Genomic DNA, 57,671 nt, shown 5'->3' on the forward strand with positions numbered 1-57,671 from the left:
CCGGGGTCAGGTCCCCCATTTGAGCATGAGCTCGGCTAGTACAGCCGAGCTCATGCTCAAATGGGGGACCTGACCCCGGAGGTAATCAGCAAGCCGCGTGGTTCACCGTGATCACGTGGATCGCCAGGCCGCCCAGCGAGGTTTCCTTGTACTTGGCCTGCATGTCGGCGCCGGTCTGGCGCATGGTTTCGATTACTTCGTCCAGGCTGACGAAGTGGGTGCCGTCACCCTTCAAGGCCAGCGAGGCGGCGGTGATCGCCTTGACCGCGCCCATGCCGTTGCGCTCGATGCAGGGAATCTGCACCAGGCCGCCGATCGGGTCGCAGGTCATGCCCAGGTGGTGCTCGATGCCGATTTCGGCCGCGTTTTCGATCTGGGCGTTGCTGCCGCCCAGCGCCGCCACCAGTCCGGCCGCCGCCATCGCGCAAGCCACGCCCACTTCGCCCTGGCAGCCGATTTCCGCGCCGGAGATCGAGGCGTTACGCTTGCACAGCATGCCGATGGCCGCTGCCGTCAACATGAAATTACGCACGCCGGTGACCGGATCGCTCGGTTTGCAGTCTTCCGCGTAGTAGCGCAGCACCGCCGGGATGATGCCGGCCGCGCCGTTGGTCGGCGCCGTGACGACACGGCCGCCGGCGGCGTTTTCCTCGTTGACCGCCATCGCGTACAAGCTGACCTGGTGCAGCGCGTCATGCGGCAGGTCGTTGGCGCGGTTGTCGGATGCCTTGGCGTCGCTGGCCTGCTTCCACAGGTTGGCGGCGCGGCGCTTGACGTTCAAGCCGCCCGGCAGCTGGCCCGGCGTATCCAGCCCGTGGGCGATGCAGTCGCGCATGACCTGCCAGATCTTGTCGATGCCGGCGTTGACTTCCTCGTCGGTGCGCTTGACGTTTTCGTTCGTGCGCAGCATCTGCGGGATGGTCAAGCCGGTGCGCTCGCCGTGGGCCAGCAGCTGGTCCATGGTGTCGAAGGCAAACGGAATCGCGGCGGCGGGCGCGCTGCCCACCGTCGGCGCGGCCTGGTGGGCTTCGCCCTCCTCTTTAATGAAGCCGCCGCCCACCGAGTAGTACACCTTGCTGAAGGTGCTGCCGTCGGCGCGGGTCAGCGTGAAGCGCATGCCGTTCGGGTGCTCGGCCAGCGATTCGGCCATGTGGAACACCAGGTTGACGCCACGCTTGAACGGCACGGTATGAGTGCCGAGCAGGCGTAACTCGCCCGCCGCCTCGGCTTGCGCCAATTGAGAGTCGACGCTGGTCGGCACCACGTCCTGCGGGGTTTCGCCCATCAGGCCGAGGATCACCGCCTTGTCGGTGGCGTGACCGATGCCGGTCAGCGCCAGCGAGCCATACAGCTCGGCGGTGACGCCGGTGACGTCGTCCAGCGGAGCGCTATCGAGCAGAAAACGGCGGGCCGCCACCATCGGTCCCACGGTGTGGGAACTCGACGGCCCGATGCCGATTTTAAACAGGTCGAATACGCTCATGTCCATCAGTTGTCTCTCTTTTTTATAGTGTGTTGAATTATGCGGCTTTGCCCAGATGGACATCGACGTTGGCCAGCATGTCGGCGACCATCTCGTCGACGCCGATGCGGGCTTTCCAGCCCCAGTCGGCGGTGGCGGTGGCGTCGTCCAGGCTTTGCGGCCAAGTGTCGGCGATGGCCTGGCGGCTGTCCGGTTTGTAGCCGATCTTGAAGTCCGGCAGCGCACGGGTGATCGCGGTCGCCAGTTGCTCAGGGTTGAACGACACGCCGGCCACGTTGTAAGCCGAACGTACCTTGACTTGTGCCGCGGGCGCGTCCATCAATTCGATGGTGGCGCGGATCGCATCGGGCATGTAGATCATCGGCAGCGTGGTCTGCGGGCCGAGGAAGCATTCATAGCGCTCGCCGCGCAGCGCCGAGTGGAAGATGGCGATGGCGTAGTCGGTGGTGCCGCCGCCCGGAGGCGACTTGAAGCTGATGATGCCAGGGTAGCGGATCGAACGCACGTCCACGCCGTACTTGAGGAAGTAGTACTCGCACAGGCGCTCGCCGGCCAGCTTGCTGATGCCGTAGATCGTGGTCGGATCCATCACCGTGGTTTGCGGCGTGTTGACGGCCGGGGTGTTCGGGCCAAAGGCGGCGATCGACGAAGGCCAGAAGATGCGCAGTGGCTTGCCGACCACGCCGCGCTCACGCGCCACTTCCAGGATGTTGAGCAGGCCGTCCATGTTCAGCGTCCAGGCTTTCAGCGGCGCAGCTTCGCCGGTGGCCGACAGCATCGCCGCCAGCTGGTAGACCTGGGTGATGCCCTCGTCGGTGACCAGCGCCGACAGCGCGACCTTATCCAGCACGTTGAGCGTGGTGTAGCGCGCCGCGTTGTACAGATTGGTCGGACTGATGTCGGCGGCGATGACGTTCTGCGCGCCGTGCTGGGCGGCCAGCGCCTCTACCAGCTCGCTGCCGATCTGACCATTTGCGCCGATGACGAGGATGCGTTCTTGAGTGTTCATATTATTGTTCCTGACGATTTTCATGTTTAGTTCTTCAGCAGGCCGAGCTCACGGCCTGCCTGTTCGAATGCTTTGAGCACGGTCTCCAGCTGCTCGCGGGTGTGGGCCGCGGACAGTTGGACACGCACGCGGGCCTGGCCCATCGGGACCACGGGGTAGAAGAAGCCGCTGAGCAGAACGCCCAGCTCATACATTCGTGCCGCGAATTTCTGCGCGACGGGCGCGTCGAACAACATGACAGGAACTACAGGGTGCGTACCAGGCTTGATGGTGAAGCCGATACGCTCTATCTCCTTGCGGAAGAAGGCGGTGTTTTCGTGCAGGCGGTCGCGCAGCTCGGTCGATTCCGACAGCTTTTGCAACACGGCCAGCGAGGCGCCGGCGATCGATGGCGCCAGCGTGTTCGAGAACAGGTAGGGACGCGATTTCTGGCGCAGCATGTCGATCACTTCCTTGCGCGCCGAGGTGAAGCCGCCCATCGCGCCACCCAGGGCCTTGCCCAGGGTGCCGGTGATGATGTCGATGCGGCCCATGACGTTGTGGTGCTCGTGGGTGCCGCGGCCGGTCGCGCCCATGAAGCCGGAGGCATGGCATTCGTCGATCATCACCAGCGCGCCGTACTTGTCGGCCAGGTCGCAGATCTTGTCCAGCTGGGCGATGGTGCCGTCCATCGAGAACACGCCGTCGGTGACGATGACTTTATGGCGCTTGCCGGCGGCCGCTTGCAACTGCACTTCCAGGTCGGCCATGTCGTTGTGGGCGTAGCGGAAGCGCGCAGCCTTGCACAGGCGGATGCCGTCGATGATGGAGGCGTGGTTCAGCGCGTCCGAGATGATGGCGTCGTTCTCGTCGAACAACGGCTCGAACACGCCGCCGTTGGCGTCGAAAGCCGCCGCGTACAGGATCGTGTCTTCGGTGCCGAGGAACTTGGAGATCGCCTGCTCCAGCTGCTTGTGCACGGTCTGGGTGCCGCAGATGAAACGTACCGACGACAGGCCATAACCATACTTCTCAGTCGCCTCGATGGAGGCCTGCGCCACCCACTCCTGGCCGGACAGGCCCAGGTAGTTGTTGGCGCACATATTGATCAGCATTCGACCATCTTCGCTCGTCACTTCCGCGCCCTGGCGCGAAGCCAGAACGCGCTCTGGCTTGTAGAGGCCCTGCTCGCGCAATTGGTCGAGGTTTTGTTGCAGGCCGCTGAAGAAGGTGGTTTTAGCTGGAATGGTCATGATGGGTCCCTGTGTGTGGTACGATTTCACCGCAATTACACTGCCTTATGCGAAATCCGTTATGTCGAACTCAAATTCAATATATCGAATTTTACAGAACGGCAGTGCACTGCGCAAGCCATGCACGCGCAGTGATTCACTTGAAATTTAGCCCATCTGCCGAATAAAACAATGAAAACACCCGTTTCGACGAATGCACCTCCAGAAGTCGGCGCCGCGCTACAGCGCTTGCGCCTGGCCCGTGGCCTGACACTGGAAGATCTGTCCCGCATCGCCGGTGTCTCCAAATCGATGCTGTCGCAGATCGAGCGTGAAAAGGCGAATCCGACCATCGCCATCACCTGGCGGCTGGCCAATGCGCTGGGGGTGCAGATCGGCGAGTTGCTGGCGACGGCCGAACGGCAAACGGAGACCGTACGCGTGATCGAGGCGCACGAAATCCCCACCCTGCCCGGCCATCACGCCGGGTATGTGCTGCGCATCCTGGGGCCGCTGGAACTGGCGAGTAAATATGAGTGGTATGAACTGACGCTGGTGCCGGGTGGCGAACTGGCCTCGCAAGGCCATGATCCCGGCGCGCAGGAGCACCTGACGCTGCTGCACGGTTCGGTGGAGGTGGAGGTGGGGCCGGACAAGAAGAAGATGAAGCTGGGCAGCACGGCGCGCTACCCGGGGGACCAGCAGCACATCATTCGCAACGTCGGCAAGACCGAGGCGAAGGCGCTGCTGGTGGTGATACACCGCTGATTTCTTACCCCGCACCGCCAGGCGGGGTCTGACCCCATGCGGGGTCAGACCCCTAAGCGGAACGGCATGCGTATCGCGAAGGCATACGGGTTCTACCAGTTCGATTCACGCTCCGGCGTGGAGCTGATGCGGTGGATCGACAGGTCGGCGCCCTGGAATTCCTCTTCCGGGTCCAGGCGAAGGCCCAGCGTGGCCTTCAGCACGCCGTAGATGGCGAAGCCGCCCGCCAGCGCGATCGCCACGCCCAGTGCGGTGCCGCCCAGCTGCGCGGCGAACGATACGCCGCCGATGCCGCCGAGCGCCTTCTGGCCGAAGATCCCCGCCGCGATGCCGCCCCAGGCGCCGCACAGGCCGTGCAGCGGCCACACGCCCAGCACGTCGTCGATTTTCCATTTGTTTTGCGCCAGCGTGAACATCCAGACAAACACCGCTCCCGCGATGCAGCCGGTGGCCAGTGCGCCCAGCGGGTGCATCAGGTCGGAGCCGGCGCAGACGGCCACCAGGCCGGCCAGTGGGCCGTTGTAGGCGAAGCCGGGGTCGTTCTTCCCCATCAGCAGCGCGACCAGCGTGCCGCCGACCATCGCCATCAGCGAGTTGACGGCGACCAGGCCGTTCATCTTGTCCAATGCCTGCGCGCTCATCACGTTGAAGCCGAACCAGCCCACCGTCAGGATCCACGCGCCCAGCGCCAGGAAAGGAATCGACGACGGCGGATGGGCGGCGATGGCGCCGTTCTTCATATAGCGTCCACGGCGCGCGCCCAGCAGCAGCACCGCCGGCAGCGCGATCCAGCCGCCCACCGCGTGCACCACCACCGAACCGGCGAAGTCGTGGAACTCGGCGCCAAACGCGGACGCCAGCCATTCCTGCACGCCGAAGCGGTGGTTCCAGACGATGCCCTCAAAGAACGGGTAGACCAGGCCGACCAGCAGCGCGGTGGCGATCAGCTGCGGATGGAAGCGCGCCCGTTCGGCTATGCCGCCCGAGATGATCGCCGGGATGGCGGCGGCAAATGTCAGCAGGAAGAAGAATTTGACCAGCTCATAGCCGTTCTTGGCGGCCAGCACCTCGGCCGAGGAGAAGAAATTGACGCCATACGCGATGCTGTAGCCGACGAAAAAGTAAGCGATCGTCGATACCGCGAAATCCACCAGGATCTTGACCAGCGCATTGACCTGGTTCTTCTTGCGCACCGTGCCCAGCTCCAGGAACGCGAAGCCGGCATGCATGGCCAAAATCATGATGGCGCCAAGCAATATGAACAATGCATCGGCGCCGTCTTTATATCCACCCATCAAAATCTCTCCCCAAAATAATGCAAAAATTAGTTACGAGTATCGATAAAAGCAATAATCGTTCCAATTTGGTGCAAATTTTAAGTGCTTGATTTCAATGTGTTTTTATTTTGTGCATGAACATGCACCAAGGCCGTGCGCACCGAAATAAGGCGTCATTTTGGTGCGCACGGTTGTTGAGGTCAAATCGGGGCGCCCGGCGGGATAACTGGCATGGCGCGCAGTTTGACGCTGTGCGGATCGGCCAGGTAGGCGGAAATCAAGCCGGCCGCCTGCTTGCGGCTGTCGGCGGTCACGCCTTTGCCGGGGTTCTTTTGCAGCCATTGCGCCAGCTCGCGCGCGGACTGGCGCACTTCCGCGTCGACCTGCGGATGCAGCTTGCCGCCGTCGAGCAGATTCAAGGCCGCATCGATCAGCACCCAGTTGGCCGCCAATTGCACCGCCTCGCCGCCGGCCACGGAGGCTGGCACCGGCTCGCGCTTCCACGTCTTTTGCAGCAGCAGCGACAGCACTTCCTGCACGCCCGGCTGCTGCGCGTCGCGCGCGTGCTGCCAGGCGACGCGGTTGATGCGGGCCGGGTCCAGCAGGAAGCCGGCCGTCTGCGCGGCGCCCGCTTCGGCGATCGAGAAGGCGTCGAACGCGGTATCCATGCGGGTGGCGAAGTATTCGCGGCTGCGTTCATGGCCCATCGCCGGCGGCGTCAGGATATCGAGCACGCCGGCCGGCAGCGCCAGGTACTCGGCGCGCAGGCTATCAGCAAGACGGTTCAGGGCCTGGCGCTGCACCGCCGCCGGAGTGGCCTTGATGCCTGCCTTGGCCAGGCCGGCCTTGACGTCGCCGCTGCTGGTGTAATCGAAGTCGCCGCCGCCGATCAGGCGCGCCAGTGCTTCGCCCTGATAGCGTTGCAGCAGGTAGACCGGCACCAGCCGCGCTTCCAGCTCGCCGATCTGGCGGGCGTCAGGCAGTACGTCCAGCGAGAAGGTTTGCAGCGCGCGCTGGCGCACGGCGCCCAACTGATCCCAGGTCTTGATCGAGTCCGGGCCGAAGTCCCACAGCAGGCCATCGGGATGGCTGGAGCCGGGCGAGCGGTCGTCCTGGTCGCTGGAGTACAGCATGCCGGCCGCGCGCGCGTCGGCGCGCAGCTTGGCCAGCGCGGCCTGTTCCTGCGCACCGCTACCGAAATCGCCGTAGATGTATTTGACGATGTAGTCGTCCCATGGACCGACACCAACGCCGTACGCATCGGCGATATCGACGTTGCCCTTGGCGTCCAGCTTGAGGATGGGATGCGGATAGTCCATCACCGAGCCATTGCCCATGCGGCTGGCCGCAAAGTTGTGGGCGAAGCCCAGCGTGTGGCCAACTTCATGCGCGGCCAACTGGCGCAAGCGCGCCAATGCCATCGCTTCGGCCAGTTTCTGCCTGTCGGCCGGAGCGTTTTTGCCATAAGGCGCGAGCAGGCTTTCGGCGATCAGGATGTCCTGGCGCACGCGCTGCGAGCCTAGCGTGACGGCGCCCCGGATGATCTGGCCGGTGCGCGGATCGGCCAGCGCGTTCCCGTAGGACCAGCCGCGCGTGGCGCGGTGCACCCAGTGGATCACGTTGTAGCGGATGTCCATCGCATCGACGCCTTCCGGCAGCAGCTCGACGCGGTAGGCATCCTTGAAGCCGGCCTTCTCGAAGGCGCTGGCCCACCACGAAGCGCCAGCGATCAAGGCCGAGCGCACCGGCTCCGGCGCGCCACGGTCGACGTAATAGACGATGGGTTTCTTGACGGTGCCGACCGCCGCCGACGGATCGGTTTTCTCAAGGCGGTGCCGCACCTGCCAGTGCACGTCGATGCTGCTGGCGAGCGGCGTGGCGAAGTCGTAGTAGTTGACGTCGAAGCCGCCGGAATATGGATGGTAGCTGCGCGGTTGCCAGCCCATCGCGGTCGTGGGCAGGCGCACCATGCTGATGCGCTGGCGCAGCGACAGGCTGCTGGCGTCGGCCGCGACCTGGCGCACGTACTCCGCTTGTCCGGGGCCGGCAAATGTCAGCAGCGCCTCCAGTTCGACGTTGTCGGGGAAGGCCTTGGCCTGCTGCGCCAACACCGCGCTGCGAGCCGCATCGATCTGATACGCGCCCTGCTTGGTGGCATTCAGCCGAGCACCGACGCCGTGCCGATCCGCCAGCAGGAAGCTGGAGAAGTCGATCAGATGGCGCCCGTCTTCACTGGCAAGGATATCGCCGGACCACAGCACGCCGCTGGCGAACGATTCAGTGACGGCGGCGCGTTCGTCCTTGTCCGCAGAGGCGGCGATGAAGTTGGTATTTTCCTGCACGAAGAACAGGCGCGCACCATGCTTCTCAAAATGCACCATGCGCATCTCGCCCGGCTGGCCGCGATCCAGGCCAACATCGTTCGAGCCCAGCGCATAAGGCAAGGAACTCAATAGCAGAAACGGTTGATCCAGCGCCGATACGGACAGCAGCACCCTGCCCTTGTCCGTATCGCGCCACAGATCGATAAACCCCGGCTGCGATTGCAGGCCGCGCGTGACATCGGCGATCTTCTTTGCCGAAGGCGCGGGCGCACCTTCGGCAGCTGCCGCCAGCACCGGCGCCGCTGGCGCCACGCCCAGCATCAGGATGGCGCACAGCAGGCCACCTCGAATAACCGCGAATGCGTCATTCCCGCGTAGGCGGGAATCCATACGTCGCATGGTCAGTGCCGCAGCATGGATTCCCGCCTGCGCGGGAATGACGATGCGCGCGGCACTCACTGCTGGCCTGCCGCTTTGACGGCCTCCGTAGCGCCATCCATCTTCAGCGCGCGGCTCAGGAAGCCCCAGCGGTCCGCCACTTCCTCGATCTGCTTGGTGGTCGGCTTACCTGCGCCGTGGCCCGCCTTGCTGTCGATGCGGATCAGGATGGGCGCGGCGCCTCCCTGGTCGGCCTGCGCAGTCGCGGCGAACTTGAAGCTATGCGCAGGCACCACGCGGTCGTCGTGGTCGGCGGTGGTGATCATGGTCGCCGGGTAGCAGGTGCCCTTCTTCAGGTTGTGCAGCGGCGAGTACTTGACCAGCGCTTTGAACTCGTCGGCGTTGTCGGAAGAGCCGTAGTCCGAAGTCCACGCCCAGCCGATGGTGAATTTATGGAAGCGCAGCATATCCAGCACGCCCACCTGCGGAATCGCCGCCGCGAACAAATCGGGACGCTGCGTCATCGCCGCGCCGACCAGCAGGCCGCCGTTGCTGCCGCCACCGATGGACAGCTTGGCAGGCGACGTCACCTTGTGTGCGACCAGCCATTCGGCCGCGCCGATGAAGTCGTCGAACACGTTCTGTTTTTGCAGCTTGGTGCCGGCCGCATGCCAGGATTCGCCGTATTCGCCGCCGCCGCGCAGATTGGCCATCACGTAGACGCCGCCCATTTCCAGCCACGCCAGGTTGGCGACCGAGAACGACGGCGTCAGCGAAATATTGAAACCGCCGTAGCCGTACAGATAGGTCGGATTGCTGCCATCGAGCTTCAGGCCTTTTTTGGAGACGATGAACATCGGCACCTTGGTGCCATCGCGGCTGGTGAAGAATTCCTGGCGGGTTTCAAACGCGGCCGGGTCGAAGTCCACTTTCGCCTGGCGATACACGCTGCTCTTGTTTGCCTTCAGGTCGTAGCGGTAGATGGTGGTCGGCGTGGTGAAGCTGGTGTACGAATAGAAGGTCTCCGCATCGCCGCGCTTGCCGCCGAAGCCGCCCGCCGAACCCAGGCCTGGCAGTTCGAGATCGTGCAGCGGTTTGCCTTTCAGGTCGAATACCTTGACCAGGCTGTGGGCGTCGCTCAGGTAGTCCACCAGCAGCTGGTTGTTGACGATCGACGCCGACACCATGGTGTTGGCGGTTTCCGGCACGATCTGCTTCCAGTTCAGCACACCCGGCTTGCGGGTGTCGATGGCGACGATGCGGCCGCGCGGCGCATTGCGCTCGGTGCGGAACCAGAACACCATGCCGTCGTTGCCGATGAAGTTATACGACGCGTCGAAGTCCTCCAGCAGCGGCACCACCTTGGCGTCCTTGCGCGACAGGTCCTTGTAGTAGACGCGGTTCTTGTTCTCCGTGCCTTGCGAAGCGGTGATGATCAGGAAGCGGCCATCTTCGGTGACTTCGCCGCCGAAGCCCCAGTCCTTGTGGTCGGGACGGTCGTAGACCAGCGTGTCCGCGCTTTGCGGCGTGCCGATCTTGTGGAAGTACAGCTTCTGGAAGTAGTTGACGTCGGCCAGTTTGGTCGCTTCCTTCGGCTCGTCGTAGCGGCTGTAGAAGAAGCCGGAACCGTCGTGCAGCCATGCGGTGCTGGAGAACTTGACCCACTTGATGTGGTCATCGATGTCCTTGCCGCTGTCGATGTCGCGCACCTTGATCTCGTTCCAGTCGGAGCCGGAAGCGGCGGTGCTGTAGGCGAGGTATTTGCCGTTCGGGCTCACCGCCAGGCCGGCCAGTGCGACGGTGCCGTCGGCGGCCAGCGTGTTCGGATCGAGCAGCATGCGCGGCACGTCGGCCAGCGTCTTCATCGTGTACAGCACCGACTGATTTTGCAGGCCGTCGTTGCGGCTGTAGAAGTAACGGCCGCCTTCCTTGAACGGCACGCTGAAACGCTCGAAGTTCCACAGCTTGGTCAGGCGGGCTTTGATGGCGTCGCGGCCGGGGATCTGCGACAGGTAGTCCTGCGTCAGCTTGTTCTGCGCAACGACCCAGGCGTGGGTCTCGTCGCTGTTGGCGTCTTCCAGCCAGCGGTATGGGTCCGCCACTTTGACGCCATGATAGTCGTCGGTCTGGTCGACGGTGCGGGTGACGGGATAGTTCACGCCAGGGCCGGAAGCGGCGCAGGTTTGGGCGGAGGCGCTGTGCGCCATCAGGACGGCGGCGGCCAGTGCCGCGCATTTCAAATGCTTCATGCGAAAGTCCATAAAGTCGAAGAATATTCGGAAGCGGCGGGCCGGGCTACGGCGCCGCCGGGGCTCAATGACACCATGTAACCACCACGCGCCACGCGACCGATCATAGCTTGATTTGTGACAAATAAGCAATGATAGGAAAGCGTTATTGGCGTGGATTATTCGGCGCGCAAAATGCTGTCCGTGCCGACGACGGCCGGGATGGGCCGCGCTGAAATTCAGCTGTTCATATCGACGGCGCTGTAGACCGGCGCCGCGTTGGCGGCCGGCGCCTGCCACTTTTCCAGCCACGCGATCAACTGGTCGCCGGGGATGGGACGGCTCATGAAGTAGCCCTGCCCCTGGTCGCAACCCAGGTCGGCCAGCAGGCGCCATACCGCCTCGCTCTCGATGCCCTCGGCCACCACGCGCAGGCCCATGTTGTGGCCAAGGTCGATGGTGGAGCGGACGATCTTGGTGTCGCCGACGTCGTTCTCCATGTTCAGCACGAAGGATTTGTCGATCTTCAGCTCATTCACCGGCAAGCGCTTGAGGTAGGCCAGCGACGAATAGCCGGTGCCGAAATCGTCGATCGACAAATCGACCCCCATGGCGCTGAGGCGCTCCAGCGTGTGCTGGGCGCGCACCGGATCGTCCATGATGGCGCTCTCGGTGATCTCCAGGCAGAACGAACCGGGAGCCAGCTTGTAGCGCGCCAGCGTTTCGGCAAACTTGGCCGGCAGGTCCTGGTCCAGCAGGTCGCGCGTGGACAAGTTGACCGACACCTTGAGCGGATAGCCTTTGGCCGCAAGCGCCTGGCACAGCTCCGCCGACTTCTCCATCACCCAGCGCGTCAGCACGCGGATAAAGCCGGTTTGCTCGGCGAAGGGAATGAACTCGTCGGGGAACACGTTGCCGCGTTCCGGATGCGCCCAGCGCACCAGCGATTCCATGCCCACCACCTCGCCGGTATCGAGCTTGATCTTCGGCTGCACGTGCAGGCGGAACTCGTTGCGTTCGATGGCGTTGCGCAGCTCCGTCAACAGCGACAGGCTCTTCTCGCTGGACTTGTCCATCGCCGCGTCGTACACCACGGCGCCGTCGTTGCGCTGCTTGGCCGCGTACATCGCCACCTCGGCCATGCTCAGTAGCGCCTCGCCGTCGTTGCCGTGCTCCGGATAGCCGGCGATGCCCAGGCCCGCGCCGATGTCCACCGTCTGGTCTTCCAGCGACAGCGGCGTCTCCAGCGCCTGCAGGATCTCGGCCGCCACGCGCTGCGCGGAATCGAGGTCGGCATCGGGCAGCAGCACCGCGAATTCGTCGCCGCCCAGGCGCGCCACCTGCGCCGACGACTGCCGGCGATTGGCCAGCAGCAGCTGCAAGCGGCCGGCCACCTGGCGCAGCAAGGCGTCGCCGAAGCTGTGGCCCATCACGTCGTTGACGTGCTTGAAGCGGTCCAGGTCCATCATCAGCACGAACACGGTTTCCTCGCGCCTGGAGGCACTGAGCAGCGCATCGTTCAGCAGCAGCACGAATTGCGCGCGGTTCGGCAGGTTGGTCAGCGTGTCCCAGTACGCCAGGCGGCGGATCTCCTGTTCGCGCTTGGCGATCCCTTCGCGCATGGCGTCGAAGGCATGCGCCAGCGCGCCGATTTCGTCTTCGCGGCTGGTGTCGATCTGGCCTTTGTAGTCGCCCTGCTCCAGGCGCTTGGCGGTGACCGCCAGCTCGCTGATCGGCTGCGCGATGCGCTTGGCGGTGAACACAATGGCCAGCGCCGAGACCATGATGCCGCCCAGCGTCAGGCCGATCAGCCAGCGTTCAAGGCGGCTGTATTCCGCGGTCGCCTCGTCGATCGAGCGGGCCAGCAGGACGTTGGCGGTCTGGCCGCCATCCTTGCCGATCGCCAGCAGGCGCGCACTGTACTGGCCGGCGGCCAGGGTCAGGTCGAACGGGCCGGCCGGCGTGCCCGGCAAGGTTTGCAGCTGGTCGACCACGCTCTGCGTCACCGGGGCGGAGAAGGTCGAGCCCACGGCCAGCCATTTGCCTTGCGCGTCGCGGGTCAGCACGGCGGTATCGAGCGCGCTGACTTCGCGCATGTCGTTGGCCAGCTGGCGGTCGATCGGGAAGGTCATGACGATCCAGCCGATCGTCCTCGGCGCCAGGATGGGCATGACGACGATCTGGTAAGGCCGGTGCTCGACGATGGCGATGCCGCTGACGCCCACCGAGGATTCGGCGGCGTCGAGCATGCTGGCGACCTGCTTCTCCAGCGCGGCCGCCTGGTCGTTGTTGGTGGCGACGCTGATCTTGCGGTCGGCGTTGATCAGCATCGACAGCGAGGCCTTGATGCGTTTGCCGCTGTTGTCCAGCGCCGACAGGATGGTGCCGCGATCGTTCTCGTCGTTGTTGCCGATGGTGGCCACGAAGGCGGTATCGCGCGCCAGCAGGCGGGCGCCAAAGCGCAGGTTTTGCGCGTTCTGGTCCAGCAGGCGGCGGAACACCTTGGAGCCGTTGCCCAGTTCACTGCTGATGGACAGGCGCGCGTTGTTGTCGATGCCGCGCTGGATCACCAGCAGGCCGATCAGCTGCACAGCCACGATCAACACCAGGAACAGTGTGACGATACGGCTCTCCAGGCTGCGGAAGCGCATGCGCATGCTCGGGCTGCCCCTTAAAGAGTGGACGACGAAGGGTCGTCGGCCACGATCGGTTTCATCGGCAGCTTGAAGGCGACACTGGCCGGCGCGTCGCCAGCCTTCACCGTCACCACCTGCTCCGGCGTGGCGCCGCCGACCGTGTTGTAGTGCCAGGCCTTGACCACGTACTTGCCGCCGGCCGGCAGCTCGATGCGGGCGGCGCCGGCGGCGTCGGTCTTGGCGAAGTACGGCGTATCGACCACTTTGACATAGGCCAGCATCTTGTCATGGATATTGCAACCGAGCACAACCGTGCCGGCCTTGTCGAATACCTGCGGCGAAGCCGATTGGCCGGAGTACAGCTTCTGGTCGAACTTGTGGGCCGGCGAGAACGAATAAATGTGGTGCCTGACCTTGTCGTTATTCGGGAAGAATATCTTGGCGCCGGTCTGCACCACGCTGACCAGCGGCGCGAACTTCAGGCCCTTCTGTTCGATTTCCGCCGTGGCCGGCGCCCGCCCGCCGGCCGGGCCGCTTTCCGGCTCGACATAAACCACGGTATCGGCCAGCGCCTTGCCGCCGGCGTCCTGCACCTGCACCGTGACGCCGGTTGCCCATGCGCTTGCCGTGCTCAGCAATAACAAGGTCGACAGGGTCTGGCGGAGGACGTGACGGTGCATGGGAGGCCTGGTCTCGATAGTTGTACAGCTTAGATTGTAGCGCGTAGGCAATAATCTACGGCACGGTTTTTCACAGTTTGCCGCAGATTATTTCCACACGTCATCATACGGTCACATAAGCAAACTAAGATCGTACAGTTAAACCGACTTTTGGCAAGCATTCACCGTGAATTCCGTCCTCAGCCCCAACATCATCTATCTTCCGCCCAAGGCCGAGGACGAGGAGGCGGTGTTGCGCGCCCATCTGTACGACATCCTGGCGCGCCGCCAGCTGAGTGCGCTGTTCCAGCCGATTGTACACATGCAGAGCGGCGAAATCATCGCCTACGAAGGCTTGATACGGGGGCCGTCCGACAGCCCCCTGCATGCGCCGATGAATCTGTTCAAGGTGGCGCGCGCCAACGACTTGACGGTCGAGGTCGAGCACCTGTGCCGGCGCGTGGTGCTGGAGCGCTTTGCCGAGCTCGACCTGCCCGGCAAGCTGTTCCTCAACGTCAGCCCGGAATGCCTGATGCAACGCGACGCGCCGCACGGCGAGACGCTGGAATACATCCACCAGATCGGCATCAACCCGGACCGCGTCATCATCGAGCTGACCGAGAACCAGCCGACCTATGACTACGAGCTGATGCGCGAAGCGGTGCTGCATTACCGTAACATGGGCTTCCAGATCGCCATCGACGACCTGGGCGAAGGCTTCTCCAGCCTGCGGCTGTGGTCGGAACTCCGGCCCGAGTATGTCAAGATCGACATGCACTTTATTCAAGGTATCAACCACGATCCGGTCAAGCTGCAATTCGTGCGTTCGATCCAGGAGATCGCCGAGAAGTCCAACACGCTGGTGATCGCCGAGGGCATCGAGACCCAGGCCGAGCTGCTGGTGCTGCGCGATGTCGGCGTTGCCTTCGGCCAGGGCTACCACCTGGGCCGGCCGCACGCCCAGCCGGCCCGCGCCGCGCCGGCCGAAGTGGTCAAGGCGCTGGCGCGCAACGGCGTGGCGGTCTATCCCCAGCGCGGCGCGGAAAAGAACGGCGCCAGCATCTACAAGCTGCTGCACCAGGCCGACTCGGTGCCGTCCAGCATGAACAACAACGAGCTGTACGAGATCTTCGTGCACCATCCCAAGCTGCTGATCGTCCCGGTGGTCGACGACGGCGTGCCGCTGGGCCTGGTCAGCCGCTTCGACATGATCGAGCACTTCGCCCGCCCCTACCAGCGCGAGCTGTACGGCAAGAAGTCGTGCAAGCAGTTCATGGACAGCAATGCGCTGATCGCCGACAAGGACACCAGCCTGCAAGACCTGAGCTTCCGCATGGTGCAGGCCGACGCGCACCAGCTGTTCAACGGCTTCATCATCACCGACCAGGGGCGCTACCTGGGCATGGGCACCGGCCACGACCTGATGCGCGAGATCACGCAGATGCAGATCAACGCGGCGCGCTACGCCAATCCGCTGACCCAGCTGCCGGGCAATGTGCCGATCAACGAGCATATCGACCGCCTGCTGGAAAGCGGCACGCGGTTCTGGGTATGCTATTTCGACCTCGACCATTTCAAGCCGTTCAACGATGTCTACGGCTACCGCCGCGGCGACGACGTGATCCAGCTTACCGGCCGCCTGCTCAGCGAACGCACCGACGCCGACCGCGACTTCGTCGGCCACATCGGCGGCGACGATTTCATGATCCTGTTCCAGAGCGAGGACTGGGAAACCCGCTGCACCGCCATTCTTGAAGAGTTCGAACGACAGGTGCAGGATTTCTACAGCATTGAAGACCGCGAGCGCGGCGGCTACATCAGCGAAGACCGGCAGGGCAAGAAAGTGTTTTACTCACTGATGAGCTTGTCGATCGGCGCGATCCGAGTCGAACCGCGCCAGTACTACACCCACCACCAGATCGCCACCGCGGCAGCGGAATCGAAGAAGCAAGCCAAGAAGATACACGGCAACAGCCTGTTCGTGGATCGCCGCCAACAAACCAACTGAGCAGTTCAGGCCGGACGCACCTGCGTCGCATGCGCGGCCCGCCAGCGGCGCGCCTGTTCGGTGGCAGCCTCCAGCGCCTGCGGCGTCAGGTCCAGGTCGGATTTCTTGCGGTTGCTGGCCGCCGCCAGTTCGCTGGCCTCGGCGGCCAACGTCAGCCACATGCAGGATTTCTCATCGTCACGCGCCACGCCGCGTCCGCTGCCGTACATGCCGCCCAGGTTGAACTGCGCCAATGCATGGCCCTGCTCGGCAGCCTTGCCGTACCAGCTCACGGCCTGCTCCTCGTCGCGCGCCACGCCCAGGCCGTTGGCGTACATTACACCGAGATTATTCTGCGCGCTGGCGTCGCCCTGTTCGGCCGCGCAGCGATACCAGGCCACCGCCCGCGCCTCGTCCTTGGCCACGCCGTGGCCGTTGGCATACATGACGCCGACATTGAACTGCGCATTCGGCGCGCCCTGCTCGGCCGCCATGCGGTACCACTCCAGCGCCCGCTGCTCGTCGCGTGGCACACCGCGTCCGCGCGCGTACATACCGCCGAGGTTGTACTGGGCCAGCACATGGCCGGACTCGGCGGCGCGGCGATACCAGGTGAAAGCCAGTTCGTCGTCGCGGTCCACGCCCTTGCCATTGGCCAGCATGATGCCGAGATTGAATTGCGCGTCCGCGTCTTCCTGCTCCGCCGCCCTCAGCAGCCAGGCGTAGGCGCGCAGCTGGTCGGCCACCACGCCCTGCCCCTCGGCATAAGCCACGCCCACCAGCCGCTGGGCGACGGCGCAATTTTGCGCGGCGGCCTGCCGGAACCAGGCCAGCGCCTGCCCGTCGCTGCGCGCCACGCCGTGGCCGTGCTTGTACATCAAACCGAGATTGAGCTGGGCGCTGGCGTCGTTTTGCAGCGCCGCCTTGCGGAACCAGGCCAGGGCCAGCGGATAGTTGCGGCGCACCCCCATGCCGTGCACATAGGCCTCGCCAAGCAAAGTCTGCGCGCTGGCGACGCCCTGCTCGGAGGCGCGGTAAAACCACGACAAGGCGGTTTCGTCATTGCGCGCCACGCCGCGGCCCTTCTTGTACATCTGCCCGAGATTTTGCTGGGCCGAGACTTCGCCCTGCAGCGCGGCCGCGCGAAACCAGCGCACGGCCTCCTTGTCGTTATGGGCGACGCCGCGGCCGTTGAAGTACATCACCCCCAGGTGATTCTGCGCGAACGCCAGCCCCTGCTGCGCCGCCTTGGACATCCAGTAGAAGGCGCGGACCTCGTCGCGCGCCACATCCTGCCCTTTTTTATAGACCAGGCCCAGATTGAACTGGGCGTAAGGATTGCCGCGCTCGGCCGCCTCCCGGTACCATAGAAAAGTGTCGTAACCTGCCCTCGCCGAGCTTTGATTCTTCATGGTACACCTCTGGCCAACACCACAACATTGTTGGTTAAAGTGTAAAACGCGGCCCCGGCATGGGTTTGACGGCGCTCAAACGAGTCATGATGAAATGTTATCGTTTCTAGTGATGGGCTACCCGACGCTCGCCATCGGGCTTGGGGCCGAATGCGTAGACGGCAATGGCTATTATCGTCAGGCACCAGACGATCAAGGCGCCCGAGGGTAAATCGTAGAGCGTAGACAACACCAGCCCGCTTGCGTAGCCGGCGGCGCCGATCAGGTAAGCCAGCACCAGGCGTTTCTTGCCGACATAATGACGCACCGCCAGGCCGGGAACGATCAGGCTGGTGAACACCAGGTACACGCCCACCAGTTGCACCGACGCCGTGACGGCCAGCGCGAAGACCAGGTAGAACCCCAGCCGGCTCAAGCGTTCGCGCAGGAAGTACAACAAGCCGCAGATCACCACCGTGCCTATGGCCGGCAACAACAGCTGTTCGTAGCGCACCCACAAAATCTGGCCGGCCAGCAAATCCTGCAAATGCTCGCCGCCGTGCGGATTGTGCGCCACCAGCAGCAGGCCCGCCGTCGCGGCCAGGATGAACATCACGCCGATCTGCGCTTCCTGCACTTCCGGCCAGCGCTTCTCGGTCCACGTCAGCAGCAGCGCACCGAGCACGGCGGCGGCGGCGGCGGCGGCCTGCACCGCCCAGCTTTGCGGGTCCAGCTCGGCAGCGCCGGCGATGATCACGCCCAGCGCCGCAATCTGCGCGATCGCCAGATCGATAAACACGATGCCGCGTTTCAGCACCTGCGCGCCCAGCGGCACGTGGGTCAGCAGCACCAACAGGCCGGCCAGCAAGGCCGGCAGGATGATCATCAGATCCAGCGCTTCAGCGTTCATTTATTTGCATCCATCAAGCGTTGTACAGTCGAATCGAACAGGCCGAACAAGTCTTTGCTCTTGTCGTCGCCGCCGACGGAGAACGGCAGCACCACCGCCGGAATCTTCGCATGCTCGGACAGCCATTGCGATGCGCGGCCGTCCTGGTAGGCGGCGCGTATCACCATCTTGGCCGGCGCGCGCTGCAATTGCGACAGCAGCTCGGACAGGTGCGCCGCGCTCGGTTCCACGCCCGGCTTGGGCTCCAGGGTGCCGACCTGACGCAAGCCCAGCCAGCCCATCAGATACTCCATGTTCTTGTGGTGCTCGACCACGGCCACGCCTTTCAGCGGAGCCGCCTGCTTCTCCCACTTGAGCATGGCCGCATCCCAGCGCGCCGCGAAGTCCTTCTGGCGCGCCTGGTAGTAGGCGGCGTTGGCCGGGTCCAGCTCGGCCAGGCGCTTGGACAGCGCCACGGCGACCAGCGCGATATTGTGCGGGTTCTGCTGGATGTGCGGATTGCCGGCGGCATGCACATCGCCCTCGCTACGGTCGACCTTGCCCGGCACGTCGAGACGCGGCACGAAGGCGCCCGCCTCGAAGTTGCCCGGCTGGCCGGCGGCGATCTTGCTGTTGCCCGATTGCTGGACCAGCACCGGCAACCAGCCCACTTCCAGCTCCAGCCCGGTGCACACCAGCAGGTTGGCGTTGCGCGTGCGCGCGATCAGGCTCGGCCGCGCTTCGATGCGGTGCGGGTCTTGCAGCGCGTTGGTGGCGCTGGAGACCTTGACCTTGTCGCCGCCGAGTTCGTTGGTCAGCGCCTCCCATTCCGGCTCGCAGGCCAGCACGTTGATGGCGGCGTGCGCCGACGTGGCCGCCACGCAGGCCGCGGCGACCAGCAGATGTTTGAGTGTGCGTTTCATGCCTGCTCCTTTAGAACGAGTGGGCCGCGTGCGTGCCCAGGCTCATGATGTATTGAAGGAAAATCTGGTTGTCGGTGACACCCGGACGGGACTGGTCGCGCGCCAGCTGCAAGCGCAGGCGCGAGAATTCGGACGGGCTGTAATCGATCATGAAACTGCTGCGCGACGGGTTGTACGCTTCGAGGATGGGTAGGTTGGACCAGGCCAGCGCGCCGCTGTCGATCAGGCCGATGCGCTGCGAGCCGGACGACAGCCGGTCGTAGCGCAGGCCCGCGCGCCAGGTCGGCATGAACTGGTAGACGCCCTGCAGATACCAGCCCGACTGCACGCTGCGGTAGTTGCCGCTGGCGGCCGCATCGGTCTCGAGCGCGTAGTTCAGCGTGCCGCTTTCCTTGCGGCGGAAGTACTCGCCCTGCAGCTTGAAGTTGGTGTTGGTCGGATTGCCGTTCGGCGCCCATTTGTAGATGGCGTCGGCGATCCACATATTCGACTTGCCGCTGAAGCTGTTGGTCAGGCCCTGGTCCTCGTAGGCGCGCTGTTCGGCGCCGGTGTGCAGGTAGGACACGCCCGCGCGGTAGCTGGACGAGTTGCCGATGTCGTCGCCAAGGTGGGCGAACACGCTGACGGCGCCGGCGCCGTTCTTGTTGCGGTCGTTGCCTGGGAAGGCGGTGCCGTTGCCTGCCTCCATGCCGACTTCCAGGAACTGGTCGAGCGGCGCCAACCACTTGGCTTGCACGCCGTCCGGCTTGTACTGGCCGCCGAGGAAGGCTTGATACGCCAGTGGCGCATCGACGAAGTCCCAGGTGTGGGCGTGCTGGCCGTTCAGGTAGCCGATCGCCGACAGGAAGCGGCCGGCCTTGATGTTCAGGCCGTTCGACATGGCGCGCGTCTGCACGAAGGCTTCTTCAACGCTGACCTCGTTCTCGCCGCTCATCGAGAAGGTCAGTTGGCCGGCGAACTGCGGATCGATATTGGCGGCCATGGTCAGCTCGGATTCGCCGAGATTGAAGCCGCGCTTGCCGGGACCGACCTCGCCGCCGCTCGGTGCGAAACCCTGCAGACGGTACTGGGATGTATCCTGTTTCAGGTTTTGCAGCGTGCCGCCGAGGATCATCGAGATGTTCGGGTTGAACAGATTGCTGGCCGGGTTGGCGCCGCCGGTCGGCGCTGTGCTGGCTGGCGCGACAGGCGTTTCGACATAGGCGGCAACCGCAGGCGCGGCGCCAGCGGTCGGAATCGGCGCCGAAGCCGGGGCGGCCTGAGCGGCTGGCGCGCCCGCACCGATCGCCGCGATCTGCGCCTTGGCGGCGGCATTATCGGCTTGCGCCTGTTGCAAGCGCTGCTCCATCGCCTGCAAGCGCGCCTCGTAGGCTTCCTTCATCTGGCGGATCTCCGCGCGGATTTCAGCCAATTCCTTCTGTTCTTTTTTATCTGCGGCGTAGGCCTGCGGGGCCGCCACGGCCACGCTCAAGGCGGCCATCATCACTTTGTGTTTCAACATGTCAAATCCTGTAGATAGCTACGATAAGCCGCACCTCTGCACAAACGGCAGCGGTGACGGATCAAGGGTGTGCGATCAGGACAGGACGGGCGGCGCTCGCGATCGGAAGCCGCAGACGGTGCGCCGGCAATCGAGCGGCGCGGGCGCGTGGGTGACGGCTACCGACGTGTTGGCAGCCAGCGGGAAAGAATGAAAATGGCTGTCGGCGGCGGAGGCGATCTGCGCAAACGCCAGGCATTGCGCGCAATTGTGATCCAGCCCCAGCTTGGTGATACTGCTGCTGGCTTCTTCGTCCTGTTGCGCGGCGGCCTGCACGGCGCCGGTCGCGGCCGAAGCGTGCGACAGCGCATGCGAGTACCCCATCTGCTGGGAGAACACCAGCAGAAGCGATAGCAGCACATAAAAGAAGTTGCGGCGTATATTCACAAAATACCAACTATCGATACATCAGTGCCGGTATTGTAATGCGAGCTACCGGTTTTCAGCGACCTTTTTGTTTTTCGAGGAATTGGTGCACTTTGGCGGCCGCCAGTTTGTTGATCGCCACCAGCAGGCTCGGATCGACGCCGGCGATGCCGTAAGTCGAACCGATGTGCTTGCCGATATGGATCAGCACCTCGGCCGCCACTTCCGCATCGGACTCGGCCCGGTGGGCCGCGCTCTTGAAACGGATGCCCAGCTCGCCGGACAGATTGCCCAGCTTATAGCTCGACAACTTGGGAAACACGCGGCGCGATAATTTCAGCGAGCACACCAGCGATTGATAGCCGGGCGTCAGGCCCAGCCGTGCCGCCTCGGCGCGCAGGAATTTATCGTCGAAGCTGGCGTTGTGGGCGGACAGCGCGTCGCTGCCGATAAAGTCCAGCAACTCCGGCACCACCTGCGATACCGGCGCCGCGCCGTCGACCATCGCCTGCGTGATACCGGTCAGGCCGGTGATGAAGGAAGGAATCCGCACATTGCAGTTGATCAGCGATACATAACGCTCGACCACCTTGCCGCCGACAATGCGCAACGCCGCCACCTCGGTGATACGGTCGCCCATATCGGGCGACAGGCCGGTGGTCTCGAAGTCGAGCATGACGATGGGTTGGTCGAGCATGGTGTTCCTTTTTTTATTTAACCGAACTTGCGCACGGCGTCCAGCGCCAGGCCGGCGCCGATACTACCGAACAGGTCGCCTTCGACCTTGCGTGCCGACGGCACCAGCGCGCCGATGCGCTCGCGCAGCATGCGCACGCCGCTGGAGCCGCCGGTGAAGAATACCGTATCCACGTCGGCGGGCGCCACACCGGCGTCGCGCAGCAGGCTCAGCACGGTGTTCTCGACCGAGCCGACCAGGTGGCCGATGGCGTCGTCGAACTGCGCGCGATCCAGCTCCAGCGTCACCGGCGGCGACAGGCGGTCCAGCTCCAGCTGCACTTTGGCGGCGTCGGACAGGGCGATCTTGCCCTCCTCCGCCTTCATCGCCAGCCAGTGGCCGGCGCGCTGGTCGATCAGCTTTTGCAGGCGGCCCAGCTTTTCCTGCTCGGCCGAATCGCGCAGCAGGTCGGACAGCTGGGTCCACATTTTCTTGGTGTAAGCCTGGTTGATGGTGTGCCAGGTCGCCAGGTTGAAGAAGTAACTGGACGGCACTTCGCTGTTGTTGCGCAGGCGGCTGCCGTAACCCAGCAGCGGCATCACGGACGACAGGCTCAGGTATTTATCGAAGTCGGTACCGCCGATGTGCACGCCGCCGTTGGCCAGGATGTCGTCGCGGCGCTCGGTCTTGGTGGCGCGCTCGGGCGACAGGCGCACCAGCGAAAAGTCCGAGGTACCGCCGCCGATGTCGGCGATCAGCACCAGCTCTTCGCGGGTGATCTGCGACTCGTAGTCGAACGCCGCGGCGATCGGCTCGAACTGGAAGGCGATATCCTTGAAGCCGACGGAACGGGCCACCTCGGCCAGGGTATCCTCGGCCAGCTGGTCGTTTTCCTTGCTGTCATCGATGAAATGGACCGGACGGCCGAACACGGCCGACGTGAACTGGCGCCCGGCCGACTGCTCGGCGCGGCGCTTCACTTCGCCGATGAATTGCGCCAGCAGCGAACGGAACGGCAGCGCGCGGCCGCCCACCTCGGTCTGACCGTCGATCAGACTGGTCCCGAGCAAACTCTTCATGGAGCGCATCAGGCGCCCCTCGTAGCCGGCCAGATATTCGGCCAGCGCTGCACGTCCGAAGGTAACTTCTTCGTCCTCGGCATTGAAGAAAACCACCGACGGCAAGGTAGTCTTGCCGTCTTCCAGTCCCAACATCACCGGGTGTCCGGGACGCACCCAGCCCACCGTGGAATTTGACGTGCCAAAATCGACGCCGCAAGCAATGGCCATGTCGACCCTTCACGTGAATAAAGGGGCGTTATCTTATCAGAAAACCCCGTCTTTCAGGAAAAATTGCAGCGGGACCACACCCGGCCAAATATTTCTTGAAAGAAAATCGATTATTATTGCTATCGAGTAAGATTTTGATTATGCTCGTTTCACTAACGAAGATGCATGCAACACCACGCACGTAACGAGACGATGACCAAATCCAAGCCGACAATCGAAGTCTGCGCGACTGAACACAAAGCCAGCATTGCCCGTGACGCCCGCCGCGTCACCTCGTATGACGTGGCGCTGGTGGCTGGCGTGTCGCAATCGGCGGTGTCGCGCTGCTTCAAGCCCGGCGCCAGCGTATCCAAGTCCACCCACGCCAGGGTGATGAAGGCCGCCGCGCTGCTGGACTACATCCCCAACGCCGCCGCGCGCAGCCTGATCACGCGCCGCTCCAACATGGTCGCGGTGCTGATCACCAACCAGGCCAACCTCTACTACCCTGAACTGCTGGCCGAACTGAGCCAGCAACTGACCACGCTGGGCAAGCGCGTGCTGCTGTTCCCGCTGGCGCGCGAGTCCGATGTCGACCGCGTGCTGGCCGATGTCTGGCAATTCCAGGTCGACGGCGTGATCGCCGCCGCCCGCCTGTCGGACGAACACGTGGCCGAATTCGAACGCCGCCACATGCCGCTGGTGCTGTTCAACCGCACCTTGCGCGACCAGTCGGTCAACACCGTCACCTGCGACCACCTGGAAGCGGGCCGCATGCTGGTCTCGCGGCTGGCCGCCGCCGGCCACCGCCGCTTCGGCATCATCGGCGGCGCCACCGATTCCAGCGTCGCCAGCGAACGCCATCGCGGCGCCTGCGAGCGGCTGGCCGAACTGGGCCTGCCGCCGCCGGTCGTGGTGCCGGGCGAATACGACTATAAAAGTGGCGCCACCGGCCTGAAAGCGCTGATCGCGCAGATGGGCGGCGTCCCGGACGCCATCATCTGCGGCAGCGACGTCATGGCCATCGGCTGCCTCGACTGCGCCCGCCACGAGCTGGGCATCGACGTGCCGGGCCAGTTGTCGGTGGCCGGCTACGACGCGGTCGAGCCGTCCAACTGGCTGAGCTACAACCTGACCACGCTGCGCCAGCCCATGCCCAAGATGGCCAGCGCGGCCGCCAGCCTGCTGTGCACCGTCATCGACAGCCGCGAATCCCAGGTCGAACGGCGCGTGTTCAGCGCCCAGTTCATCGAAGGCGCCACCGCGCGCCTGCGCCCCAAGCCAGCCGCGCCGTCCGCGACGTCGGCGCCCGCCACCGGCATCCGGGTGCCGGCCGCTATAATGAGCGCATGACCGATGCAAATCCTCCCCGCTTCACCCCGCAAGGCCTGATCCCGACTCCCGAGCAGACCGCCATTCAGCTGGCGCAGCAGAAGGTGGTGCTGGTGGACGCCAACGCCGGCGCCGCCAAGACCACCACGCTGGCGATCCGCATCGGCGAGGCGCTGGCGCGCAAACTGGCGCCGGAACAGATCCTGGCGCTGACCTTCACGCCGGAAGCGCGCGACGTCATGCGCCAGCGCCTGCTCGACGTCGGCGTGCCGCATGCGCTGGCCAGCCGCGTCGCCGTGCTGACCTTCGAGGATTTCGCCGGCATCCAGCTGGACCGCATCGACGGCGACTACCTGCGCCAGTGCGCCGAGGCGCGCCAGCTGAAGGACTATGCGCTGGCCGCGATCGACCGCGTCGGCCAACGCTATGCCGGCCGCCTGGACGACCTGAACCTGCAAACCCACAGCATCGCGCTGGCCCAGTTCCTCGACGTGCAGCTGCAACTGAAGGCGACCATGGCGCTGGCCGCCGACGTCGAATACCTCGGCATCGAGGAAGTCGCCGAGACCATGGGCGTGCCGCTGACCGACTACGTCACCACGGTGGAATACGAAACGCTGCGCCTGGACGGCGGCGCCGGCGCGGTGTTCCGCGGCCCGTTCGACGCCACCTACGACCTGGCCAGCAACCTGCAAACGGGCGCGCGCCTGGCCGAGCACTTCCCCGACTACCGGCTGGTGCTGTGCGACGAGCTGCATGACCTGAACGAAGCGGCGTTCCAGATCCTCGACGCGCTGATCGCCAAGCCGCAATGCTTCTTCGTCGGCGCCGGCGACAAGGACCAGGTGATCCACGCCAAACTGGGCGCCAGCGACGAGTACCTGAACCGCCGCTTCGCCCAGAACTACCCGAAGCTGGTGCGCTACCCGCTGACCTACAGCTACCGCCACGGCCCGCACCTGGCCTACGCGATGGCGGAGTTCAAGCAGAAGGCGGTGGAATCGAGCCTGCCGCTGCACACGCAGATCCGCCACGCGCACTACGACAACAGCGCCGGCTGCGCGCAGCAGGCCATCGCCGCGATCCAGCAATGGAAGGCGGACGGCCATCCGCTCGACGGCTGCGCCATCCTGATACGCGACCGCCATCAATCGATGGCCATCGAGAACGCGCTGATCGAAGCCGACATCGACTACCGCACGCCCGCCATGGCCGGCTACCTGCAGCGCGACGAGATCCTGTTCCTGCGCGGCCTGCTGGCGATCGCGCTGAAGGACTTCGGCGCCGTCAAGACGGAGCAGGTGCGCACCGCCATCGTCGACGCCATGACCGCCTTCAGCGAGATGCGCTTCTCGGCGCGCCGCATGGACAACTTCAAGGCCCAGATCATCAAGGACCCGGCCCTGCTGGGCGAACTGTTCCTGATCGAAGACGAACGGCGCGACGGCGACGAGCCCAACTACCGCGACGTCGCCAGCCAGGCCACCAAGAAGGCCGTCATCGACACCATCGCCTGGCTGTCCGCCGTCGATCCGGCCACGCCGGCGGCGGCCGTGCTGGCGGAAGTGTGCGAGCGGGTGAAACTGGTGGCGACCGCGCGCCGCATCTTCGTGCGTCCCTACGAAGCGGGCGTGGTCAACAAATCCGTGGCCGGCCTGCTGGAAGCGGCGGCCGCCTCCGGCCACACGCTGGCCCAGTTCTGGGCCGCGCTCAACGCCCGCGAAGCCTTCGTGCGCCGCAAGCGCGAACGCAAGGCGGTGCTGATCGAATGCGTCGCCAACGCCAAGGGCAAGGAGTTCGACCACGTGATCCTGCCCTTCCTGCAAGTGGACGAGTTCCCGCATCCGATGCAGCCCAAGGCAGAGGAAGAAAACCTGTTCTACGTCGGCGCCACCCGCGCCCGCGCGCGCCTGACGCTGCTCTCGCCCACCGACGCCGCGCTGCGCAGCGGCTTCATCGCGCAAATGCGCCTGCCGAAATCGGCCGCCGCCGCCGATGCCGCCATCGCCCGCAACCAGGCCAGGCCCGTTTCGACGTCGGCTTCGGCCTCGGCGCCGCCAGCGCGCCAGTACCTGACGGCCACTTACCACGAGAAGGATCAGGTCAAAGCACTGGGGGCGCAGTTCGACATCACCCGCCGCGCCTGGTTTGTCGAGGCGGGCAAGGATCTGGCCCCGTTCGCCCCTTGGATAAAAAAATAATGCAGTATGTTAATTTTTCTGAGGGAAACCCTTATATAATGTCGGTCGCGGCTGGTGTCCAGGCCTCACACCCCATGCACGTCCAAAAAAACTGAACTATTTCGGGAGCATTTCCATGAAAGCACAACAAAAATTCCTGCTGGCAGCCTGCGCACTGGCTGTTCTGAGCGCTTGCAGCACCCCAGCCCCAGTCGTCGCCCCAGCACCGGCTCCTGAGCCAGTCAAAGTTGCGCCGCCTGCACCAGCGCCAGCCCCAGTGGCCGCGCCAGTCGCCGTGTCCCTGCCAGCGTACCTGGACCCAAACAGCTCGATCTACAAAAACCGCAGTGTTTTCTTCGACTTCGACAAGTACACCGTCAAGCCTGAGTTCAACGCCCTGGTTGCCGATCACGGCAAGTTCCTGTCGTCGAATCCTAACGTTTCGATCAAAGTCGAAGGCAACACCGATGAACGCGGCGGCGCCGAGTACAACCTGGCCCTGGGCCAGAAGCGCGCTCAAGCTGTGATCACCGCCCTGAAAGTACAAGGCGTGAAAGACGGCCAGATGGAAGCCATCAGCTACGGTAAAGAAAAGGCCACCGGCAGCGACGACGCAGCCCGCGCACAGAACCGTCGCGCAGACATCGTCTACCCAAGCAAGTAATCGCTCCTCAAACGCCCGGCCGCAAGCCGGGCGTTTTTCATTGGGCATCGGGTTTTAAGCTATGCAGTCCAAACACAATATCCGCCGGGCCTTCCGCAAGGAATTCAGCGACTGGCGCGTCTGGGGCGCACGCGGCCTCGTGGTCGCGTTCGCCGCTACGTCCGGCCTGGTGGTGGTCGGTTTCACCTGGCTGTCCGAGCATGCCTTCGACCAGTTCCTCGCGCTGTGCGGCCGCTACTGGTGGGCGCCGCTGCTGTGGACGCCGCTGGCTACCGCCGCCATCGTCTGGCTGACGCGGCGCTACGCGGCCGGCGCCGGCGGGTCCGGCATCCCGCAGGTGATGGCCGCGCTGGAGCCGGCCGTCGCCCCCGAACACCTGGGATTTTTTGTCTCGCTGCGCTTGAGCGCGGCCAAGGTGGCGCTGACGGCGGCCGGCTTCCTGGCCGGGCTGTCGCTGGGCCGCGAAGGGCCGTCGGTGCAAGTGGCGGCCGGCGTCATGCTGGCGGCGCGCCGCTGGCTGCCCGAGCGCAGCGCCGTCACCGCGCATGGCCTGCTGGTGGCCGGCGGCGCGGCCGGCATCGCCGCCGCCTTCAACACGCCGCTGGCCGGCGTCATGTTCGCCATCGAAGAGCTGTCGCGCACGCCCGAACAACGCAGCAGCGGACTGCTGATGGCGGCCATCGTGCTGGCCGGGTTGATGGCGGTCTCCGTCAACGGCAACGCCACTTACTTCGGCATCATCCATGCGGCGGGCATCGACCTGTCGCTGGTGCTGCCCGGCCTGCTTGTGACGCTGTTGAGCGGCCTGGCGGGCGGCCTGTTCTCGCGCCTGCTGCTGGCCTCGCTGGGAGGCAGCTCGCGCGACTGGTTCAGCCGGGTGCGGCTGCGCCGGCCGGTGCTGTTTGCCGCCGCTTGCGGCCTGGCGGTGGCGGGCATCGGCCTGCTGTCCGGCGGCGCCGTGTTCGGCAGCGGCTACAGCCATACGCGCGACATGTTGGCCGGCTCCGACCACTCGCCCGCGATTTTCTTCTTTTTCAAGTTCATCGCCACCTGGCTGACGGCCTGGTCCGGCGCGCCGGCCGGCATCTTCGCCCCATCGCTGGCGATTGGCGCGGCGTTGGGCAACGATGTCGCGCAATTGCTCAACTATCCCCAGGCGAGCGCGCTGATCGCGCTGGGCATGGTAGGCTTTCTCGCGGCAGCCACGCAAGCGCCGCTGACCTCCTTTATCATCGTCATGGAAATGGTCGACGGCCATGCGATGGTGCTCAGTCTGATGGCTTGCGCGATGGTGGCGCGCACCATTTCTCACGTTTTAAGTCCACCGTTGTACGCGAACCTGGCCCAGGTGCAGATACAACGTTTGCCCCCGGCGCACTCTCCCTAATGGGAGCTGTGCGAGCCGCCGTAGTTCGTTAAGCTGCAAGTTTCCATACACTCCCAACAACTGTTGAAGGAACCTCATGAAGAACTTGACTACGGCAGCCGGCGCGCCGGTCGTTGACAACCAAAACACCCAGACCGCCGGCCCCCACGGCCCGGTCCTGCTGCAAGACGTGTGGCACCTGGAAAAGCTGGCCCACTTTGCGCGCGAGGTGATCCCTGAACGCCGCATGCACGCCAAGGGTTCCGGCGCCTTCGGCACCTTCACCGTCACCCACGACATCAGCAAATACACCCGCGCCGCGCTGTTCTCCGAGGTCGGCAAGAAAACCGATATCTTCATGCGCTTCTCCACCGTGGCCGGCGAACGCGGCGCCGCCGATGCGGAACGCGACATACGCGGCTTCGCCGTCAAGTTCTACACCGAACAAGGCAACTGGGACGTAGTCGGCAACAACACGCCGGTGTTCTTCTTCCGCGATCCGCTCAAGTTCCCGGACCTGAACCACGCCGTCAAACGCGACCCCAAGACCAATCTGCGCAGCGCCGAGAACAACTGGGACTTCTGGACCCTGCTGCCGGAAGCCCTGCACCAGATCACCATCGTCATGAGCGACCGCGGCATCCCGACAGGCTACCGCAACATGCACGGCTTCGGCAGCCACACCTTCAGCTTCATCAGCCCGGCCAATGAGCGCTTCTGGGTCAAGTTCCACTTCGTCTGCCAGCAGGGCATCAAGAACTTCAGCGACGCCGAAGCCGGCGAAGTGGTGGGCCGCGACCGCGAAAGTTCGCAGCGCGACCTGTTCGACGCCATCGAGAAGAAGGACTTCCCGCGCTGGAAGCTGGCGGTGCAGGTCATGCCCGAAGCCGAAGCATCCAAGGTGCCGTACAACCCGTTCGACCTGACCAAGATCTGGCCGCACAAGGATTACCCGCTGATCGATGTCGGCGTGCTGGAACTGAACCGCAATCCCGAGAACTACTTTGCGGAAGTCGAGCAGTCGGCCTTCTCGCCGGCCAACGTGGTCCCGGGCATCAGCTTCTCGCCGGACAAGATGCTGCAATCGCGCCTGTTCTCGTATGGCGATGCGGCCCGCTACCGCCTGGGCGTGAACCATCACGCGATTCCGGTCAACGCGCCCAAGTGCCCGTTCCACAGCTACCACCGCGACGGCGCCATGCGCACCGACGGCAATCACGGCGCGGCCACCTCATATGAGCCCAACAGCCGCGGCGAATGGCTGCAGCAGCCGCAGTTCGCCGAACCGCCGCTGTCGCTGGAAGGCGCGGCGGGCCATTGGGATCATCGCGTCGACACCGACTACTACTCGCAGCCGGGCAATCTGTTCCGCCTGTTGACGGCCGAGAAGAAGCAGCTGCTGTTCGAGAACACGGCGCGCGCCATCCACGGCGTATCGAAACTGGTGCAGGACCGCCACATCAACCACTGTACCCAGGCCGATCCAGCCTACGGCGCGGGCGTGGCGGCGGCGATCGCCGCGCTTGAAAGCAAATAAAACAATCTTGCGGAAATAATAAACATCGGTAAAATGGGGCACCTTGTCGCCTCGTTTTCCGATGCCCTCCCTTCTACTCCGCCTGGCCATGTGCGCCCTGCTGCTCTGCCACTGCGCCGCCCGCGCGCAGGCCGTTGCCTGGCTGTGGGATGAAGCCCTGCTGCCCGCATGGTCGACGCCTGAAGCGGCAGTCCTGCAACGCCATATCCTGCTGACCGGCGATACCGCCCGCACCCGTCCACGCATGCGCCAGCCCGCGATGCCGGCCGCCACGCGGGTCATACCGGTGCTGCATGTGGAAGTCAGCACCGTCAATCCGCCGCAGGATATTGAGGCCAGCCGCGCGATGATCGTGCGGGCGCTGCTCGACGCGGCGGCCATCAGCACCTCGGGCTGGGTGCAGCTGGATATGGAGGCCAAGCCCTCGCAACGCGAGTTCTATCGTTCGCTGGTCAAGCAACTGCGCGGCGCGCTGCCACCGCAGATCAAACTGAGTGTGACAGCGCTGGCATGGTGGTGCCGCTCGCCGGCCTGGCTGGACGGACTGGCCGCCGACGAGGTGGTGCCGATGTTCTTCCGCATGGGCCGGGACAACGCCAGCATGCGCGACATCGTCGAACAATCGCCCGCCACGCTGCACGCCAGTTGTCGCGCGGGCAGCGCGGGATTCTCTCCGCAAGAACCGTTCACGCCGCAAGTCGCGGCCCGTTATCGCAAAACCTATTGGTTCGACCGCCACGCGTGGAAGCGCGCCGGCGCGGACCTGTCGCCGCTTTCAAGGAGCTCTCCATGACCACACTTCTTCGTCCACTCACCATCGCTGCGGCGCTGCTGGCCTGCGCCAACGCCGGCGCCAGCGGCGGCGGCGCGTGGGATTCCTACGTCAACCGCAGCGGCCCCGATATCGCATTGAACCGCTACCAAGGCGGTGAACTGGGTATCGTGATGCCGAGCTATGAACGGATGTACATGTACACCGCCTGGCGCAGCGTGCTGCTCGGCACCGATGGTTTGAAAGCGGCGCCGAATCAGCAAGGCGGCCTGCTGCGCGCCATCGGCAGCCGTAACGGCGGCTGGGTCGATGCGGCCGAGGGCAAGAAGGTCTACGGCGCGTGGCAGGCGGCCGTCAACGGCGCGTTGAAGCTTGCGCCGGTCGCGCCCAAGGACGACGACAGCATGGCCAATGGCTATCTGACTTGTCCGCTGGGCAGCTACACCTTCGCCACCGCCACGCTGAACGACCTGGCGCGCCGCAGCGACGCCACGCCGGCCCGCCTGAACGCGTGGGTGACGACGCAGCGCCAGGTCTTCAAATTCTGCGGCGACGACGCGGAAGCGCAGCGCAATCGTTTCGATGGAACCAAGCGCGTGATCCCGGCGCCGGTGGAACTGCCGGCCACGGAAGCGCTGTACTGGCGCCAGATGCAGCAGTACCAACTGGCGTCGGCCGCCTTCTATGGCGAGAACTACACGCTGAGCGGCAGCCTGTTCGCCAAGATCGGCGCCACCGACAAGCATCCGCTGCGCCATTGGGGCGAGTATCTGAGCCTGCGCTCGCAGGCGCGCGCCGCCGTGTTTGTGCCGGGACCGAATCCGGAACAGGCGATCTGGCAGGAGCGGCTCGACGCCAGGCGCGAAGGCCCGGCCGCTGCTGCCGCGCGTCTGGCTGCGGCGCAGAAAAAGCTGGCCGGCATCCAGGCCAGCGCCGACCATATCCTCGCCAATCCGGAGCTGTCGTCGTTGCATGAAGCCAGCCGCGCCATCGTGCGCAGCATGCAGGTGCGGCTGACGCCATCGCTGCGCTTCGCGGAACTGAGCAAACTGCTGGACGACCCGCGCACCAATCCGTACCTGGACGATCACCTGGGCGACTGGCGCGTGCTGGCCAACGACCTGCTGCTAGCGCCTGTCGCCGAGCAGGCCGATGGCCGCACCGCCTTGCGCAACAGCGCAGGCTTTATCGACTGGATGCAAACCGTCCAGCAATGCCAGGAATATCAGGCCAAGCCCGGCTGCGCGGTGGAACGCGCGCACGCGGTCGAGCTGTGGAACCGCTACGCCAAGGAAGGCAACAAGGCGCAGGCGCGCGTGTGGCTGCTGGCGGCCGTCCTGCTGTCCGAGAAGATGACGCCGGAACTGGAGAAAGCCGCGCTGCAAGCACCAGCCTCCACGCCCGAGTACCTGACCATGCGCTATGCCCTGACCCGTCACTACCGCTTGAGCAAGCAGGCCGACAAGGCCCGCTCGATTGCAGATGGCGTGTTGACCGGACCGGCGCTGGCCACCAACAACTCCACCAGCGTGCGCAACCAGTTCCTGCAGGAGCGCTTTGCGGTGGCATCGTCGCCGGCGGACGCCGCCAACTATCTGCTGCGCGCATCGAGCCGCGATCTCGATCCCGATACCGGTGAGCTGTCCAAGGCCAGCGAGGAAGCCGGCGCCAACTCGACCGCTGCCCGCGTGGACATCGCCGCCGATGGCATTCGTTGGCTTAACAGCGGCTTGTCCACCGCAGACCTGTCCGCGCTGGCCGCGAATCCCAAGCTGCCCAAAGCCTTGCGCGTGCAGATCGCCGTCTCCACCTGGATGCGCGCCGACCTGCTGGGCCAGGACGAAGCAGCGTTGAGCGCCGCCCTGCAGATCGAACAGAACGCGCCGGCATTGACGGCGGTGATGCAAAAATACCGCAAGCTGGCGGGCACGCCGGAGCACCATTCGTGGATGCTGGTGAACGCCTTGAAGTACGGCCTGTCGCCGATGTACAGCTACTCCAGCGCCGACATCGCGACGCGCGCACCGGATGAAACCTTGGCCGACATGTGGTGCAAGGTACCGGCCAAGGCGGGCGAAAGCTACGGCGAAAACACCGAAGCCGAACACTCGCCGCCGATGCCGGAACTCGGCAACGCCGCTGCGCGCGACCAGGAACTGACGCAGTTGTCCCGCCTGAAAACCGCCACCGGCTACTTCGGCGATTTCGTCATGCAACGCGCCACGGCCGTGCCGAACGACCCGGAGCTGCCGTGGTTGCTGTACGTGACGGTGCAATCGACACGCGGCGGCTGCCTGGACGCCGACTCCAAAACGTTGTCGAAGAGCGCGTTCACGCTGCTTCACAAGCGCTACAAGAACAACGAATGGGCGCGCAAGACTCCGTATTTCTATTGAATGGGATCAAACGCGGGAACAGGCATAGGATTAGCCTGACGAATCTGGAGGTGCATCATGCAAACCCTGGTCCAATCCCGCAAACACCCGAGCTACGACGACGATCTGGCGCTGTGGATAGACGCACAAGTCCAACTGCTGCTGGATCGCAGGTTCTCCGAGCTGGACGTCGGAAACCTGGTCGCGGAGCTCGACGACATGAAGAAGAGGGAAATAAAAACGTTGAGGAATCGGCTGCGCGTGCTGATCATGCACCTGCTTAAATGCCGATACCAGCCCGAACTTCCGCAAAACAAATGGCGCGCCACGTTGATCGAGCAGCGAGAGCGTTTGGCAATGCTGCTGGAAGACAGCCCGAGCTTGCGTGCATCATTGCCCGAGTATGTGCGACTGGCCTACCCGATCGCCGTCAAATTGGCGTCTGCAGAAACCGGTCTGCCTGCCCGTACCTTTCCGGCGGAAAATCCGTTTTCCGTCGACCAGATACTCGATCAGGATTTCATGCCGTAACCGCGACACCCGCGCGGTGCAGCAGTTGCTCGCAGCGCTGCGACAGGTGTTGGACCTGCAAGACCTTGCCCGCCTTGGCATAGCGCTCGCGCAGCGTGGACACCGCCACCACCGCCGAGTGATCGACCAGCCGCAGATGGCGGCAATCCAGCACCACCGTTTGCGGATCGTCCTGCACGTTGAACAGGTCATTAAAGTGCGCAATCGAAGCGAAAAACAAGGTGCCATGCGGGGTATAGCGACGGACACCATCAGCGCCCAGGACTACATCGGCGCGGATGTCGCGCGCATGGCGCCAGGCGAAGCTGAGCGCCGCGATGACTATCCCGCACAACACCGCCACCGCCAGATCGGTCGCCACGGTGATGGCGGTGACCAGTACGATCAGCAAGGCGTCATGACGCGGCACCTTGCCCAACACCCGCAGCGAACCCCACGCAAAGGTCTGCTGCGCCACCACGAACATCACGCCCACCAGAGCAGCCAGCGGAATACGCTCGATCAGCGGCGATAGAAATAATATAAACAGTAAAATCATTATCCCGGCAACGGCGCCGGACACCCGCGTACGGCCGCCGGAACCCAGGTTGATCATGGTCTGGCCGATCATCGCGCAACCGCCCATGCCGCCGAACAGGCCAGATACCACATTTGCCGCGCCCAGCGCCACGCATTCCCGGTCCGGCAGGCCGCGCGTCTCCGTGATTTCGTCGGTCAGGTTAAAGGTCAGCAGGGTTTCCAACAGGCCGACCATCGCCATCAGCACCGCATACGGCAGCACGATGCGCAGCGTTTCCATCGTCATCGGCACCACGGGAATTTGCCACGCAGGCAAGCCGCCGGCGATATGCGCCATGTCGCCCAGCGTGCGCGCCGGCAGATGCAGCAACTGCGCCAGCAGGCCCACGCCGACGATGGCAACCAGCGCCGGCGGCACCGCCTTGGTCAGGCGCGGCAGCAGATAGACGATCAACATGGTCAGCGCCACCAGGCCGCACATCCACATCAACGCATCGCCATGCATCCACTGCTCGCCGATCTTAAAGTGCTGCAACTGCGACCAGGCGATCACAATCGCCAGGCCGTTGACGAAGCCCAGCATCACCGGATGCGGCACCAGGCTGACCAGCTTGCCCAGCCGCAGCAAGCCAAACAACAGCATGATGAGCCCGCTCAACACGACCGTCGCCAGGAAATACTGCACGCCATGCCGGGCGACCAGCGCCACGATCACCACCGCCATCGAGCCGGCCGCGCCGGAAATCATGCCGGGCCGGCCGCCGAACACCGCCGTAATCGTACAAATGAAAAACGCCCCATACAAACCGACCAGCGGATTGAGCTGCGCAACCAAGGCGAAAGCGATGCATTCCGGCACGAGCGCGAACGACGTGGTCAAGCCCGCCAACGCGTTCCTGGAAAGATTAGTTGTCCACATGGAAAGAAAATAAAGCTATAAGTGATGCAAAAACGCAACAGAGCGCGCATTTTACACGTCCATATTTGATTTCTCGTCGTTATGGGTGAAATGGCGCACATTCAATCGTCGGCGAGCCGGGCAGAATGGCATGGCATACTATTTAACCCTAGCCAGCGTCACCGCCACCATGACTACTCTGATATCTGCCACTTACGCCCTGCACAGACAGAAAATCGCCGTGGAGCGAACGCTGTATGCGCGTTCGGCGGAGGAATCCCAGCTGGCGGCCCGCTGGGCGCGGGCCTGGCACAAGTTAGTCCAGCGCAAACTGGACCAGGCCGAAGCCATCTCGCCAGCATTGCGCATGGACTACACCGGCTTCAGCATGCAACCCGCACCGCGGGTGCTGCACTAATCAACCCGGGGTCAGGTGCCCCATTTGCGCACGAGCTCAACCGTGCGCGAAGACTTAGGTCGGTTAAATTGCTGCGATTTGATGCTGCTCAAGCACCGCGCGCGATAGCTGGTTATCTTCGGAAGAATGACCAGACCGCTCAGAATTGAATTTACCGGCGCGCTCTACCACATAACTTCTCGTGGCAACCGCAAGGCCGTTATTTACCGGGACGACACCGACCGCCTCGTGTGGCAACAGACCCTCAGCGAGGTATGCCAACAATTTAACTTTGCTGTCTATGCATTCTGCCAAATGGGCAACCATTTTCACCTGCTGCTGGAGGCGGTGGATGGCAATCTGTCGCAAGGCATGCGGCAATTGAATGGTGTGTACTCCCAGTATTTCAATCGCCGGCACGATTTAGCGGGGCATGTGTTTCAGGGCCGATATAGCGCGATCCTGGTGCAGCGGGAAACGTATTTACTGGAAGTTGCACGCTACATCGTCCTCAATCCGGTCCGCGCAAACCTGGTTGCCGCAGCGGCAGACTGGCCGTGGAGTAGCTACCGGCAAACTCTCACCGTAGCTACGGCTCCAACATGGCTCTGCGCCGATCGTCTCCTGGAGCATTTTGACACCACACTTACCAACACGGCAGACTCGTATCGAAGATTCGTCGATGCAGGAATTGGCGGCGCCAATCCGGCAAGTCAGATTCACAAACAGCTGCTGCTCGGCGATGACGAGTTTATCGAGCAATTCAAGTCACCCGATACATTGGCAGAAGTGGCTGGCATTTCGAGAACCCAGCGCAGCCTCCTGGCGCCATCGCTATCGGCATTCCAGGAGAAATACGCCGACCGCAATGAGGCAATGGCCCGCGCCTATGCCAGCAATGCCTACACGCTGACAGCAATCGCCCGCCACTTCGCAGTCTCCGTCTCGACGGTAAGCCGCGCCATCGCTCTGGTCAGGTGATACAAGCGAGCCCATGCATAAATGGGGGACCTGACCCCGGATTTAGAAGGTGGCGCGCAATTGCAGGTATGCCATGCGCGGCGATCCCACCATGCGGCCGGCGTTGCCGTCGACATTGCGCGTGTAGTAGCGCTTGTCGGCGATATTGTTGATGCCTGCCATCACTTCATAGCCCGGCTTGCCCGGCATTTTCCAGCTTAACTGCGCATTCCACAGACGGAAGCCCGGCACGACGCCATTGCTGCCGTTCGCCGCTTCCAGCACGGTGTTGGCCGTGTCCGAATATTGCTTGCTCTGATGCGTGGTCGACAGATTGGCCGACCATGCGCCGACCTGGTAGCGCGCGCCCAGCGTGTCGGTGTTGCGCGAGTAGAACGGCACGTCCAGCCCGGCCGTGTCGCCCGAATCCTGGATCGCCTTGGTGTAGGTGTAGTTCGCGTAGACGTTCAGGCCGGCCAACGCACCGCCCTCGGCGAAGGTGTAGTCGGCCGCCGTCTCGATGCCGTCGTGGTTGGTCGCGCCCAGGTTGCGGAACACGGCGGGCGTTGTGCCCGGCACTTGCAGGATCTGGTTGTCGAACTTGAGCTTGAAGGCGGTGACTTCGGCGTTGACCGCACCGGTCTTCCAGCGCGCACCCAGTTCGGCCGTCTTGGCCAGTTCCGGCTTCAACGGATTGGTTGGCGTCTGCGAATTGAGTTGTGTGTTTTGCACCGGCCCGAACGAGGTCGTGTAATTGGCGAACACGGTCAGCGCGCGGTTCACCAGGTAGGCCACGTTCAGCGACGGCAACGCCTTGTTGTTGTCGGTCTCGAACACCGATTTGGCGCTCACGTCCTGGCGTTCCGATTTGATGTGCTCGTAACGCAGGCCCGGCGTGATGCGCCATGCGCCCACGGCGATGCGGTCGTCCACATACACGGCATGCGCGTCGGTGCTGTTGACGAAGGTAGTGGTTGCGCCGTTGACGCCGGTCTTCACGGTCTGGATGTAGCTGTTGTCGTCGCCCCGCTCACGCAGGTAACGGTAGCCGGCCGTGACGTCGTGCGTCAGGCTGCCGGTGGCGAAGCGCTGCGTGTAGCGCGGCTCGATGCCCAGCACTTCGTAGTTGCGCGGCTGCCTGGTCAGTTGCGTCTTGGCCGCGTTGATCAACGCGCTCTGACGGAAGCTGTCGCTGTAGTAAGCCTTGATCTCGAACTCCTGCGTGGCCGACAAGGTGTTCAGGTAGCCGATGTCGGCGCTGCGGCGGTCGCCGCTCCAGTAGTCGGTCGGTCGCGTGTTCTGGAACGGGTCGGCGTCGTACTGCGCCACCGTCAACCCGCCCGGCGTGCGCGAATTCACTTCGTAATAGGACAGCTTGGCGTTCAGCTCGCTATGCGGGTTCAACTGATAACGGAACTTCAGCGCCAGGTCATTGACCTTTTCATCGCTGCCTGCGCGCCACTCGGTGCCGGCCATGCCCGAGTACAGCACCGCCACGCCCAGACCGCTCTCCTGCTGGCTGCCGACGAAGGCGCTGTACTGGCGGTTCTGGCCGCCGTTGTTGAAGTCGTTGTAGCGGAACGACGCATCGCCGCTGACGCCCGGCGTATCGGGAATCGAGCGGCTGCGGAAGTTGATGATGCCGCCGACGTTCTGCGGGCCGTAGCGCACCGCGCCGCCGCCGCGCACCACGTCGATCGACTCGATGTTGTTCAGGCTGACCGGCGCAAACGACAGCTGCGGCTGGCCGTACGGCGCCACCGCCAGCGGTATGCCGTCCAGCAGCACCGTCGAACGCGGCGAGTAACGCCCCGTCAGGCCGCGCACGCCGATGTTGAGCGAGATGGCGCTGCCGGCGGTGCCGGAATTGTCGGTGGACTGCACGCCCGGAATGCGGCGCATCACGTCGCCGATGTCGGCGGCGCCGCTGCTGTCGATGTCTTCCTTCTTCATCACGGTGCGGGCGCCGGCGAAATTCTTGACGCTGTTCTGCAAGCCCGACCCCAGCCAGCTGCCGGCCACCTGGATGGACTCGATCGGCGCGGCGGCCTCCTGCGCGTGGGTGGGCATGGCCAGCAAGGAAGCGGCAACAGCGATCAGGGTAGGTTTAAACGGAATGGTGGTCAGCGGCATGGGATAGGTGCAGTGGTATATCAACAACGCAAATGATAACACTTCTCATTCTCAAATGTAAGCGAGAGTGTTTGTTATAATTGCCGCCATGTTCAAACTTGCGAAACGTCGAACGCTGCACATCTGGATCGCCATGCTGGCCGTCCTGTTCGCTGCGCTTGCCCCGGCGGTTTCGCGCGCGTTGACGCCGGCCTCGCCGTATGGGTACGCCGAAATCTGCTCGGTCGACACCGCCAAGAAGTCCCCCTCCCCGGCCAGCAAGGTCATGGAGCACTGTTCGTATTGCGTCACGCACGGCGGCAGTTTCGCGCTGCTGCCGCAGACCACGGCCAGTTTCGCCGTCGTCGGCGGCCATGACTACTACCCGCCGCTGTTCTACAGCGCGCCAAGGCCCCTGCATAGCTGGAGCGCCGCCAAGCCTCGCGGACCGCCCGCGCTTTCCTGATCGTCTGTTGATCGTCTGTTGCATCCGCTGCTGCCCGCCGCGCGCCACCCGTGCGCGCGCAGGCGGCGGTCATTATCCCAACATCAGGAACACCATGAAACCGACCATGTCCCCACTGGCGCTGGCGCTGCTTGCCGCCTTCTCCACCTTCGCCTGCGCGCAGGACGCGCCCCTTCATCAACTGGGCACCGTGACCATCACCGGCAACCGCCCAACTTCGATGCCGACCCAGATTCCGACCACCATCGAAGGCATCACCCAGGCCGAAATCGAACGCACCATCAACGCCACCGACGCCGAGGACGCGTTGAAATACCTTCCCAGCCTGTTGGTGCGCAAGCGCTACATCGGCGACTACAACCACGCCGTGCTGTCCACCCGCGCCTCCGGCACCGGTAACAGCGCGCGCTCGATGGTGTACGCCGACGGCATCCTGCTGTCCAACTACCTGGGCAACGGCGCCAGCTTCGCGCCGCGCTGGGGCATGGTCAGCCCGGAGCAGATCGAACGCGTCGATGTGCTGTATGGCCCCTTCTCCGCAGCCTACGGCGGCAACTCGGTCGGCGCGGTGGTCGATTACGTGACCCGCATGCCGACCAAGTTCGAAGCCCACGCCAAGCTGACGCTGACGCACCAACCCTTCGAGCTGTATAACACCAGCACCAGTTACCAGGGCAAGCAGGCCAGCATCTCGCTGGGCGACCGCCAGGGCGGCTGGTCTTGGTACGTGGACGTCAACCGCACCGACAGCGAAGGCCAGCCACTGACCTTCCCGACGAGGGCGCTCAGCGCCGGCAAGCCAGGCAGCGCGGGCATCCCGGTCACCGGCGCGGTGGCAGGACTGGACCGCACCAACAAGGACTGGTTCATCCTCGGCACCGCCACCCAGTACCACACGGTGCAGGACCAGTTCAAAGGCAAGCTGGCCTACGATATCTCGCCGACGCTGCGCGCCACCTACACCTTCGGCGTATGGCGCAACGACTCCGAGGGTCGTCCGGACACTTACCTGCGCGACGCTGCGGGACGCCCGGTCTACAGCGGCGCCGTCAACATCGCCGGCAGCAGCTACACGCTGGCGCCGACCGACTTCAATCTGTCGAACGAAAAAATCCAGCACGTGATGCACGGCCTGACCTTCAAGTCCAACACCAAGGGCGTGTTCGACTGGGAAGTGGCGGCCAGCCTGTACGATTACGACAAAGACCAGCTGCGCGCAGCCACCGTTGAACTGCCGGCCGCGCTGGCGGGTGGCGCCGGCCGCATCGTCAACCAGGGCGGCACCGGCTGGAACACCTTGTCAGCCAAGGGCGTATGGCGTCCGAACCCGGCGCACGTGGCGGAATTCGGCTACCAGCGCGAGGCGTATAAACTGTCCAGCATCGAGAACGCCGCCAGCAACTGGATCGAAGGTGTACCCGGCGACCGCAATGCCGCCTTCACCGGCAAGACCGAAACCAACAGCCTGTTCGCGCAGGATAGCTGGAAGTTCGCGCCGCGCTGGAAGACGGTGCTGGGCATGCGCTACGAGCACTGGAACGCGCACGACGGCGCCACCTCCAACCGCACCACCACCAAGCCGCACCCGGAGCGCAGCGAAAACTACCTGTCGCCAAAAGCCGCGCTGGCATATCAGGCCAGCGACGACTGGGTGCTGAAAGCCTCGCTGGGCCGCGCCGTGCGCATGCCGACGGTGTCCGAGCTTTACCAGGGCGGCATCAACGCCGCCGGCGACTTGATCAACAACGATCCGAACCTGAAGCCGGAAAAATCCTGGACCACGGAACTGACGGCGGAACGCAGGCTGGCCAACGGCCTGCTGCGCCTCACCGCATTCGGCGAACGCACCAAGGACGCGCTGTACTCGCAGACCAATGTGCTGGCCGGAGCGTCGGTCAGCACCATCCAGAACCTGGACCGCATCAACACCAAAGGACTGGAAGCGGCCTACACGGCGGACGACGTGTGGGTACGCGGACTGGCGCTGAGCTCCAGCGTCACCTGGACCGATTCGAAGATCGCCCGCAACGACAAGTTCCCTGCCAGTGTGGGCAAGTGGCAGCCGCGCATCCCGGAATGGCGCGCCACCGGCGTGGCCTCCTACGCCGTGAACGACCAGCTCTCGCTGACGCTGGCCGCGCGCTACAGCGGCAGCCAGTACTCGACGCTCGATAACACGGACGTCAACGGCTTCGCCTACATGGGCGGCAGCAAATACTTCACGACCGACGTGCGCGCGCGCTACCGCATCAACCGCCAGTGGAGCGCGGCGATCGGCATCGATAACCTGAACAACTACAAGTACTGGAACTTCCACCCGTACCCGCAACGGACCTACGTGGCTGAACTGAAGTTCGATCTCTAAGCTAGTCCACCGCAAGCGCCATCGTTTTTTCGATCGCGCTTGCTCCGACATTTAAACATTCATGTGATATACTTCTTTACGTCGAAACCACACATGGACCGCAAAATGCTCAGCACCGAACAAAAAGCCATCATCAGCGCCACCGTCCCTATCCTGGAACAAGGCGGCGAAGCCCTGACCCGTCATTTCTACCTGACGCTGTTCCGCGACTTCCCGCAAGTGAAGCCGATCTTCAACCAGGCCAACCAGGCGGACGGCAACCAGCAACGCGCGCTGGCCAATGCGGTGCTGATGTATGCGAAGAATATCGACCGGCTGGAGCAGCTGGGTCCGCTGGTATCGACCATCGTCAACAAGCACGTGTCGCTGCAAATCCAGCGCGAGCACTATCCCATGGTCGGCGCATCGCTGCTGAAGGCCATCCGCGAAGTGCTGGGCGCCGACGTCGCCACCGACGCCGTGATCGACGCATGGGGCGCGGCTTACGGCCAGCTGGCCGACATCCTGGCCGGCGCGGAGCAAAGCGTCTACGAGAAGAACGAGGCTGCGGAAGGCGGCTGGAGCGGCGCGCGCGAATTCAAGGTGGTATCGAAGATCGCCGAAAGCGACGAAGTCACCTCCTTCGTCCTGCAACCGGCCGATGGCGGCAAGGTGGTGGCGCATGCGCCGGGACAATATATCGGCTTGCTGATCGACGTGAACGGCGAAGAACAACGCCGCCAGTACTCGCTGTCCGCCGCCAGCAACGGCAGCAGCTACCGCATCAGCGTCAAGCGCGAGCCGGGCGGCGCGGTGTCCAACTTCCTGCACGACCACGTCAACGTGGGCGACAGCCTGAAACTGGTCCCGCCTTCGGGCGACTTCACGCTGGCCGACAGCAACAAGCCGCTGGTGCTGATCAGCGGCGGCGTCGGCATCACGCCAACGCTGGCGATGCTGACGGCGGCACTGGGCACCGGCCGCCCGATTCACTTCATCCACGCGGCCCGCAACGCCAGCGTGCACGCCTTCCGCGACCACATCGATACGCTGGCCGCGCAGCACCCGCAGTTGCAACGCTTCTACTGCTACGAAGCGGCCAACGACAGCGGCCCGCAGCCGCACGCCACCGGCTACATCAACCGCCAGCAGCTGGGCGCATGGCTGCCGGAGACGCGCGACGTCGAAGCCTACTTCCTCGGCCCTACGCCGTTCATGAAGGCGATCAAGTCGCACCTGCTGGAACTGGGCGTGCCGCAATCGCAGACCTACTACGAGTTCTTCGGTCCTGCCGAGGCGCTGGGCTGATCGCCCGGGCGTGATAAGATGTCGGTGCTTCATACACAAACACCGACATCATGCATACCCCAGTAGCAGACCAAGCAGAAACCCTGATTCGAGCCACCGGCGCCCGCGTGACGCGCCCGCGCGTCACGGTGCTGCAGTTTCTGCTTGCCCAGCAAAAGTCGCTGACCCATCACGAGATCCACGCCCATCTGTCCGATGCGGCGCTCGACCCGGTCACGCTGTATCGCGTGCTGGAATGGCTGACCGAGAACGAGCTGGTACACCGCATCGCCGGCGCCGACACCGTCTGGCGCTTCAGCGCCGGAGCCGGCCATCATTCCCACGAACACGCGCACTTCCAATGCACCAGCTGCGAAGAAGTGACCTGCTTCACCGAGGTTCCGCTGCCGCGCAAAATCAAACTTCCGGACGGCTTTCAAAGCCAGGAAATGGACTTCCTCATCAAGGGCACCTGCCCGCACTGCGCCAAGCGCTAAGTTAAAACGCACCTCCCGCCCTTCGTTGAAATATTAATGCAACTGTGTTGCGTTAACAATTCAAACCATCTATGATGCGAACCCTATATGCAATTCAATTGCATTAAAGGGTATCCCATAATCTCTGCGCCCGCGCGCATCCACCGCGAGAAATCCATGTCCACGCTCGACACCCGGCTACCGGTCACCGTCCTTTCCGGTTTTTTAGGCGCAGGTAAAACCACCCTGCTCAATCACATCCTGGCCAACCGCGAAGGCTTGCGCGTTGCCGTCATCGTCAACGACATGAGCGAGGTGAATATCGACGCGTCGCTGCTGCGCCAGGGCGCGGAGAATGCGGGCGCGGCGCTGTCACGCACCGAGGAAAAAATGGTCGAGATGAGCAACGGCTGCATCTGCTGCACCTTGCGCGAAGACCTGCTGCTGGAGGTGCGCAAGCTGGCCGCCAGCCAGCGCTTCGACTACCTGCTGATCGAATCGACCGGTATCGGCGAACCGATGCCGGTCGCCGCCACCTTCGATTTCGAGGACGAACACGGCGACTCGCTCAACCACCTCGCCCGGATTGACACCATGGTCACCGTGGTCGATGCCCTCAACCTGCTCAACGACTATCACGGGACCGACTTCCTGGCCCAACGCGGCCAGACCGCGGGCGAAGGCGACGACCGCACGCTGGCGGCGCTGCTGTCGGAGCAGATCGAGTTCGCCGACGTCATCGTCGTCAGCAAGACAGACCTGGTCTCGCCGGAGCACCTGGGCGAAGTACGCGCCGTCATCAAGGCCCTGAATCCGGGTGCGGCGATCGTCTATGCCGAACGAGGCCGGGTCCCGCTGCACAAAATACTCGGCACCGGAAAGTTCGACCTCGAAAAAGCCAGCCAGATGGCCGGCTGGGCGCGCGAACTGACCGGCATCCACCTGCCGGAGAGCGAGGAATACGGCATCTCCAGCTTCGTCCTGCGAGACCGCCGGCCGCTGCATCCGCAGCGCTTCGACCATTTCCTCGACCAGGCATTTCCGGGCCTGATACGCGCCAAAGGCTATGTGTGGCTGGCCAGCCGTCCCGATTGGGCGGTCGCTTATTCGCGCGCCGGCAAGATCGCCTCGGTGGAGCCGGTCGGCCAGTGGTGGGCGGCCAGCGACGAGGAGATCTGGCCACCCAAGGGCGATCCCGATCGCCTTGCGATTGAAGCCGCTTGGGCGGAGCCGTATGGCGACCGCCTCAACGAACTCGTATTCATCGGCCGCGACATGGAGCCAGGCGCCATCGAAGCCGCGTTCGAAACCTGCGTGCTGAGCGACGTCGAACTGGCGGCCGGCACGGCCGCATGGCGCAACTACGCCGATCCGTTCCCGGACTGGGAACGCGAAGACCAGCCACAGACGCCAACCCACTAAGCCCAGAATATGACCCCGAACCTAAGCCCCTTGGCGACAGCGATCTCGCTGTCGCTGGCCACCGCCTATGCCTGCGCGGACGAAGCCACCATGCAAACAGTGATCGTCAACAGCACCCGCAGCGCCCTCGATCCCGACCTGCCAAACACCAGCGTCGTCAAGACCCAGGAAGAACTGCGCCAGCAGCAAAACATCTTCAACCCGGAGGACGCCCTGCGCAACATGCCGAGCATGACGATCCGCAAGCGATATAGCGGCGACCGCAATGCGCTGGTCGGCGGCCGCAGCTTCTCCACCACGCAGGCGCCGCGCGCATTGGTGACGATGGACGGCTATCTGCTGTCGAACTTCCTGGGTCGCTTCGATGCGCCGCGCTGGAACATGATCGCGCCGGAGGAAATCACCCGCGTCGAGGTTCTGTACGGCCCCTTCTCCGCGCTCTATCCGGGCAATGCGATCGGCGCCACCATCGCCGTCAGCACCAGCCGTCCGACCACCTTTGGCGGATCGGTGCGGGTGGCGATGCAGGACCAGTCGTTCGCGCAGTACGGCGACCAGGACCACTACCGCAACTACCAGGGCTCGGCCATCATCGGCGACAAGCTGGCTTCCGGCCTGTGGTACAAGCTGATGCTCAATCACCAGGACTCGACCAGCCAGCCGATGGGCTACTACACCGTCACCGCCAACGCGGCCGGGGTGTTCCCGGCTCCGGCCGGCGGCGGGGCCGCGACGCCGGTCACCGGCATCGGCTACGACACCGGGCCTTTCGGCACAAGGCGCGCCATCTTCGGCGCCAATGCCGGCGCCGTCGACCATACCCGGCAAAACACTGTGAAGGCCACCTTCGGCTACGACTTCTCGCCCGCGCTAGTCGCGGAAGGTTTCGTCGCCTGGTGGGGCAATCAAAGCGTGACGCGCAACCGGACTTTCCTGCGCGATGCCGCCGGCAACAGCGTCTGGTCCGGCCGCGTCACCGATGGCGTCAACGTATTCGCGCTGCCGGCATCCGCGTTCGCGCCATACACCCGGGACGAACACCACGCCCAAGCCGGCCTGACGGTCAAGACCCACCACAAGAGCGGATGGAATGCCAGCGTCTCCGCCAGCACCTATCGCATCCTAGACGATGTGCAGCGCAACGCCGGCAGCGCCGATCCGTTCGCAGCCAGCGGTGGCGCCGGCAACGCCGTGGTGCGCGACGGCAGCGGCTTCAATTCGATCGATCTGCAAACAAGCTACACACCTGCGGCCGGCGACTGGACCGGTGGCGCGCACGCCCTCGCCTTCGGCCTGCACGCGGACGACTACAAACTTAAACAAACCACCCGCAATACCGCGGACTGGCGCAACGCCAGCGGTCCGGAAGCGCAGTTTGTCGGCGGCGAGACACAGGTACTGGCCGCGTATGCGCAGGATGCCTGGCGCTTCGCTCCTCATTGGCAGGCGACCCTGGGCCTGCGTGCCGAATCGTGGCAGGCCACCAATGGCGCGCAGCGCACGCCGGGCACCGCGCTGTCGTATCCACGCCGCAGTGAACAAGCCTGGTCGCCGAAATTCTCACTGGCTTGGGATGCGTCGGCCGATACCACGGTGAGACTGTCCGCCGGGCGCGGAACACGCTTCGCCACCGTGGCGGAACTGTTCCAGGGCACGGCGGTCGGCAGCAGCATCGTCGTCAACGTTCCCACATTGAAGCCGGAACGGTCCAACGCGCTGGAGCTGATGGCGGAACAACGCTATGCGTTCGGTGGCCTCCGCGCCTCGCTGTTCCAGGACGATGTGCGCGACACCATCTGGAGCCAGTTGAACCTGAACGTCTTCCCCAACGTGACCAACGTCCAGAACATCGGACGGGTGCGCACGCGCGGGCTGGAGCTGGTCGGCCAAGTCGACCGCCTTGGCATACCAGGCCTGAGCGCGGAAGCCAATATCGCTTTCAGCAAATCGACCATCCTGGAGAACGACAACTACCAACCATCGATAGGCAAGAACTGGGCGCGCGTGCCGCGCGTACGCTCGGCCACCACGCTGACCTACGCGCCCACCGACGTCTGGAGCGTCTCGGCGAGCTACAGATATTCCGGCGCCCAGTTCAACGAGATCAATAACAGCGACTACAACACCGATGTCTACGGCGCGGTTTCCCGTGTCAGCCAGCTGGACGTGCGGTTGCTGGTCAAGCCGGCCCGGAACACAGAAGTCGCCATCGGCGTCGATAACCTCAACAACAACCGCGCCTATCAGCTGCATCCCTACCCGGGACGCACGCTGTCGCTTGAAGCGCGCTATGCGTTCTAGGAGAGCGGCATGATACGCATCGAACAACTGAGCAAACGCTACGACGGCCGCACCGTGGTGGACGCCCTCGATCTGCACGTGCACGGCGGGGAAATCTACGCACTGCTGGGCCCCAACGGCGCCGGCAAGTCGACCACCATCGGCTGCCTGCTGGGCTTTGTCGACGCCGACGGCGGCAGCATCCAACTGGCCGGCTCCAGCCTGCCGCCGGCACGCGCCGCCGTCGAGCATGCGGCGTACATCGCGGAGAACATCGCGCTGTACGAACGCTTGACCGGGGTGGAGAACGTCGAGTTCTTCATGCGGCTGTCGGGCCGGCGTCCTGGCCGGGGACAGATCGAAGCGCTGCTGGAACGGGCAGGCCTGCCGCAGCATGCGTGGCACCGCATGGCGTCCAGCTACTCGAAAGGCATGCGGCAAAAGGTCGGCATCGTCATGGCGCTGGCCAAGGGAGCGCAAGTGCTGGTGCTGGACGAACCGACGTCCGGGCTGGACCCCGAAGCCAGCGTGAGCTTCGGAGAACTGGTGCGCTCGCTGGCCGACGAAGGCGCGGCGGTACTGATGGCGACGCACGACCTGTTTCGCGCGCAGGAACTGGCCGACCGTTGCGGCATGCTGGTGGGCGGCCGTCTGGCCGGGGAATGGAAACTGGGAGAACTGAATGCAGGCGAACTTGAACGCAACTACCTTGACATCCTCGCCCGCCGCAACTAAGCACGGCGCGCGCCCTGGCTGGCAGGCCTGGTGCATCGCCTGGTGTATCGCCTTGCACGGCGCCTGGCAGGCCGACTGGCGCGAGCGACGGCGCGACTGGCGCGTATGGCTGGTGATCGCCGTGGGCCTGATGCTGGCCGCATGCGCGGCGCTGCAGTCGTCGCTGGAACTGAACGACACGCTGGCGGCCAGGGCGGATGCGCGGCAATCGGAGCAGCAACGCTGGTCGGGCCAGGGCAAGAAGTATCCGCATGCGGCCGCGCATTATGGCGTCTACGTGTTCAAGCCCTTGTCCGCGCTGGCCGCGCTGGACCCCGGCATCGAACCTTATGTCGGCTCCAGCGTCTGGCTGGAAGCGCACAAGCAAAATGAGCTGATCTACCGTCCGGCCGACGACGAACCTGGCGCGAACCGGCAGTTCCGCCTGACGCCGGCCTTTGTACTGCAGGTGATCGCGCCCATGGCGATGATCTTCCTCGGCTTCGGCATGTTTGCCGGCGAGCGTGAGCGCGGCACGTTGGCGTCGCTACGCATCAATGCCGCACCACTCGGCGCCATTGCGCTGGCGCGCGGCGCGGTACTGCTATGCCTGGCGGCGACGCTGGCACTTCCTGCTTGTATCGCCGTCTCCGCGCTGGAGTGGTCGCAGGAAGCGAGTAGCCCATTCAGCGACGGCGCCATGCGGGGGGCGATATTCGCCAGCGGCTACCTGCTCTATCTCTGCACTTGGGCGGCACTGATTGCCGGCGTCTCGGCCTGGGCGCCATCCTTGCGCGCCAGCCTGGCCATGCTGATCGGCCTGTGGGCGGCCACCACGCTGGTGCTGCCACGCGCGGCGATCGAACTGGCGCAGGCGGCCGCACCGCTGCCGAGCATGCAGCAGTTCCGTGCAAACCTCGACGCTGCGCTCGGCGCACCGGACGATCCGCAACAGGCCCGGCGCGACCAGCAACAGCTGCTGCGGCAATACGGCGTTAGCGATGTCAGGGACCTGCCGGTCAACTGGGCCGGGATCAGCCTGCGGCGCGGCGAGCAGCATGGCGACCAGCTGTTCGATCAACATTACGGGCGTTTGTTTGACGCCATGCGCAAGCAGAGTGACGCAGCGGCGTTGGCGGGATGGCTGTCGCCAGCGGTGGCGCTGGCCGGCCTGTCCGGCGCCACCGCTGGCAGCGATACGGCTCACCACATCCAGTTCATCAACGGCGCCGAACGGCAGCGCCGCTTGATCCAGGAAGTGATGAATATTGCCATCACCGCCAACCCGGAGAGGAACGGCATTCGCTACGACGGCGACCAGTCGCTGTGGAACCGGGTACCTCCGTTCCGCTTCACCTATGCGCCGCTGGATCGCTCCGCACTGGTCGTCCACCAGGGACTGCCCCTGGCTGTCCTGTTCCTGGCAAGCCTGTTGCTGTGCGGCGCCGGCTTGCGCCACCTACGTCGAGGAAGCTTACGATGAAACAGATACTCACCCTGATCGTGTACGACCTGCGTATCCAGTTGCGCGAGCGTGGCAGCGTCGCGCTGCTGCTGGTCGCTGCGCTGCTGGCGGGATTCGGCCTGTTCGAAGGCGCGCGCTTCGACCGGCATGCCCGCGAGGCCGTCGCCGCCGCCCAGGCCCAGGAAGCCCAGGCCCGCAACGCCGCCAACGTCCTGGCTCAACGCTATTTCGCCGATCCCGGCGCGGCCGAATTCAAGGACCTGCAATGGTTTCGCACGCCCGTCGACGTCCGTGGTTATGCGTTCCGCGAGCACGTCGGCTTTGCGGAAAAGCCGCTTGCTGCGGGCGGCGCCTTGGCCGTAGGCCAGGCCGACCTCCAGCCTGCGTATGTCCGTGTGCGGGCGGAGTCCATGCAGTCCGCCCGCACCGCGGTGGAAATCGAACACCCTGCCCGCCTGGCCGCAGGCCGTTTTGACCTGGCGTTTTTTGTTGTGTATCTGTGGCCGCTGATCCTGCTGGCGCTGTGCACCTCCGTGCTGACCCAGGATCGCGAGAGCCTGCGCCTGCGCGCCTTGCAATTGCAGGGTGTGAGCCAGGGCCGGATGCTGGCCGCACAAGCGATGGCGCGCACGCTTGGCGCCACGGCCTTGCTGCTGGTGCTCTGCTCCGCCGCCGCATTGCTGGCCGGTGCGGTGGCCGTGACCAGCGCCGGCCTGCACGCGCTGGCCGCCTGGGCGGGCGTGGTGCTGCTGTATTCCGCGTTCTGGGGCGCGGCCGCGATGGCCATCTGCGCGGCCTGCGGCAATCGGATGACGGCGGCCTTCGCCGGCTTCGGCGCCTGGCTGGTGCTGGCTATCATGCTCCCGGCGGCGACCACCGCAACCATCCATCTTGCCGCGCCGGTACCGCAACGGGAACACTATGTGCAAGCGATGCGCGACGCCGGCGACCGTGTGCCCGCTGGCCTGCCGCGACTTGAGCGCGCCGTGGCGCTGGAAAAACAGATGTCCGGCGTAGAGCGGCAATTCCAGCAGGCGGGATCACAGCGTCAGGCGCTCTTCGATCAGGTGCTGATAATCAGTCCAGTCACGCTGGCCTATGAAAGCATGGCCGTCATCGCAGGGCATGATGGCGCGCGCCACCAGCGTTTCATGAGCGAGGTGCAGCAGCACCAACTGCAACTGCGCGCCTACTTCCAGAATGCCATCCAGCTGGCGGTACAGGGCGATGCGAAGCGCCATTGCGCCACCACCTGCCTTGGCGGCTATGGCTTCCGGGACTTCGACGGTGTGCCACGCTTTTCCGCTTCCGCCGCGCTGCATGCAAGCCCGCAATTGCCGTCGCAACTGGCTGCGCTGGGCGTGTGGATTGCCGTGCTGCTGGCGCTATCGGCGGCATCGCTTCGATGGGCGGGTCGCCGGACCACTCGCTGAACGCCACCGCCAGCGTTATACTTTCGCCCCATGAACAAGAAAAAAACACCGCCGTTGTGGCGCCGTGCAGTAACGGCCATCGCATACACCCTTCTGCTGGCAGCCTGCGCGCCATTGACCGCTACCAGGACAGTGCCAGCATCGGTGGCGAGCTTGCGCTTCATCGGCGAACAACGCCTGCCGTGGCGCCAGCAGTTCCAGGGCACGATGGTTGGCGGCCTGTCCGGCATCGACTACGACGCCGCCAGCGGCGAATGGGTGATCATCAGCGACGACCGTTCGGCCAACAACCCTGCCCGCTACTATCGCGCGCGCCTGGACTATGACGAACATGCATTCAAGTCGGTCGAGCTGACCGGCGTATCGTTCCTGCTTCAGCCGGACGGCAGCACCTACCCCTCCAAGGAAGAATACGCGATACGCGGCGGCGTCGTGCCGGACCTGGAAACCATACGCGTCGATCCGCAGGACGGCAGCATCTGGTATGCCAGCGAGGGTGACGTCGCCCTCGGCCTCGATCCCTTCGTACGCCATGCAAGCCGGGACGGCCGCTTTCTCTCCACGCTGCCTTTGCCGCCCGTGTTCAGTGTCTCAGCCGATCGCGCCACCGGACCGCGCAACAACCTGAGTTTCGAGGGCATGAGCTTCGCACCGGATGGCCGCTCGCTCTGGGTCTCGATGGAAGGCCCGATGTACCAGGACAGCGACGCGCCGACGCCGGAACGCGGCGCGGTCAACCGCATCACCCATTTGGGCCGCGATGGCAAGGTGCTCGGCCAGTTCGCCTATCCGCTCAACGCTATTCCGGCCGCGCCGGGCAAAGGTAAATTCGCCGACAACGGCATCTCCGAAATCGTCGCCCTGAGCGACACCCGGCTGCTGGTGATGGAACGCTCCGGCGTACAAGGCGCGGACGGCAAGTACAAGGATTACGTGCGGCTGTTCGAGGTCGACACGGCCGGCGCGTCCGACATCCAGCACCTGCCGGCGCTGCAAGGCGCATCGTATCGGCTGGCGCAAAAGCGCCTGGTACTGGACGTCAACCAGTTGAACCTGCCCACGGTGGACAACCTGGAGGGCATGTCCCTCGGCCCGCAACTGGCCAATGGCCACGCCAGCCTGGTGCTGATCTCAGACGATAACTTCGGCAAGAACCAGGTCATCCAGTTGCTGCTGTTCGAAGTCATTCCGTGACCAGGGCCCGCAATTGCGGCTCCGGCACGGGACGGCTGTACAGATAACCCTGATAGCGCCGGCAGCCCAGTTCCTCCAGCAGCGCGCGCTGCGCCTGCGTCTCGACTCCCTCGGCGATTACGTCCAGTTGCAGGCTGCGCGCCATCGCAATGATGGTCCGCACGATGACCTGATCGCTGCTGTCGCTGACCAGGTCGCGCACAAAGGACTGGTCTATCTTCAGTTGGCTCAACGGCAGGCGCTTCAGGTATTGCAATGAAGAGTAGCCGGTGCCGAAATCGTCCAGCGAAAAGCGCACACCGATCGCTTTCAACGCCTGCATGCAGGCGACGGTTTCCTCGATCTTCTCCAGCAGCACACCCTCGGTCAATTCCAGCTTCAGCAAACGCGGATCGACGCCATGCCGGTCCAGCGCACTGCGCACCTCCTTGCCAAAATCCGGCTGATGGAATTGCTGCGCGCTGACGTTGATCGCCAGGACCAGGTGCGCCATCTGCGGCACCGATTGCCATGCCGCGAGCTGCGCACATGCCGTCTCCAGCACCCAGTGGCCTATCGACAGTACCAAACCCGTTTCTTCCGCCAGCGGGATAAAGCTGGCCGGCGACACCATCGTGCCATCGCCGCGTATCCAGCGTATCAACGCTTCGGCGCCGCGCGCCGTGCCGTGCTGGTCGACCTGCACCTGGTAATACAGCGCGAATTGATGACATTCGATCGCGTGCCGCAAATCGTTTTCCATTTGCGCCCGCTCGCTGATGCGGTCCTGCATCTGCCGGTCGAAGAAACGCATGCCATTGCGGCCCGCCTGCTTGGCTTGATACATGGCGATATCGGCCTGCATCAACAGGTCGTCCGGCTGTGGCGGTTCGCCTTTGTGGAACAGGGTCACGCCGATACTCGGCGTACTCCGGCAGTGATGCGTCCCCAGTTCGTAGGGCCGGTTCAACGCCGTCAACATCTTCGCGCCCAGCGATTCAACTTCGGCCGCAGCCTCCAGGGCGCCGCTGCTTAGCCCCTCCACCAGCACCACGAATTCATCGCCGCCCAGGCGCGCGACGGTGTCGCCTTTGCGCAGGCTCGATTGCAAGCGCTCCGCCACCTGCGACAGCAGCAGGTCGCCAACGTTGTGGCCCAGCGTATCGTTCAGGGTCTTGAAGTTATCCAGGTCGATGAACATCAACGCGCAGTAGCGGTCATGCTGGCCGCTGGCCGCCAGCACCTGCCGCAAGCGGTCCAGCAGCAGGCGGCGATTGGGCAGGCGTGTCAGCGGATCGTAGAAGGCCAGGCTGCGGATTTCATCGTTGGCGGCCTTGCTGAGCGTGATGTCGGTCAGCGCGGCGACGTAGTTGGTGATCTCGCCGTCGTCGTCGCGCACGGCGGTGATGCTCAGGTGTTCGGGATAGACCTCGCCGTTCTTGCGGCGATTCCATATCTCCCCTTCCCAGATCCCGTCCCGCGCAATGGCGGCCCACATCACGGTATAGAAGTCCGGCACGTGCCGCCCGGAGCTCAATAGCCGGGGTGTTTGCCCCAGCACCTCCTCGCTGCTGTAGCCGGTGATGCGGACAAAAGCCTGGTTGACGCGCACGATGCGGCCGCGCGCGTCGGTCACCATCATGCCCTGCGCGGCTTCAAATACGGTCGCGGCCAGGCGCAGCGCAGCGTCGGGAGCGGGATCGGAAGCGGCGATCTGCACAGGCGCACGCGCACACAAGGAGGAAGTCATGTTGAACCTTAGTTACTGACAATTGAGTTAGCGAAGGTTACTGATCCTCATCAAGAAAATAATTGATCCAGATCAAAGAAATTGCAGTTGCAGGTCACTACCATGATGTAATCGTCCAGAAAATAAGAGTAGGAAATCATGATCACCTCCATCGAACGCAACAATTGCGCCGAGTGCGAGCACCGCATGACGTGTGTCGGCGCCGCCGCCGGCAATCGGGACGCCAGCCAGCGCATACGCATCGCCCGCCATGCCACTCTGTACCAGGCCGGCGATGCAGTCAGCGATCACATTTTCAACATCCGCTCCGGCAGCTTCAAGGTATTGCGCGCGGCCTCCCAACAACCGGCGCACATCATCGGCTTCGCTTTGGCGCCGGATTTCCTCGGCCTCGATGCCCTCGATCGCGAACGGCACGCCAACACCGTCGTCGCGCTGGAGGACAGCGAGGTATGCAGCATCAACTGGAACCGGCACGCCTTCGAAGGCCGCCGGCGCCCGGTGATGCGCGCCAGCCTGCACGCCCTGCTGAGCCGCGAGATCCGCCGCGAACAACGCGCCGCCCTCATGCTGCGCAATACCCAGGCCGAGCAACGCATGGCTGACCTGCTGTTGTCGCTGTCGCAGCGCCGCGCCGAATACGGCCATGTGGCCGAGCAGTTCCGGCTACCGATGTCGCGCTGCGATATCGCCAGCTACCTGGGCGTGACCGCCGAATGCGTCAGCCGCCTGCTGCTGCTGTTCCGGCAGCGCGCCCTGTTCGAGCTGCGGCGCAGGGACATCAAGCTGCTGGACCTGTCGGCGCTGCACCGTCTCGCGATCGGCAGCGCTCCGGAACCGGCAATGGTGGCGTCATGACCGGGCTGGAACTGGCCCAATGCCAGCTTGGCAGCCAGATGCGGCTGGCGCGCGGCGAGCATCTGTTCCACATGGGCGCCGAGGCTGGCGACGAACTGTATTTTGTCCGCAGCGGCCACCTGAAGATATACCAGCCCTGCGGCGACGGCGTGCAGCGCATCATCGACTTCGCGCGCCCGGGCGATTGGCTGGGTGTCGACACGATAGGCGAACAATTTCGGCACGCGTCCACCCTGGCGTTGACGGACTGCGAGGTCGACGTGGTGCAGTACCGCCACCTGGCCGAGTTGATGGACGAAGAACCGTACACCTGCGACCTGTTCAGCGCGATGCTGAGTCGCGAGATCGACCGCCAGCAGCTGGCCGCCGCCATTTTGCGCAGCGCGGGCGCCTGCCAGCGCATCGTGATGTTCCTGCTGCAGCGCGCAGGGCCAGCGCCGCAAGCGCCGATGCTGGAGACCCACTCGCCGCTGCCGATGTCGCGCCAGGACATCAGCGACTACCTGGGCCTGACCCCGGCCACGGTCAGCCGCACGCTCAGTGCCCTCAAGCGCAACGGCTGGATATCGCTGGGCCAGCGCGGCTTCGTGGTGCAATCCCGACCCGCGCTGGAACGGCTGGCGGCCGGAACGCCGCTGGCGATCCCGCCGCAAGCCGCCTGACGCTACGTTAAACCGCCGACTTGGGCCGGCGCCTGCGGGTGGTGATGCTCTCCCGGTTCAAGCCCCAGTTATCGGTCTCCACTTCGTCGATGATGACGAAGGTGGTTGCCGGATCCTTGTCCAGCACGCGGGCCAGCAAGTCGGTGACGCCTTCGATCAGCTCCAGCTTCTGGGCCGCCGTTACGCCTTCATTGGTCACGCGGATGTTCACGTATGGCATGGCGCGGCTCCTTACCAGGTGCCGGCGGTGGCGCCGCCGTCGACCGGCAGCACAACGCCGCTGGTGAAGCCGGATTCGGTCAGGTACAGCACCGCTTCCACCACATCCTTCACGCCCCCCATTTCACCGCTAGGCGACAGCGCCTTCAGGAACGCGCGGGTGCCTTCGTCCTTGCCGTGCATCGGCGTATCGATAATGCCGGGAGCGACCGCGTTGACCTTGACATTGGAAGCGGCCAGCTCCAGCGCCAGGCCGCGCGTGGCGTTATTCAGGCCGCCCTTGATCAGGATGGGCAGCAGCGCCGGCACCTTGGAGGTCGGCTGCATCGCCAGGCTGGCGGTGATGGTGACGATATGGCCGGCGCGGTTGGCGCTCATATGCTGCGCCGCCGCTTGCGACGGGTAGAAGAAGCCCATCAGGTTGGTGTTGACGATGGTCTGCACTTCTTCCTGCGTGTAGTCGCCGACCGGCTTGGCAATGAAGATGCCGGCGTTGTTGATCAATACATCGACCTTGCCAAAGGCCGCGACGGCGCGCGCGAACAACTCCTTGGCGGTCGCCGGATCGGCGATGTCGCCTGCCACCGGCAGGAAGTTGGATGGGTTGCCCCACTGCGCGGCGGCAGTCTGCAAGCGGTCCAGCGTGCGGGCGTTGCCGACCACGTTGTAGCCGCGTTTCAGGTAAGCCTCTGCGATGGCGAAGCCGATGCCGCTCGATGCGCCGGTGACGATAACTGTTTTCATGATCATGCTCCTTGGGATTTCTGGTTGCGGCGTTCAGCGACGCCATGCAGATCACTATACTTTTGACTTCATCGTTGATAAATGAGGTGCGATGCAAGATAATTGATACATGATGTAATCAATGAGTGTAATCAACGAGGCCGACATGAAGCGCAATTTCGACGACGTCCTGCTGGGCAGCATAGAGCTGTTCTGCTTTGCGGCGGAACTGGGCAGCTTTACCGCCGCCGCCACGGCGGCCAGCGTGACGCCGGCCGCCGTCAGCCGCTCCATCGCCAGGCTGGAGGAGCGGCTGGGCGTGCGCCTGTTCGTGCGCACCACGCGCCAGATCCGCCTGACGGACGGCGGCCGTAACTATTTCGAACAATGCCGGCAGGCGCTGTCACTGCTGACGGACGCCGAGCGTCAGGTCACGGGCGGCCAGGCCAAGCCGGCCGGCGCGCTGCGCATCAGCGCACCGACGCCGTATGCGCATTACCGGCTGCTGCCTTTATTGGGGGAGTTCCGCAGGAAGTATCCGGAAGTGACGCTGGATATCCACGTCAGCAACCGCAATATCGACTTCGCCGACGAGGGCTACGACCTGGCGATACGCGGCCGCGCACCGGCCGACTCCAACCTCATCGCGCGCAAACTGGAGGACGCGGAACTGGTGCTGGTCGCCTCGCCCGCCTACCTGAAGCGCCACGGCAAGCCGCGCAAGCTGGAGGACCTGCACCAGCACGAATGCATACAGTTCGAGCTCCCCAGCACCGGCAAGCGCATTCCGTGGCAGTTCGTGCAGGACGGTGTCGCGGTCGACATGCCGACCAGCGGCGGCTTGTGCTGCTCGGAGGACGTGCTGGGCATCGTCACGCTGGCGCGCGCGGGCGCGGGCTTGGTGCAAACCTATCGCTACATCATCGAACAGGACCTGGCGCGCGGCGACCTGGTCGAACTGCTGCCGCAACACGGCGGCACGTCGCGACCCTTTATCCTGCTGTATCCCCATGCGCGCCACCTGTCGCTGCGGGTGCGCACCTTTGTCGACTTCCTGGTGGCCAAGCTGCCGGGCCACTAATCCACTAAACCACTAGGCCAGGCTGTCCGCAAAGGCGCTGCGGGCCGGATGATGCAGCACGTCCTTGCGCCAGACCAGCAGGGTTTCGACCTGGGCGATGTGCGGTGGCAGCGCGTGCTGGCGTATGGTCTTGGCCAGCTTGCGCTGGTTGAGCACCTCTTTCGGCATCAGCGCCACGCCCATGCCGGCGGCCACGCAGCCGATGATCGCTTCAAAGGTGCCGAACTCCGACACCCGCGCCGGCGCCACGCCGCCCTCGGCGAACCACGCTTCCAGCAAGCGGCGGTAAGTGCAGCCGGTGCGGAACACCAGCAGGTTGCGCCGCGCCAGCTCCTGCGGCGATGTCACCGGCGCATGGCCGTGGCAGGTAATCAGCACCAGTTCTTCTTCAAACACCGGCAGCTGTTCCAACTCCGCGTGCCGCACCGGGCCGGCCACCAGGGCCACATCCAGCCGGTGCTTCAGGACGCCGTCCAGCAGCTGGTCGGTGGGTGCGGTGTCCAGTATCAAATCCACATGCGGATGCTTGCGGTTGAAGGACGCCAGCACTTGCGGCAGGCGCGCCGCCGCCGTGGTCTCCATCGATCCGATGCGCAGCTGGCCGGATGGCTTTTGATCCGGCTGCATGGCGGCCTGCGCCTCCTCCGCCAATTGCAGCAGGC

The 57,671-nt window shown here is 64.3% G+C and carries 46 protein-coding genes (1 of these 46 running past the window's edge); 25 read left to right on the plus strand and 21 right to left on the minus strand.

What is annotated here, in order from left to right:
* Nucleotides 1-85 precede the first annotated feature (85 nt).
* The 3 genes from V6M89_RS12765 to kbl are packed head-to-tail and all read right to left on the minus strand — an operon-like array spanning nucleotide 86 to nucleotide 3,724.
* Nucleotides 86-1,489 (minus strand): L-serine ammonia-lyase, encoded by a 1,404-nt coding sequence (locus V6M89_RS12765; RefSeq protein WP_332853512.1) that lies wholly within the window; start codon nucleotides 1,487-1,489, stop codon nucleotides 86-88.
* 31 nt (nucleotides 1,490-1,520) lie between these two features.
* Complete coding sequence (locus V6M89_RS12770) at nucleotides 1,521-2,492, minus strand: NAD-dependent epimerase/dehydratase family protein (protein ID WP_332853513.1); 972 nt, start codon at nucleotides 2,490-2,492, stop codon at nucleotides 1,521-1,523.
* Between the two features lie 26 nt (nucleotides 2,493-2,518).
* On the minus strand, nucleotides 2,519-3,724 hold the full coding sequence (kbl, locus tag V6M89_RS12775; RefSeq protein ID WP_332853514.1) for a glycine C-acetyltransferase: 1,206 nt from the start codon (nucleotides 3,722-3,724) through the stop codon (nucleotides 2,519-2,521).
* 171 nt (nucleotides 3,725-3,895) lie between these two features.
* Between kbl and V6M89_RS12780 the strand changes: the two genes are divergently transcribed.
* Entirely contained in the window at nucleotides 3,896-4,471 is a 576-nt protein-coding gene (locus V6M89_RS12780; RefSeq protein ID WP_332853515.1) for a helix-turn-helix domain-containing protein, read from the plus strand.
* Nucleotides 4,472-4,563: 92 nt separating this feature from the next.
* Here V6M89_RS12780 and V6M89_RS12785 read toward each other — a convergent pair whose 3' ends face one another.
* The 5 genes from V6M89_RS12785 to V6M89_RS12805 form a co-directional block, all read right to left on the minus strand.
* Nucleotides 4,564-5,766: an ammonium transporter gene (locus tag V6M89_RS12785; protein WP_116990743.1), complete on the minus strand. Its 1,203-nt coding sequence runs from the start codon at nucleotides 5,764-5,766 to the stop codon at nucleotides 4,564-4,566.
* 182 nt (nucleotides 5,767-5,948) lie between these two features.
* Nucleotides 5,949-8,462 carry a zinc-dependent metalloprotease gene (locus tag V6M89_RS12790; RefSeq protein ID WP_332853516.1) on the minus strand — a complete coding sequence of 838 codons (2,514 nt, stop codon included), beginning with the start codon at nucleotides 8,460-8,462 and terminating at the stop codon, nucleotides 5,949-5,951.
* A gap of 65 nt (nucleotides 8,463-8,527) precedes the next feature.
* A complete protein-coding gene (locus V6M89_RS12795; RefSeq protein ID WP_332853517.1) occupies nucleotides 8,528-10,699 on the minus strand; it encodes a prolyl oligopeptidase family serine peptidase in 2,172 nt (723 codons plus the stop codon).
* 218 nt (nucleotides 10,700-10,917) lie between these two features.
* Entirely contained in the window at nucleotides 10,918-13,335 is a 2,418-nt protein-coding gene (locus V6M89_RS12800) for a putative bifunctional diguanylate cyclase/phosphodiesterase (protein ID WP_332853518.1), read from the minus strand.
* 14 nt (nucleotides 13,336-13,349) lie between these two features.
* Nucleotides 13,350-13,994, minus strand: a complete 645-nt coding sequence (locus V6M89_RS12805) for a methylamine utilization protein (RefSeq protein WP_332853519.1) — start codon at nucleotides 13,992-13,994, stop codon at nucleotides 13,350-13,352.
* A 166-nt stretch (nucleotides 13,995-14,160) separates the two neighbouring features.
* Here V6M89_RS12805 and V6M89_RS12810 point away from each other — a divergent pair, with 166 nt between their 5' ends.
* Nucleotides 14,161-15,981, plus strand: a complete 1,821-nt coding sequence (locus tag V6M89_RS12810; RefSeq protein ID WP_332853520.1) for a GGDEF domain-containing protein — start codon at nucleotides 14,161-14,163, stop codon at nucleotides 15,979-15,981.
* 5 nt (nucleotides 15,982-15,986) lie between these two features.
* On the opposite strand, the gene V6M89_RS12815 is transcribed toward V6M89_RS12810, so the two are convergent.
* The 7 genes from V6M89_RS12815 to V6M89_RS12845 form a co-directional block, all read right to left on the minus strand.
* A complete protein-coding gene (locus tag V6M89_RS12815; RefSeq protein WP_332853521.1) occupies nucleotides 15,987-17,372 on the minus strand; it encodes a tetratricopeptide repeat protein in 1,386 nt (461 codons plus the stop codon).
* 106 nt (nucleotides 17,373-17,478) lie between these two features.
* Entirely contained in the window at nucleotides 17,479-18,261 is a 783-nt protein-coding gene (locus V6M89_RS12820) for a metal ABC transporter permease (protein ID WP_332853522.1), read from the minus strand.
* Nucleotides 18,258-19,163 (minus strand): metal ABC transporter substrate-binding protein, encoded by a 906-nt coding sequence (locus tag V6M89_RS12825; RefSeq protein WP_332853523.1) that lies wholly within the window; start codon nucleotides 19,161-19,163, stop codon nucleotides 18,258-18,260. The genes V6M89_RS12820 and V6M89_RS12825 overlap by 4 nt, the downstream gene beginning before the upstream one ends.
* A 10-nt stretch (nucleotides 19,164-19,173) precedes the next feature.
* Nucleotides 19,174-20,664: a hypothetical protein gene (locus V6M89_RS12830; RefSeq protein ID WP_332853524.1), complete on the minus strand. Its 1,491-nt coding sequence runs from the start codon at nucleotides 20,662-20,664 to the stop codon at nucleotides 19,174-19,176.
* Between the two features lie 75 nt (nucleotides 20,665-20,739).
* Complete coding sequence (locus tag V6M89_RS12835; RefSeq protein WP_332853525.1) at nucleotides 20,740-21,090, minus strand: hypothetical protein; 351 nt, start codon at nucleotides 21,088-21,090, stop codon at nucleotides 20,740-20,742.
* Between the two features lie 55 nt (nucleotides 21,091-21,145).
* Nucleotides 21,146-21,766, minus strand: coding sequence for a 3'-5' exonuclease (locus V6M89_RS12840; protein WP_332853526.1), 621 nt, complete (start codon nucleotides 21,764-21,766; stop codon nucleotides 21,146-21,148).
* Nucleotides 21,767-21,783: 17 nt separating this feature from the next.
* Nucleotides 21,784-23,034: an Hsp70 family protein gene (locus tag V6M89_RS12845; protein ID WP_116990756.1), complete on the minus strand. Its 1,251-nt coding sequence runs from the start codon at nucleotides 23,032-23,034 to the stop codon at nucleotides 21,784-21,786.
* A gap of 165 nt (nucleotides 23,035-23,199) precedes the next feature.
* Here V6M89_RS12845 and V6M89_RS12850 point away from each other — a divergent pair, with 165 nt between their 5' ends.
* The 8 genes from V6M89_RS12850 (at nucleotide 23,200) to V6M89_RS12885 (ending at nucleotide 33,770) form a co-directional block, all read left to right on the plus strand.
* A complete protein-coding gene (locus tag V6M89_RS12850; RefSeq protein ID WP_332853527.1) occupies nucleotides 23,200-24,366 on the plus strand; it encodes a LacI family DNA-binding transcriptional regulator in 1,167 nt (388 codons plus the stop codon).
* On the plus strand, nucleotides 24,363-26,546 hold the full coding sequence (locus V6M89_RS12855; RefSeq protein WP_332853528.1) for an ATP-dependent helicase: 2,184 nt from the start codon (nucleotides 24,363-24,365) through the stop codon (nucleotides 26,544-26,546). The genes V6M89_RS12850 and V6M89_RS12855 overlap by 4 nt, the downstream gene beginning before the upstream one ends.
* Nucleotides 26,547-26,661: 115 nt before the next feature.
* Nucleotides 26,662-27,189, plus strand: coding sequence for an OmpA family protein (locus V6M89_RS12860; protein ID WP_332853529.1), 528 nt, complete (start codon nucleotides 26,662-26,664; stop codon nucleotides 27,187-27,189).
* A gap of 61 nt (nucleotides 27,190-27,250) precedes the next feature.
* A complete protein-coding gene (locus V6M89_RS12865; protein ID WP_332853530.1) occupies nucleotides 27,251-28,576 on the plus strand; it encodes a chloride channel protein in 1,326 nt (441 codons plus the stop codon).
* A 76-nt stretch (nucleotides 28,577-28,652) separates the two neighbouring features.
* Nucleotides 28,653-30,092 (plus strand): catalase, encoded by a 1,440-nt coding sequence (locus V6M89_RS12870; protein ID WP_332853531.1) that lies wholly within the window; start codon nucleotides 28,653-28,655, stop codon nucleotides 30,090-30,092.
* 61 nt (nucleotides 30,093-30,153) lie between these two features.
* Nucleotides 30,154-30,885 carry a hypothetical protein gene (locus V6M89_RS12875; RefSeq protein ID WP_332853532.1) on the plus strand — a complete coding sequence of 244 codons (732 nt, stop codon included), beginning with the start codon at nucleotides 30,154-30,156 and terminating at the stop codon, nucleotides 30,883-30,885.
* Nucleotides 30,882-33,260: a hypothetical protein gene (locus V6M89_RS12880; RefSeq protein ID WP_332853533.1), complete on the plus strand. Its 2,379-nt coding sequence runs from the start codon at nucleotides 30,882-30,884 to the stop codon at nucleotides 33,258-33,260. The genes V6M89_RS12875 and V6M89_RS12880 overlap by 4 nt, the downstream gene beginning before the upstream one ends.
* A gap of 57 nt (nucleotides 33,261-33,317) precedes the next feature.
* Nucleotides 33,318-33,770, plus strand: a complete 453-nt coding sequence (locus V6M89_RS12885) for a DUF29 domain-containing protein (RefSeq protein WP_332853534.1) — start codon at nucleotides 33,318-33,320, stop codon at nucleotides 33,768-33,770.
* Here V6M89_RS12885 and V6M89_RS12890 read toward each other — a convergent pair.
* Nucleotides 33,760-35,208, minus strand: a complete 1,449-nt coding sequence (locus V6M89_RS12890; RefSeq protein WP_332853535.1) for a SulP family inorganic anion transporter — start codon at nucleotides 35,206-35,208, stop codon at nucleotides 33,760-33,762. The genes V6M89_RS12885 and V6M89_RS12890 overlap by 11 nt on opposite strands.
* 130 nt (nucleotides 35,209-35,338) lie before the next feature.
* On the opposite strand from V6M89_RS12890, the gene V6M89_RS12895 reads away from it, so the two are divergent.
* Both V6M89_RS12895 and V6M89_RS12900 read left to right on the plus strand, forming a co-directional pair.
* On the plus strand, nucleotides 35,339-35,605 hold the full coding sequence (locus tag V6M89_RS12895; protein WP_332853536.1) for a hypothetical protein: 267 nt from the start codon (nucleotides 35,339-35,341) through the stop codon (nucleotides 35,603-35,605).
* A gap of 126 nt (nucleotides 35,606-35,731) precedes the next feature.
* On the plus strand, nucleotides 35,732-36,565 hold the full coding sequence (locus V6M89_RS12900; RefSeq protein WP_332853537.1) for a transposase: 834 nt from the start codon (nucleotides 35,732-35,734) through the stop codon (nucleotides 36,563-36,565).
* A 42-nt stretch (nucleotides 36,566-36,607) separates the two neighbouring features.
* Here the strand turns inward: V6M89_RS12900 and V6M89_RS12905 are convergent, their stop codons facing one another.
* On the minus strand, nucleotides 36,608-38,677 hold the full coding sequence (locus tag V6M89_RS12905) for a TonB-dependent receptor family protein (protein WP_332853538.1): 2,070 nt from the start codon (nucleotides 38,675-38,677) through the stop codon (nucleotides 36,608-36,610).
* Between the two features lie 88 nt (nucleotides 38,678-38,765).
* Here V6M89_RS12905 and V6M89_RS12910 point away from each other — a divergent pair, with 88 nt between their 5' ends.
* From V6M89_RS12910 to V6M89_RS12955, 10 genes are all read left to right on the plus strand, one after another.
* A complete protein-coding gene (locus V6M89_RS12910; RefSeq protein ID WP_332853539.1) occupies nucleotides 38,766-39,122 on the plus strand; it encodes a DUF2946 domain-containing protein in 357 nt (118 codons plus the stop codon).
* A gap of 94 nt (nucleotides 39,123-39,216) precedes the next feature.
* Nucleotides 39,217-41,487 carry a TonB-dependent receptor gene (locus V6M89_RS12915; protein WP_332853540.1) on the plus strand — a complete coding sequence of 757 codons (2,271 nt, stop codon included), beginning with the start codon at nucleotides 39,217-39,219 and terminating at the stop codon, nucleotides 41,485-41,487.
* A gap of 105 nt (nucleotides 41,488-41,592) precedes the next feature.
* Nucleotides 41,593-42,774, plus strand: coding sequence for an NO-inducible flavohemoprotein (gene hmpA / locus V6M89_RS12920; RefSeq protein ID WP_332853652.1), 1,182 nt, complete (start codon nucleotides 41,593-41,595; stop codon nucleotides 42,772-42,774).
* Nucleotides 42,775-42,824: 50 nt separating this feature from the next.
* Nucleotides 42,825-43,250, plus strand: a complete 426-nt coding sequence (locus V6M89_RS12925; protein WP_332853541.1) for a Fur family transcriptional regulator — start codon at nucleotides 42,825-42,827, stop codon at nucleotides 43,248-43,250.
* A 156-nt stretch (nucleotides 43,251-43,406) separates the two neighbouring features.
* Nucleotides 43,407-44,651, plus strand: a complete 1,245-nt coding sequence (locus tag V6M89_RS12930; protein ID WP_332853542.1) for a GTP-binding protein — start codon at nucleotides 43,407-43,409, stop codon at nucleotides 44,649-44,651.
* A gap of 9 nt (nucleotides 44,652-44,660) precedes the next feature.
* Nucleotides 44,661-46,952 carry a TonB-dependent receptor gene (locus V6M89_RS12935; protein WP_332853543.1) on the plus strand — a complete coding sequence of 764 codons (2,292 nt, stop codon included), beginning with the start codon at nucleotides 44,661-44,663 and terminating at the stop codon, nucleotides 46,950-46,952.
* A 9-nt stretch (nucleotides 46,953-46,961) separates the two neighbouring features.
* Nucleotides 46,962-47,666 carry an ABC transporter ATP-binding protein gene (locus V6M89_RS12940; protein ID WP_332853544.1) on the plus strand — a complete coding sequence of 235 codons (705 nt, stop codon included), beginning with the start codon at nucleotides 46,962-46,964 and terminating at the stop codon, nucleotides 47,664-47,666.
* Nucleotides 47,626-49,128, plus strand: a complete 1,503-nt coding sequence (locus V6M89_RS12945) for a DUF3526 domain-containing protein (RefSeq protein WP_332853545.1) — start codon at nucleotides 47,626-47,628, stop codon at nucleotides 49,126-49,128. The genes V6M89_RS12940 and V6M89_RS12945 overlap by 41 nt, the downstream gene beginning before the upstream one ends.
* Nucleotides 49,125-50,543, plus strand: coding sequence for a DUF3526 domain-containing protein (locus V6M89_RS12950; protein WP_332853546.1), 1,419 nt, complete (start codon nucleotides 49,125-49,127; stop codon nucleotides 50,541-50,543). Before V6M89_RS12945 ends, V6M89_RS12950 begins: the two co-directional genes overlap by 4 nt.
* Nucleotides 50,544-50,573: 30 nt before the next feature.
* Nucleotides 50,574-51,737: an esterase-like activity of phytase family protein gene (locus V6M89_RS12955; protein ID WP_442881971.1), complete on the plus strand. Its 1,164-nt coding sequence runs from the start codon at nucleotides 50,574-50,576 to the stop codon at nucleotides 51,735-51,737.
* Here the strand turns inward: V6M89_RS12955 and V6M89_RS12960 are convergent.
* The gene (locus V6M89_RS12960) at nucleotides 51,727-53,466 is read right to left on the minus strand and encodes a putative bifunctional diguanylate cyclase/phosphodiesterase (RefSeq protein ID WP_332853548.1); all 1,740 of its coding nucleotides are present in this window, start codon (nucleotides 53,464-53,466) and stop codon (nucleotides 51,727-51,729) included. The genes V6M89_RS12955 and V6M89_RS12960 overlap by 11 nt on opposite strands.
* Nucleotides 53,467-53,604: 138 nt before the next feature.
* Between V6M89_RS12960 and V6M89_RS12965 the strand changes: the two genes are divergently transcribed.
* A complete protein-coding gene (locus V6M89_RS12965; RefSeq protein WP_332853549.1) occupies nucleotides 53,605-54,324 on the plus strand; it encodes a helix-turn-helix domain-containing protein in 720 nt (239 codons plus the stop codon).
* Complete coding sequence (locus V6M89_RS12970; protein ID WP_332853550.1) at nucleotides 54,321-54,986, plus strand: Crp/Fnr family transcriptional regulator; 666 nt, start codon at nucleotides 54,321-54,323, stop codon at nucleotides 54,984-54,986. The genes V6M89_RS12965 and V6M89_RS12970 overlap by 4 nt, the downstream gene beginning before the upstream one ends.
* Nucleotides 54,987-54,993: 7 nt before the next feature.
* Here V6M89_RS12970 and V6M89_RS12975 read toward each other — a convergent pair whose 3' ends face one another.
* Both V6M89_RS12975 and V6M89_RS12980 read right to left on the minus strand, forming a co-directional pair.
* Entirely contained in the window at nucleotides 54,994-55,206 is a 213-nt protein-coding gene (locus tag V6M89_RS12975; protein ID WP_332853551.1) for a 4-oxalocrotonate tautomerase family protein, read from the minus strand.
* Nucleotides 55,207-55,217: 11 nt separating this feature from the next.
* Entirely contained in the window at nucleotides 55,218-55,949 is a 732-nt protein-coding gene (locus V6M89_RS12980; RefSeq protein ID WP_332853552.1) for an SDR family NAD(P)-dependent oxidoreductase, read from the minus strand.
* Between the two features lie 145 nt (nucleotides 55,950-56,094).
* Here V6M89_RS12980 and V6M89_RS12985 point away from each other — a divergent pair, with 145 nt between their 5' ends.
* Nucleotides 56,095-57,009, plus strand: a complete 915-nt coding sequence (locus V6M89_RS12985) for a LysR family transcriptional regulator (protein WP_332853653.1) — start codon at nucleotides 56,095-56,097, stop codon at nucleotides 57,007-57,009.
* A gap of 12 nt (nucleotides 57,010-57,021) precedes the next feature.
* On the opposite strand, the gene V6M89_RS12990 is transcribed toward V6M89_RS12985, so the two are convergent.
* Nucleotides 57,022-57,671 carry the 3' portion of a LysR family transcriptional regulator gene (locus V6M89_RS12990; protein ID WP_332853553.1) on the minus strand. The gene runs 208 nt beyond the window's last position, so only the last 650 of its 858 coding nucleotides appear in the window; its start codon lies off the right edge, out of view — the gene reads right to left on this strand; its stop codon occupies nucleotides 57,022-57,024.

This window comes from Duganella sp. S19_KUP01_CR8 (assembly GCF_036688705.1).
In the GTDB taxonomy this organism is placed as follows: Bacteria; Pseudomonadota; Gammaproteobacteria; order Burkholderiales; family Burkholderiaceae_D; genus Rugamonas.

Excerpts from the sequence above, each read along its gene's own strand:
- V6M89_RS12800 (WP_332853518.1), bottom strand. The coding sequence starts at position 13,335 with ATGCGCATGCGCTTCCGCAGCCTGGAGAGCCGTATCGTCACACTGTTC.
- V6M89_RS12845 (WP_116990756.1), bottom strand. The coding sequence starts at position 23,034 with ATGGCCATTGCTTGCGGCGTCGATTTTGGCACGTCAAATTCCACGGTG.
- V6M89_RS12860 (WP_332853529.1), top strand. The coding sequence starts at position 26,662 with ATGAAAGCACAACAAAAATTCCTGCTGGCAGCCTGCGCACTGGCTGTT.
- kbl (WP_332853514.1), bottom strand. The coding sequence starts at position 3,724 with ATGACCATTCCAGCTAAAACCACCTTCTTCAGCGGCCTGCAACAAAAC.
- V6M89_RS12805 (WP_332853519.1), bottom strand. The coding sequence starts at position 13,994 with ATGCACCGTCACGTCCTCCGCCAGACCCTGTCGACCTTGTTATTGCTG.
- V6M89_RS12765 (WP_332853512.1), bottom strand. The coding sequence starts at position 1,489 with ATGGACATGAGCGTATTCGACCTGTTTAAAATCGGCATCGGGCCGTCG.
- V6M89_RS12910 (WP_332853539.1), top strand. The coding sequence starts at position 38,766 with ATGTTCAAACTTGCGAAACGTCGAACGCTGCACATCTGGATCGCCATG.
- V6M89_RS12970 (WP_332853550.1), top strand. The coding sequence starts at position 54,321 with ATGACCGGGCTGGAACTGGCCCAATGCCAGCTTGGCAGCCAGATGCGG.
- V6M89_RS12880 (WP_332853533.1), top strand. The coding sequence starts at position 30,882 with ATGACCACACTTCTTCGTCCACTCACCATCGCTGCGGCGCTGCTGGCC.
- V6M89_RS12905 (WP_332853538.1), bottom strand. The coding sequence starts at position 38,677 with ATGCCGCTGACCACCATTCCGTTTAAACCTACCCTGATCGCTGTTGCC.
- V6M89_RS12840 (WP_332853526.1), bottom strand. The coding sequence starts at position 21,766 with ATGCTCGACCAACCCATCGTCATGCTCGACTTCGAGACCACCGGCCTG.
- V6M89_RS12850 (WP_332853527.1), top strand. The coding sequence starts at position 23,200 with ATGCAACACCACGCACGTAACGAGACGATGACCAAATCCAAGCCGACA.
- V6M89_RS12950 (WP_332853546.1), top strand. The coding sequence starts at position 49,125 with ATGAAACAGATACTCACCCTGATCGTGTACGACCTGCGTATCCAGTTG.
- V6M89_RS12935 (WP_332853543.1), top strand. The coding sequence starts at position 44,661 with ATGACCCCGAACCTAAGCCCCTTGGCGACAGCGATCTCGCTGTCGCTG.
- V6M89_RS12825 (WP_332853523.1), bottom strand. The coding sequence starts at position 19,163 with ATGAAACGCACACTCAAACATCTGCTGGTCGCCGCGGCCTGCGTGGCG.
- V6M89_RS12960 (WP_332853548.1), bottom strand. The coding sequence starts at position 53,466 with ATGACTTCCTCCTTGTGTGCGCGTGCGCCTGTGCAGATCGCCGCTTCC.
- V6M89_RS12930 (WP_332853542.1), top strand. The coding sequence starts at position 43,407 with ATGTCCACGCTCGACACCCGGCTACCGGTCACCGTCCTTTCCGGTTTT.
- V6M89_RS12785 (WP_116990743.1), bottom strand. The coding sequence starts at position 5,766 with ATGGGTGGATATAAAGACGGCGCCGATGCATTGTTCATATTGCTTGGC.
- V6M89_RS12885 (WP_332853534.1), top strand. The coding sequence starts at position 33,318 with ATGCAAACCCTGGTCCAATCCCGCAAACACCCGAGCTACGACGACGAT.
- V6M89_RS12855 (WP_332853528.1), top strand. The coding sequence starts at position 24,363 with ATGACCGATGCAAATCCTCCCCGCTTCACCCCGCAAGGCCTGATCCCG.
- V6M89_RS12865 (WP_332853530.1), top strand. The coding sequence starts at position 27,251 with ATGCAGTCCAAACACAATATCCGCCGGGCCTTCCGCAAGGAATTCAGC.
- V6M89_RS12870 (WP_332853531.1), top strand. The coding sequence starts at position 28,653 with ATGAAGAACTTGACTACGGCAGCCGGCGCGCCGGTCGTTGACAACCAA.
- V6M89_RS12940 (WP_332853544.1), top strand. The coding sequence starts at position 46,962 with ATGATACGCATCGAACAACTGAGCAAACGCTACGACGGCCGCACCGTG.
- V6M89_RS12975 (WP_332853551.1), bottom strand. The coding sequence starts at position 55,206 with ATGCCATACGTGAACATCCGCGTGACCAATGAAGGCGTAACGGCGGCC.
- V6M89_RS12795 (WP_332853517.1), bottom strand. The coding sequence starts at position 10,699 with ATGAAGCATTTGAAATGCGCGGCACTGGCCGCCGCCGTCCTGATGGCG.
- hmpA (WP_332853652.1), top strand. The coding sequence starts at position 41,593 with ATGCTCAGCACCGAACAAAAAGCCATCATCAGCGCCACCGTCCCTATC.
- V6M89_RS12980 (WP_332853552.1), bottom strand. The coding sequence starts at position 55,949 with ATGAAAACAGTTATCGTCACCGGCGCATCGAGCGGCATCGGCTTCGCC.
- V6M89_RS12770 (WP_332853513.1), bottom strand. The coding sequence starts at position 2,492 with ATGAACACTCAAGAACGCATCCTCGTCATCGGCGCAAATGGTCAGATC.
- V6M89_RS12790 (WP_332853516.1), bottom strand. The coding sequence starts at position 8,462 with ATGGATTCCCGCCTACGCGGGAATGACGCATTCGCGGTTATTCGAGGT.
- V6M89_RS12900 (WP_332853537.1), top strand. The coding sequence starts at position 35,732 with ATGACCAGACCGCTCAGAATTGAATTTACCGGCGCGCTCTACCACATA.
- V6M89_RS12890 (WP_332853535.1), bottom strand. The coding sequence starts at position 35,208 with ATGTGGACAACTAATCTTTCCAGGAACGCGTTGGCGGGCTTGACCACG.
- V6M89_RS12985 (WP_332853653.1), top strand. The coding sequence starts at position 56,095 with ATGAAGCGCAATTTCGACGACGTCCTGCTGGGCAGCATAGAGCTGTTC.
- V6M89_RS12780 (WP_332853515.1), top strand. The coding sequence starts at position 3,896 with ATGAAAACACCCGTTTCGACGAATGCACCTCCAGAAGTCGGCGCCGCG.
- V6M89_RS12820 (WP_332853522.1), bottom strand. The coding sequence starts at position 18,261 with ATGAACGCTGAAGCGCTGGATCTGATGATCATCCTGCCGGCCTTGCTG.
- V6M89_RS12965 (WP_332853549.1), top strand. The coding sequence starts at position 53,605 with ATGATCACCTCCATCGAACGCAACAATTGCGCCGAGTGCGAGCACCGC.
- V6M89_RS12895 (WP_332853536.1), top strand. The coding sequence starts at position 35,339 with ATGGCATACTATTTAACCCTAGCCAGCGTCACCGCCACCATGACTACT.
- V6M89_RS12830 (WP_332853524.1), bottom strand. The coding sequence starts at position 20,664 with ATGTTGAAACACAAAGTGATGATGGCCGCCTTGAGCGTGGCCGTGGCG.
- V6M89_RS12815 (WP_332853521.1), bottom strand. The coding sequence starts at position 17,372 with ATGAAGAATCAAAGCTCGGCGAGGGCAGGTTACGACACTTTTCTATGG.
- V6M89_RS12875 (WP_332853532.1), top strand. The coding sequence starts at position 30,154 with ATGCCCTCCCTTCTACTCCGCCTGGCCATGTGCGCCCTGCTGCTCTGC.
- V6M89_RS12915 (WP_332853540.1), top strand. The coding sequence starts at position 39,217 with ATGAAACCGACCATGTCCCCACTGGCGCTGGCGCTGCTTGCCGCCTTC.
- V6M89_RS12925 (WP_332853541.1), top strand. The coding sequence starts at position 42,825 with ATGCATACCCCAGTAGCAGACCAAGCAGAAACCCTGATTCGAGCCACC.
- V6M89_RS12955 (WP_442881971.1), top strand. The coding sequence starts at position 50,574 with ATGAACAAGAAAAAAACACCGCCGTTGTGGCGCCGTGCAGTAACGGCC.